Here is a 57,671-nt window from a genome sequence, read left to right on the forward strand (position 1 = left end):
GCTATTAAGATACTTGGATAAGAAATAGGCAGGAAGAGTCACGACGCTTTGGTGAGCGCGTGGGAAAGCAATTCGACGAGAGACAACGTTGACGTTGGTTGACATTCTCTGGAACCAGCCGATACTCAGCCTACTACTACACCCCTACACCCGAAAGCAATAATAACAGCCGCGCCTAGGATAGGCTAAAACGAACGTCTCTTCTAGCGTCGCAGTTCTTTGCTATGCCATATCACTAGTACCTTGATGCACCCTTGTAGGCCTTAAATTTCCTTTTACGCCCCATCTTGTGCCGCCACGAAGGATGTAGCTGTGTCAATAGCGGATTGGTCTTCATGTCTGTTTGGACATAGCTAATCTCGGCCAAGCTCAATCCCAGTGCGGACCCAACGATGACGTCAAGATCATCAATTGTAACCTCCAAATCGACCCTTGCTTGCGATGTTTCAATTCAATCGAGTAGCGAAGTGGGCTCATCGCTATCGTTGGGAATCGGCGCATTTGCCAACCACTGTGCATTAGGCAGTTTCCCCGAACCGAGCAAGCTGTTTGCGTGCCATAATAGCCAGCGTCGAAGTTGTGGCTGCCTGACATAAAATTCGCAACCTACTCCTGCCAGGGTGGGCGCGGGAGCCAGTGGAAACAAGGGAGATGGAAGGGAGAATAGAATCTTTTCATTGAATTCCAGCGCCTCTACCCCCGTCCAGTCAGTATCCTTTGCAGGCCATGGTACGTCAGTTTGGGCGTGAAATTACGTTAGACTCGAGCATCCACTTCCCATCCCCATCGGCAATTGACAGTACTGGAGGACTTGAACTTTAGTGCCCTGTCAACAACGAAGGTGGCGCATCGAAGATGCCAGCTCTCTCTGCCTCAAACGTTCATAGATTAGATCTCGCGGTCGGAGGTCTGTTTCGCTAAAAAGCGGTTAGTGAACTTTAGAAGTTTATGATTTATGAAAAGCTAGGCCTCTTTATGCATTTCTTGTGCTTTTCCAAGAAATCCAATCCACCCCTTTTCTTTTCTTGCTTTGATAGTGTCATAAATTTCCTTCAATAAGCCCCCCGCCCCAATAATGTTGCCGACATATGGGACGAGCCCCACCAGAAACATCGCTGTACTCTTGTAAAGGCCTGTGGTTTCGAAATGCTGTTGGACGACTTGACAAGTTATCTTCTCAAATTCTTTCGACAATTCCGCGACTCGACGATCCACATCACGTATATCATCAATGGATACAGTCTGAATCTTCTTCCGATATTCTTTGAGCAATCGATCACTGCGAATGGACTTCCCCCGGTCTAGTGGGCAAACCGGGGCTATGATTGGACTTCCCCCGGTCTAGTGGGCAAACCGGGGCTATGATTTGAGCTTAGGAGGAAGTCCATGAGTACACCGCGTTTTACCCCGGAATTTAAGGAAGAAGCAGTTCGGCAGGTTATTGAACGGGGATATCCTGTCAGCGAAGTTGCCGGCCGTGTTGGTGTGTCGGCTCACAGCCTGTACAAATGGGTTAAAGCGGTCGCGCCCGACAAGACGGAACAGAGAGCCGGTGAACTACTGGAGGCCAACAGCGAGATTCTAAGGTTGCGAGCACAACTGCGCCGTACCGAAGAGGAACGCGATATCCTAAAAAAAGCCGCGCGGTACTTTGCCAGGGAATCCGAGTAAGGTACCGCTTTATTAACGAGCATTGGCATGAATACCGGGTGACCACGCTGTGCCGGGTGCTGCAAGTAGCGCGCTCGGGGTTTATCAGTGGGTGCAAAAGCCCATGTCGGATCGTGCCGTCGAGGACGAACGCCTGCTGGCCTTGATTCGCGACTCCTATACGGCCAGCGGCAAGGTCTACGGCTCTCCGCGTGTGTTGGAGACCTGCGCGAGGCGGGAGAACAATGTGGCAAACATCGGGTGGCTCGGCTGATGCGAGCCCATCAGATCAAGGCTGTTCGCGGCTACAAGGCGCCCCGGCGCATTGCAGGCAGACCATCCATCGTCTCACCCAATCGCTTGAAGCGGGAGTTCACCGTTCAGGCGCCCGATCAAGCATGGGTAACGGATATCACCTACATCCGCACCTGGCAGGGTTGGCTGTACCTGGCGGTAATCATGGATCTGTACGCCCGCAAGGTGGTCGGATGCTCCATGAAGCCGACGCTGGCTCGAGAGCTGGTCCTTGATGCCCTGTTGATGGCCGTGTGGCGACGTAAACCTACGCAACCGGTGGTCGTGCATTCGGATCAAGGCAGTCAATATGGCAGTGACGACTGGATTCGCTTTTGCCGTTCCCACCGCTTACTGCCCAGCATGAGCCGGCGCGGAAATTGCTGGGATAACGCGGTGGCCGAGTCCTTCTTCAGCAGTCTGAAAAAAGAACGTATCCGTAAGCGCATCTACAAAACACGAGATCTCGCTCGCGCCGATATTTTCGATTACCTCGAGGTCTTCTACAATAGGAGCCGCCGACACAGTCATCTGGGCGGCATGAGTCCCGAAGCGTTTGAACGCGCTTCGTTATGAGGCCAGGGAATGTCTACCGTTCCGGGGGAAGTCCAGTATCGAAAGCGATACAGGTCCGCCGGCACAACGCGCTGTATGGGTGTACGGATTCCAAACAAATCCACCTATCAGCTGAAGCAAGAGTCATAATGGCGTTGTACAAGTCGCAGCAATTATCTAAACAAGATAAGGTGCTTAATCCAGGCTTTAGCAATCCTCGCACTAAGCGGCGTCTTCATGCTTAACGCCCGAATACCCACACTGATTCTCGGGTGTACCTCGCTACAGTGGTAAATACTGCTGAGTTCGATAAAATCGAGTGATCAGCGTCGTTGAACGATAGCGATTGGAACCCGCGCTTGCATACTGTACCATCCGAAATACCACTGCCAAAAAATGAAGGAGACTTTGAACGAATGTGCGTTCAAGTCTACGGTGTTGTTTTCGAGGATCCAAAACCTAAAATTAATGGCCGACGAGGGCAAGCTCAAGGGGGCGTTGATGTCTTCGTCAATGCTAAAAGTATTGGCCGCATCGGGGTTCAATGTAAGAAGTACTTCAAGATTGAGCTTGAATTCAAGCATGTCGACGACGAGGTTAAGAAGGCAGATAAATACAAGACTCCTATTAAGATTCTGATTATCGCTACAACGTCACCAAGCAGTGCACCCCTTCTTCACCAGGTCCAGGTGATGTCAGACGCAAGAGAGGCTCAAGGGTTATTTACCGTTGAGGTCGAGTTCTGGGAAGACATCGAGAACCGTATCAACAGCTTCAACGCACTCCTGGATAGTTATGCACCTCATTCAGCCGGTGCGGCGTACCACCGTCTTGAGCAAAAGTTGGACAGTGTGCTACCAAGGCCAGATAGCATTCCACTTCCCGCTATCCAATACATGCCACGACCAAAAGCTTTGAGATCCTATCAACCGGGCGAACTGACTCAGCTAATAAATTTATTTCGGCACAACTCGACCGCACGAATGACCTGTTGAAAGCATGTCGCTATAGAGACGGCCTCTCACACGTTACTGCAATTGGCAAAGATCTTGAGGCTTTCGATGCACATCAGAAGGCCCGTTGGCATTTACAGCGGGGCCTCTGCTTGTGGTTAAGCCGTGACGATGTCAAGGAAGCGGCCAGTCTTTTCCAAAAGGCGGCCGATCTCTATCCGGATGACGAGCGAATAGCTGCCGCCCGTATCCAAGGCTTTATACTCGATGAGGATATCGATGCCGCCCTCGAAGCTGGCCGGCTAGCCGTAAACCGGTTCCCTGTCTCACAACAAATATGGCTTACATACATTAATGCGAGGATGACAAACGGTCAGGTAGTAAGCCTGGTGGACGTCCCCTCTCATATGCGGGAGGAGCCCGATGTCTTACACATGTTCGCTGTTGCAGCTCGAAGACAGGGCGACTTTGCCGAGGCGCTGCATCTGTCCGAGAAGGCGGCAGCTTACCCCGAAGCGGGCTTCTTCATCCGGATGACGACGCTGCAGTTTATAATTGAGGACATTGCAAGGAACCCTGTAGCCGCAATGTACGGACTGGTGCCAAAAAATCGACTTGAAGCTTTAGATCGGGTGACCACACTGTTTGAACCACGTCATGAGCGGCTCTGGTCGGTGCAATCCTCAGCTATGGAAGAAGCTGCAGCATGTATAGGTTTCGCATTTCTCTTAAGAAAGGACCCCAAAAGTGCCCTAAAGCTTACTCAAGAAGCCGCAACACGCGAGATTAACTCCAAAGAGCTGCTCCGCATCAGCATACAAGCGCTTTCCGAACTCGAGCGTGGTGAAGAAGCACTGGAACTTGGGCAAGCACGTTTGGCAGATCTGACCTGTGAGTCAATTGTAGTGGTCGCCGAACTGGCTGCGAAACGTGGAGATATCAAATTCCTAGGAGAGGCTGTTGCTCGGGCAAAGGGTTGGTCATCTGAATGTCCGGCGACGTTAGACATTCTTTCTGTGTTTCGATGGACCGCTCTCGCTCGTGGTGGAGAGAAAGACTGTGTCATTAAGGAAATTGCTGACGCAAAGATTGCGGCAAATGAGAACCTAATTCTGATCTGTGGTGCTGCGCGTGTGTTGTCCACCGTCGACCGTCCGCTAGAGGCTGCCGAATTGATTGACAAGGCTAAGTTACTTGTTAATGCAGACAGCTCTGAATCAGATCGGTTTATGCTCGCCGAGTTACTCTTCAAAGCCGAACGGTGGATGGAGGCTGCTGTACTTTATGAGCCGTTGACAACGGCGGGGCAAATATCCGATCTCCACATTAGGCTGCTCACCTGCTACGTTAAAGCCGGCAGCAGGAAAAAGGCAAAGGAGTTTTTGAATCAGTTACCTCATGATTGGGTGGAGAATGACGAGATACGTGCCTTGGCAATGAACCTCGGACAAAACGTTAGGGACTGGGCATTTTTACTTCCATTAGCCAATACACAGATCTGTAAGGCGCCGGCTGAAGCTATCAGTTGGTTGTTTAAAATTCATATTGTCCGTCATGTCGAAACACCGGCAGCCTTTCAAGACGTGGTTCGTCAGATACCGGAAGGACTCAGCGGCTCTATCCGAAACTTAGCGCAGCTTGCCGGCCTTGAACTCCGATACGATGAGGTATCGAGGGGGCTTAGACGGCTGTACCATATAGTTCGGAGCAATTTCGATGAGCCAGAGGCACTTTCGGCATACTTTATTAGTGTCATGGCAGCTCCCAGTAATCTTCCACTCATGGACGACAACCTATCCACTGTGATTGCAGGAAGCTCCGTTATACTCATGGATAATGTTGGTCATGAACTGCATGTGGTGATTGATCCTTCAGACATTGGTCCACTTCCGAAAAGGACGGGCTTTTTCGAGCCAGACTCTCCCGAAGCCGTATTGCTCATAGGAGCCGCGATCGGCGAGACAGTGGATGTGCCAGAAAAAGCCTTCGGTGGTACACAAAAATACACCGTGAAGTCGGTACAGTCGGCATATAGGTGGTTGCTCCAAGTCGTAACAGAACGTGCTAAGAGTTTTGGTGGCCTCCCAAGCCTGAAAGCTGTCCCGGTAGGAACATCCGGTGACGTCGTCAAGGACCTCGCTCATATGCACGAGGAGGTCAAACGCAGCACGGAAATTATCCGACAGATTATCGAAGCCTATGGTGCTGGACATTTCACCCTTTCCGGCCTTGCTGTAATGCTGGGAAGGTCTCCTGTCGATGTTGTTTCCGGCTGGCCTTCAAATGCACCACCTATTTTCGTAGGTATGGGGCTCGCTCAGGAAAGGGATGACGCCTTAGCCGCCTTAGCTCGTACTAACGCATCTTATGTGACTGATTCGCTGACTTTGACAGAACTGGTGAATTTAGGGGCTCCAGAAGCGCTTGCCGCGCTGCCGAAGATCTACATCTCGCCCGTCACAATGGCAACTCTAGAAGAAAATCTCTGCAACGCGGAAGAGGATAAGTCAGCTGGCACAGCCATAGACATCGACGGCCAACTCTGCTTCATCAAGTTCGATGAGAAAGTTAGAGAAGGACGAATTGCATTCGCCACAGAACTGGTGAATGCTGCCAAGAAGTATTGTACCGTTCAACCGGCATATGGAGAGTTGACAGCGCCGGCAGAGGTACCTCACTTCGTGGATAAATTGCAGGACGAGGAACGCGAGTTACTCTTGCTGGCACAGGACTGCAACGCAACTCTTCTAACACTTGATGGCCGTCTACGCCTGATCGCTAAGGTCGGTGCTGAATTGAATGGAGTGTGGCCCCAGGCGCTGCTCATGCATTGTTTACGCACTGGCCAAATTTCGTCCTCCAAAGTCTCTGAATTTAACGTCAAACAATTTCTGACAAACCGCAGGTTTGTTTCGATCGGTCCACGCGATTTGATTTGGATGGTTATGCAAGGCAGCTACATTCAACAAGGGATACAAGCCGTCAAGCGGCATCTGGAGAACCCTGAGACCGAGGTCGAGTCCGCGATCACCGTCGCGCTGAAGTTCTTGAAGGCGCTTTCGCAAGTGAATTTACAATTGGGCGCGTTTGGCGAGCTGTTAGGACATATTGTCGAGCCGATTCTCAGACGGAAAGATTGCCCCCCCGGTTTTTATTCGACAATAGATGAATTTGTGTATAACTTGCCAAGGGAGGAGGCTCGCATAGCCCATTTATATCCCCCAGTAAATTGGATGCAAGAACGTAGAGTAAGTTTGCATCGAAATTATCTCGCTGAAAGGCTTGCTGAGGTCAGCGAACGTGCGAATAGCCCTATCAAGACACGTCCGATTGCAGTACGTATCCTCTACTGCACCAAGGTACCCTATCTGATTCTGGATAAGAGCATTTCAAAAGTTGCATCCAACGAGACTGTACAGGTAGGAAGTAATCAAACGCCGTCGGAAAACCTCGAGTCGTTATCACAGACCTCCGCAGTTAACTCTTTTGGTCTGTGTACTAAATAGCAGGGCACGACCCAGCAGCGCCTATCTATGGGGGTAATTTTTGAGGTAGCTCGTGTTTTTCAAACTGTCGAGACTTCCATATGACTGACTGTTTCTCTAACGAGATTTGTACGAGTCGCAGCAACTTTTTAAATGGGTAAAAATACGGGTAAAAATTTATGCGAAAATGTCTGTGTAATTCCTGTGTAATTGAGCAGCGAAAATTACACAATTCACGAGAATCAAGAGAACTAATGCAGATATGTCTGGCAGTAAAATAGTCAAAAAATTAAACTGTTGGGAATAATATAGAAGCCATCAGATAATCTGAATGCTGTTAATCCGCAGGTCTCAAGTTCGGAAGCCTTCTCGTTCGCTAGCTCAATAAAGTTGATGAGGGCGAGTATGTAGGCCGCAAGCGTGGTAACAAACGTGGTAACTATGCGATGTCTTCCGTTGAAAATAGCGTAAATACAACGGATTGCATGTTAAATGTGGAGGACACCCTCTCACGCAGGGGACTTTTATAGTTTGCAATGTAACCGCTCATCGGCGGGCTCGACAGACTCGAACGCTGCCTATGAAGTAAGATACCAGCTATTTGCGCATACCTGAGTGTCAGCCAACGTAAATTAAATACCGGTATAAAGCATGCGGTAATTGCAAGGAATGGGGGGCTTAATGGTGGGTAATAAAAGCAATAGCCTTGAAACCGCGTGCTTCCGAGGTCTCTGGCGGAGGCGGTGAGATTCGAACTCACGGTAGAGTTGCCCCTACGGCAGTTTTCAAGACTGCTGCCTTAAACCGCTCGGCCACGCCTCCCAGTTGCTGGCACGAATAATACCTTTTTAGGGCTTCTTTTGCCAGCCATGCCAGAAGTAGGGATATTAAGATTGCAACTTTTCTCAAACATGCGTAGTCTTATGCGTGTATAAGTTTCGTCAACCAAGGAGACGTCATGCAACCTGAACTACGATATTCTGGCACGACCGCGCAAACAGGTCTTGCTGTTGCGCGCAACAAGGTCCTGCGCAATACCTACTGGATGCTGGCCTTGACCATGATCCCGACAATGATCGGTGCGATGATCGGGATGAGCACCAATTTCGCGTTCCTCGCGCAAGCGCCAATCATGGGTCCGCTGGTGATGTTGGCCGTGATGATGGGCTTGCTGTTTGGGGTGAGCGCTACCCGCAATAGCGTAATAGGCATCGGATTATTGTTTTTATTTACTTTCGTTGCCGGCTGGTGGCTAGGCCCCATGCTGCAATATGCGCTTCATTTCAAGAACGGCGCACAACTGGTAGGGACGGCTGCCGCGGGTACAGGACTGATTTTCTTTACCCTGGCAGGGATAGCGACAGTAACGAAAAAGGATTTCGGCTTCATGCAGAATTTCCTGTTCGTGGGACTGGTGCTGCTTATCATCGCGTCCATCGCCAACCTGTTCTTCGCCGTGCCGGCAGCCTCACTCGCCATATCGGCTGTTGCGGTGCTGCTGTTTTCCGGCTTCATCCTGTTTGATGTGAGCCGTATCGTTAACGGTGGAGAAACCAACTACGTCATGGCAACGATGGGTATTTACCTTAGCCTTTATAACCTGTTCACCAGCCTGCTGCACCTGTTGTTGGCGTTCTCGGGTGAGAGAGACTAACTGACGGTCTCCAGGTAATTTCCGATGAAAAGGGCGGCTGGCAACAGCCGCCCTTTTGCATTTCTCCTTATTTTTTCTCAATTCCAGCTTGCTCAAACAGCGCAATAGATTCGATATGCGCGGTGTGCGGAAACATGTTGACTACGCCCGCTGCCTTTAACGCATAACCTCTGCCGTGGGCCAGCACGGCTGCATCACGGGCAAGCGTAGCCGGATTGCAGGATACATAAACGATGCGCGAGGGCATGGCTTTCCCCTCTCCCAAGGAATTAACCACGGCGATCGCGCCCTCCCGAGGCGGGTCGAGCATCATCTTGTCGAAATGCCCCTGCTCTTGCATCCACGCTCCGTTTACTTCAAACAGGTTGGCTTCGACGAATCTGGTATGACGCGAAAGCCCGTTTCGTTTCGAGTTCTCTCCCGCCCGCCTCACCATCGCCGCGCTGCCTTCGTAACCCACGGCATGCGCACCACACCGCGCCATCGGCAAGGTGAAATTCCCCAATCCGCAGAATAAATCCGCGATGCGCTCCCCCGGCTTCGGGTCGAGGAGACTTAGTGCGCGCCTTACCAGTATCCGGTTCATGGCCGGGTTAACCTGGGTAAATTCGGTCGGATGAAAGGGCATGACAATATCGAATTCCGGCAGAGTGTAATTCAATTCCGGCGCGTTCTCCGGGTAGAACAAATAAGCGGTCTCCGGGCGGGTGCCGGACTGCAGGAAGAATTGAACATGATGTTGGTCGGCGAAAGCCTTGAGTAATGTTTCATCTTGCGGGTTAAGTGGCGCCAGGATGCGCAATACCAGGCTATCCACGTCGTCGCCCAGCGATACCTCGATCTGCGGGACTCGGTCACGAATGGATAGACCACCGACCAGTTCCCGTAATGGCATGATAAGTGCGGAAATACGAGGGGGCATGACCTCGCAAGCTTGCATATCGGCGACAAAGCTGCGGCGCTTTTCGTGAAAACCCACCAGAACACCGCTTTTCTTGGCCACATAACGCACTGATAACCGCGCGCGGTAGCGGTAACCCCAGGCTGCTCCGTGCACAGCGGGCAGGATAAGTTCGGGCTCGACCTTGCCGATATGCTTGAGGTTGTCTTCCAGAATGCGCTGTTTCGCCGCGACCTGGGCGCGAGCGTCCATGTGTTGCAGGCTGCATCCGCCACATATCCCGAAATGCCCGCATCGCGAGGCGACGCGCATAAACGCTGGCTTGAGAATCTGCCCCACCTGCGCGAGTTCGAAATTTGATTTCTTGCGATAGGCGTTATAGGTAACCACTTCGCCCGGCAGCGCACCTTCAATGAAAATGACTTTACCTTCCGCGTGCGCAACGCCACGGCCTTCCTGGTCAAGGGATTCGATGGTGACGGGAGCGGGCATAGCTTTAGCTTTATGAACTCCGAAATTACGAAAGGATGAGAGCGCAGATTGCTACGCTACGGCCATTGACCGAGAAATTCCTGCCAGTGAGGTTCGGAAGACCTGCTCAATGTAGAACGCACCAGTTCGCATTCGCGTTGATACTGATCGCCGTCAAAAATACCGCGCATGAGCTGAAAGCGCAAAAACACTAGATAGGTATTTACCACATCGGTTTCACAGTAATTACGGATTGCAGCAATCTCGCCGTTCTGAAATGCGCCCCAGATCTGGGAACCATTCATGCCGGACTTTCCGGGAAAGCCCATCAGCTTCGCCAAATCGTCCAGCGGCGCATTGGCCCGCGGTTGGTACAGCGCCAGCACATCCATTAAATCGAGATGGCGGCTATGGTAGCGGCTGACGTAATTATTCCACTTGAATTCCCGGTCATCATCGCCCATGTCCCAATAGCGGCGGGCCGACAGGCCGTGAATCAGGCTGCGATAATGGAGCACCGGCAGGTCGAAGCCGCCGCCGTTCCAGGAAACCAATTGCGGGCTATATTTGTCGATGCCCTCGAAGAATCGGCGGATGAGTTCCTCTTCAGAATCCGCCGCGTTGCCTAACGACCAGACGCAAAAATCGTTCTTGTCGCGCAGTGCGCACGAAATTGCCACGACCTTCTGCACATGCAACTGCAGGAAATCGTTGCCGACAGCCTGGCGGCGTAATTGAAACGCCATGTCGGCGATATCAACCGCCGCAAGCTCCGGACCGAGGTCGTGAAGCTTGCGCAATCCCTCTGTATCGGGAACGGTCTCGATATCGAAAACCAGTACTGGTGTCACGCGAATGGGAGCTCTCTGTTTGCTTTCTACTCAGGCGGGGAAAACCCCTGTGGAAAGGTAACGGTCGCCGCGGTCGCAAACGATCGAAACGATCACCGCGTTGTGCACTTCGGCCGAAATTTTGAGTGTCGCCGCCAAGGCGCCTCCTGACGAAATTCCGGCAAAAATCCCTTCCTCTTGCGCCAGGCGCCGGGTCATTTCCTCAGCTTCTGCCTGAGAAACGAGCATAATGCAATCTACCCGGCTGGCATCGTAGATTTTTGGCAGGTAGGCTTCCGGCCATTTGCGGATGCCCGGAATCTGGGCACCCTCTTCCGGCTGCACGCCGATGATCTGAATTTCCGGATTTTTTTCTTTGAAATATCTGGAGCACCCCATAATCGTGCCGGTGGTGCCCATGCTACTCACCAGATGGGTAACTTCCCCTCCGGTATCACGCCAGATCTCGGGAGCGGTACCTTCGTAATGCGCTCGCGGATTATCAGGGCTGGCAAACTGATCAAGGATGACCCCCCGCCCCTCGTCACGCATCTTCTCGGCCACATCCCTTGCCTCTTCCATGCTGCCATCTTTTGAAGTCAGCACGATTTCCGCCCCAAATGCCTTCATGGATTGCCGCCGCTCCACGCTCAGGTGCTCCGGCATCACCAGTATCAGGGGATAACCCATGATCGCCGCCGCCATCGCCAGGGCGATGCCTGTATTGCCGCTGGTAGCTTCTATCAGGGTGTCCCCTGGTTTTATATCGCCGCGCTCTTGTGCGTGCGTGATCATCGATAACGCCGGACGGTCTTTTACCGAGCCTGCGGGATTGTTGCCCTCCAGCTTGACGAGGATGACATTGCTGGTGTTTCCCGGCAGGCGTTTGAGTCTTACCAGTGGCGTGTTGCCGACAAAGTCTTCAATAGTTTTGAACATGGGCGGTTAATTCGTAAGAAATTCGTGAAAGATCATCCGGATTATCGCATACAGCCCGGGTAGGAGGGACGGACCGACTCGCCCCATCGGAAGAATTGACATGATGGATTGAGCTTGCAGACTCCACCATCCTGCCAAAGATGGAGTTTTCTTACTTACCAGTGGACTGGTTTTTCTTTCCTGGCAGCGGGTCCATTTCCTTCTTGGCTGCAGTGGCGCCGCCAACGGTAATATCCTTGCGGACTCGTTTCATGATACCCGGGCCTATGCCATTGACCTTTTCCAGATCATTCGTTGATTTGAACAGGCCGTTTTTCTTGCGATAATCGATGATAGCCTTGGCTTTCGCCGGGCCAATTCCCTGGAGGGTCTGAAGCTCGGCTTGAGTCGCCGTATTAATATTGAGAGCCGCGTAGACCGGGGCGGTAAATGCAAGCAGCGTAACAATAATCAGAAACAGTTTTTTCATATCTCCCCAGGGTATGAGTAAGCCTTGGATATAAGGGTAGCTTCCGCGATCTTGAAAGAGGTGCACAGCACTTTAAAGCCCCTATGTCTATGTCATTTACGTCAGAGATTCCCAGAGACGAGGTCAGAACGAGCATATGCTGACAGACTGTAGCTGATCGATTACGAATAGCGCGTATCGCCAAGCCAGCACCGATTATTGCACCACGCTAAAAGGGAATATCGTCATCCATGTCGTCAAAGCCGCTGCTGCTTCTGGGGGAAGTTTTACTGCCAGGTGTGCTCGGCGCGGAGCCCCCCTCTTCCCTCTCTCCTGCGTCATAGCTGCCGCTGCCGGGTTTGCTGCCCAGCATTTTCATGTCGCTGGCAATGATCTCGGTGGTGTAGCGCTCGGCGCCCGACTTATCGGTCCATTTTCGGGTTTCCAGCCGTCCCTCGACGTACACTGGTCGGCCCTTCTTCAGATATTCACCGGCGATTTCGGCGAGCTTGCGATAAAACGTGACGCGATGCCATTCGGTTTTTTCCTGCTTTTCACCGTTTTTGTCTTTCCAGGTTTCCGTGGTTGCCAAAGTAATATTCGTCACCGCGTCGCCGTTCGGCATATAACGGGTCTCCGGATCCTTGCCGAGATTCCCGATGAGTATAACCTTGTTGACTGATGCCATTACGCCTCCCCCCCCAGTAATTGAACAACCCCTTTCTCGTCAAAACCCCTCATATCCACTTTGAGGTACGCCACGCCTTCGCTCGCCAGCACCAGCGCCTCATGCACACCGGGCAATAATGCCAATTGACGCGACAATCCGCTGGCCCTGCCTGTATCCATTTCTTCAACGTGATACATCCTGGTCCGCACTGCGGCGGGCGCTTTCATGGTGGCGGCAAACATCAGCCATAATGTCAGCAGTACCCCGCAAAATGCAAACAGCGCGGAACCGCCATGATGTTCGTACAGATAGCCACCGGCGGTTGCGCCGGTGAATGCGCCAAGAAATTGAACGCTGCTATAGACGCCGATGGCAGTGCCCTTCGCGCCGACCGGCGCAATCTTGGAAATGAGCGAAGGCAGCGTCGCTTCCAGCAGATTGAATGCGGCAAAGAATACCAGCAGCGCCGCTGCCGTTCCCCATAAAGAATCGGACGTGTATGCCAGCAATACCTGGCTTGCCAGCAACACGGCCACTGCACTGATAAAAACCGGTTTGAGTTTTGCTTTCTTTTCGGCGTAGATAATCGCCGGGACAATCAACACCAGGGAGAGAAGCAGCACCGGAAAATATATTTGCCAGTGAGAGTCCGCCGCCAGTCCCGCCTTGCGCAATGACAATGGCACGACCAGCCACAGGGCCATCAAGACGGCATGCAATGCAAATACACCGAAGTCCAGGCGCAGCAATTCGGGATTATGCAATACGTTGCCGAAGCGGCCGGTGGACGCTTCGGTGTCGGAATGGAAGCGGCTGATTAGCGGATCGGGAATGATCTTATAAACTACCGCAATCGCCAGCAGCGCCAGTACTCCGGTCATAGCGAAAATTCCGGGCACGCCAATCAAACGATTGAGTGCCGGTGCGACAATCAATGAGAGCGCGAAGGTGACGCCTATGGTCATGCCAATTGCAGCCATCGCTTTAGTGCGATGTTCTTCGCGGGTTAGGTCGGCGGCAAGCGCCATCACGGCGGCGGAAATTGCCCCGGCGCCTTGAATAATGCGGCCAAAAATTACCCAGTAGATGTCAGTGGCGGATGCCGCTATAAAACTCCCTGCGGCGAACAGGACCAAGCCGATATAAATAACCGGCTTGCGCCCAATACGATCGGACAGCCAGCCGAAAGGAATTTGCAGTATTGCCTGGGTAAGCCCATAGGCGCCGAGGGCGATACCGATTAATGTGTAATTGTCGCCCCCCGGTAAGTGCTCGGCGTAAAATGCGAATACCGGCAGAATAATGAACATTCCGAACATGCGCAATCCATAGATACCAGCCAAACCGGCGGTAGCGCGCATCTCTATCGGCGACATTTTTTCGGGGGGTAATGATACGGACATGAATCAGATTGGGAAAACGCGGGAAACTTGAGTATATTAACAGGTTTGACCGCTCTCAGCAGCCCCATGGAACTCATAAAGATTCGCGGCGCACGCACGCACAACCTCAAAAACATCAGTCTTGATTTGCCGCGAAACAAGCTGATAGTCGTCACCGGTTTATCCGGATCCGGAAAGTCTTCGCTCGCGTTCGACACGCTCTATGCGGAAGGTCAGCGGCGCTATGTGGAATCGCTCTCGGCATATGCGCGGCAATTCCTGCAATTGATGGAAAAACCCGATGTCGATCTGATCGAAGGCTTATCCCCCGCCATCGCCATCGAGCAAAAAGCAACCTCGCATAACCCGCGCTCCACTGTCGGGACCGTCACCGAAATCCATGACTACATGCGCCTGCTATTCGCGCGCGTGGGCGATCCGCAATGCCCCGAACACGGCATCACGTTGGTCGCACAAAGTGTTTCGCAAATGGTCGATCATGTACTGAAATTGCCGCCGGATACCAAGTTGATGATTCTCGCGCCGCTGGTGGTGGGACGCAAAGGCGAGCAGATGGACTTAATCGATGAGCTTCGTGCACAGGGTTTCGTACGGCTGCGGGTAGACGGCAAAGTGCACGAAATTGACGCACTGCCAAAGTTGCAAAAAACAAAAAAACATACGGTGGAAGTGGTAATAGACAGGCTAAAAGTCTCACCTGATGCCAAGCAGCGATTGGCGGAGTCGTTTGAAACCGCACTGCGCCATGCCGACGGTCGCGCTTTGGCAGTGGAAATGGATTCCGGCCACGAGCATCTTTTTTCGGCAAAGTTCAGTTGCCCGGTATGCAGCTATTCCCTGCCGGAACTCGAACCCCGGTTATTTTCCTTCAATAACCCAATGGGCGCCTGCCCCAAGTGCGATGGCCTGGGAAAAATCACGTTCTTCGATCCCAGGCGTATTGTCGCCTTCCCGCATTTATCGCTGGCTTCCGGCACGATCAAGGGGTGGGACCGGCGTAACCAATTCTATTATCAGTTGCTTGCAAGCCTTGCCGGGCACTATGATTTTGATCTGGAAATCCCTTTTGAACAACTGCCTGCAACAATTCAAGATATTGTCCTGTATGGATCGGGCAAGGAAAAAATCCTGTTTTCGTATCTGAACGAAAGCGGCAGCCGGAACCACCGGAAGCATGCCTTTGAAGGCATTATCCCGAACCTGGAGCGCCGTTATAAAGAAACCGATTCATTAACTGTACGCGAGGAATTGGCAAAATACCTTAATTCGCAGACCTGTCCTGAATGCGCGGGCACTCGCCTTCGCCGCGAAGCGCGCCATGTCCGGGTAGGAGGGCAGGCTATTTATGAAATCAACGCCCTGCCTCTGAAACAGGCAAAGGCTTTTTTCGATCAGGTAAATCTCGCGGGACAAAAGCACGCTGTTGCTGAAAGAATCGTCAAGGAAATTTCCAGCCGCATTCTATTCCTCAATAATGTTGGCCTGGATTACCTGTCGCTGGACCGCTCCGCCGATACCCTGTCTGGCGGAGAATCCCAGCGTATCCGCCTCGCCAGCCAGATCGGCTCGGGGCTGACGGGCGTAATGTATGTGCTGGACGAGCCTTCCATCGGCCTGCACCAGCGGGACAACGGCCGCCTGCTGGAGACGCTCAAGAACCTGCGCGATCTTGGCAATAGCGTCATCGTGGTGGAGCACGATCAGGACGCCATACTGACTGCCGATTACGTGGTGGACATGGGTCCCGGCGCCGGCGAGCATGGTGGATCGATCATCGCGCAAGGCACACCAGCAGCGATTCAGGAAAATCCGGAGTCGCTCACCGGGAAGTACCTTTCCGGCAAATTGATCATCGCGCTACAAAAGAAGCGTACCGAACCGAAGAGGGATCGCTGGCTCAGAATCGAAGGCGCATCCGGCAATAACCTGAAAAACGTCAATCTCAACCTGCCGGTGGGATTGTTTGTCTGTATCACCGGGGTATCCGGCTCGGGCAAGTCAACCCTCATCAACGAAACGCTCTACCTTGCAACGGCAAGGCATCTCTACGGCAGCAGTGCGGAACCCGCACCGTATCAAAATCTGGAGGGGTTGGCCTTCTTTGACAAAGTCATCAATATGGACCAAAGCCCCATCGGACGCACGCCACGCTCCAATCCGGCTACCTATACCGGGCTATTCACTCCTATCCGCGAATTATTTGCGGGTGTGCCCCAGGCGCGCGAACGTGGCTACGGACCAGGACGGTTTTCCTTCAATGTCAAGGGAGGGCGCTGCGAAGCCTGCCAAGGCGACGGCATGATCAAGGTTGAAATGCATTTTCTTCCAGATATCTATGTGTCATGCGATGTCTGTCACGGCAAGCGCTATAACCGGGAGACCCTGGAGATTCAGTACAAAGGAAGAAACATCAACGAAATTCTGCAAATGACGGTGGAACATGCCCACGAATTTTTTAGCCCCGTGCCGGTTGTGGCCCGAAAGCTGAAAACACTGCTGGATGTGGGACTGGGCTACATCACCCTCGGCCAGTCCGCGACTACGCTTTCCGGCGGAGAGGCTCAACGGGTCAAGCTCTCGCTGGAGCTTTCCAAGCGTGATACCGGCCGCACGCTCTACATCCTTGACGAGCCAACCACCGGCCTTCATTTTCAAGACATCGATTTGCTGCTGAAGGTGCTGCATCGGCTACGCGACCACGGCAACACCGTGGTAGTCATCGAGCATAATCTGGACGTGATCAAAACTGCCGACTGGATTATCGATCTCGGTCCCGAGGGTGGCGAAGGCGGCGGACGCATCATCGCTGAAGGTACGCCGGAAGAAATAATAGCGAATAAAAGAAGCTTTACCGGGCATTACCTGAAGAACGCGCTCACATCGTTGCCGGGTATGTAAACGGCAAAAAGCGGCGGCAACATGAATCCCCGTAAGCTCCTGCTCGATAGCTTCAATGCCGCAATCAACGCCGCCGATCCGCTGCGTATCGTCCCCCAGCACTTGCCGCCTGATTTACCTGGAGGCCGAACCCTGGTGGTCGGCGCTGGCAAAGCGGCTGCGGCAATGGCCTTGGCGGTGGAAAACCATTGGCAAAGGAACGCGAGACTGGATGGAATTGTTCTCACTCGCTACGGCCACGGCTTGCCACTTGAACGAATCACGGTAGTCGAAGCCGGGCATCCAGTGCCTGACGAACAGGGTGAACGGGCGGCAAGGAAAATTCTGGCGGAAGTGGAAAAACTCGGCGTCGGGGATTTATTGCTGTGCCTGGTGAGCGGCGGCGGTTCAAGCCTGTTGTCGTTGCCGGTGACAGGCGTATCGATAGATGATCTTCAAAACGTCACCAGGGAACTGCTTCGCTGCGGAGCGGCAATTCAGGAGATTAACACGGTCCGCAAACATCTTTCCGCCATTCAGGGTGGAAGGCTTGCAGCGTCATGTCATGCGAAGATACTGGCATTGATTATTTCCGACGTGACAGGAGATGATCCGACGAATATCGCATCCGGCCCCTGCGCACCCGATCCGACGACCTACTCGGACGCGCTGGGAATACTCGAATACTATCGAATCAATGCGCCTGCCGCCGTGATGGAAACACTGCTGGCAGGGGCACGGGGTAAGCGCAACGAGACACCCAAGCCCGGCGATCCGATATTTGAAAACGTGGAAAACCGGGTGATCGCTACCGCGCATGGTTCGCTGGTGGCGGCAGCGGAATACTTTCGTCATCAAGGAATTCCCGCTGCAATACTGGGTGATTCCATCACCGGCGAGGCACGCGACGTTGCCAAGGTTTTCGCTGCGCTGGTGAAGGAGATCCGTCAATATGGCCAACCCTTGAAGCCGCCGGTAGCGCTGATTTCCGGAGGCGAGACCACAGTTGCGCTATGCGCGGAAGGGCGCGGTGGACGCAACACTGAATTCCTGCTGTCGCTTGCAATAGAACTTAACGGTTTACCTGGAGTCCATGCTCTCGCATGCGATACCGACGGCATAGACGGCTCGGAAAACAACGCCGGCGCAATCGCCACGTCGGATTCATTACGCCGCGCCACGCAAATGGGCATCAATGCCGCAGCCTTGCTCGCCGGCAATAACGCTTATACTTTCTTTGAACAACTCGGCGGGTTGGTCATCACCGGCCCAACCCGCACGAATGTCAACGATTTCCGGGTAATTCTCGTTTTTTAGGACTAATATTACGACATGGTTGGAGCCTTCCTGCGGAAACAGCTTGAGGTGTCACGAAACCGCAATATTGCTTACATACTATTGCAATATCGAAGGAATATTTCACCGATAAAAGGAAAAAGCTATGGCAGCGACAATACTGGTGGTGGAAGATGAGCCTGCAATTCAGGAATTGATCTCGTATAGCCTGCGGCAGGCGAGGCATGTCGTTTTTGGCGCAAGAAATGCGGAACAGGCAATGGAGATAGTGAATAACGCGCTGCCCGACCTCGTGCTGCTTGACTGGATGCTGCCGGGAATGAGCGGTGTTGAATTCGCCCGCATGTTACGGCGCGTAACACGCACCAAAACCATCCCTATTATCATGCTTACGGCGCGCGCGGAAGAGAGCGACAAGGTGGCAGGACTGGAAATCGGCGCAGACGACTATATTACCAAGCCTTTTTCGCCGCGCGAGCTGCTCGCCCGGATTAAAGCGGTGCTCCGGCGGCGCTCGCCGGAAGCGGCGGACGATGTCGTCGAAATCGGTGGATTGCGGCTTGACTCGGCGACGCATCGCGTGACCGCGAATGATAATGAAGTAACGCTTGGACCTACCGAATTCCGCTTGCTGCATTTCCTCATGACTCACGCCGAGCGGGTGCACACACGCTCGCAACTGCTGGACCAGGTATGGGGAGATCACGTGTTTGTCGAGGATCGTACCGTGGATGTGCATATTCGCAGATTGCGTAAAGCGCTGGAGCCCGTTAGCAAGGATGAGCTGGTGCAAACTGTGAGGGGATCCGGCTATCGCTTATCCGCAGCCCAGACAGCGGGCATATGAAATCCTGAATGCGGCGTTGATCCGCTTATCCTTCAGCGCATTACTCACGCTTTATTCAGCCCGGCAGTATGGCCCGTCAAGATTTTTGCTCCATTCTGTCCAACCGCGGCATTCAGGATATGTGGAACTGATGGTCCAACTTCACACTTCGAAATAACTACGTGTCCGGTTTCTGGGAGCGCTTCATCGCCTTCATTCTGATTGCCGTTGTTACCGGTATACTCTTGGCGACGCTGGGCGCCGTCGCGACCCTGGCATGTTATGGCGTTGTACTGCTGCTGCTGGTCATTCATCATTGGCGTCACCTGACGATACTGGACAGGTGGCTCCAAGCCGAAGAATCTACGTCCGTTGCATTGCCCGATAGCTCCGGAAAATGGGGAGACGTCTTTGCACGCTTGACACGCCTTATGCGCGACCAGCGCAAGAGCCACCGCCAAATCAGTTCCGCCCTGGAGCGCCTGCAGCGCGCCACCTCGGCCATGCCGGAAGGCGTGATAATTATGGACGAGATAGATCGTATCGAATGGTGCAATCCAGTGGCGGAAAAACATCTTGGCATAGACTCCAATCTCGACGCCGGCCAGCATATCAGCCATCTGGTACGCCAAACTCAGTTCGCTGAATACCTGGCCGCGCACAATTACAGCGAGCCGCTGATAATCAAGCAACCCCTGCAACAGGGGCTAACCCTCTCGCTACAATTCGTACCTTATGGCGATAAGCAGAAGCTGCTCATCAGTCGTGACGTCACCCGTCTTGAAAGAGTGCAAACCATGCGCCGGGATTTTGTTGCCAATGTCTCGCATGAATTGCGCACCCCCTTGACCGTGATCGGTGGATTTCTTGAAACACTGTCGGAAGAGAGTCCCTCGGATCCCGAAACAAGCAAGTGGGTACTGACGCTGATGACGGATCAAACCAGGCGCATGCAGCGGCTGGTAGAAGACTTGTTGACGTTGTCACGGCTGGAAGATACGGAAAACCTGGTACGCGAGGAAAACATCAACGTTCCCGAAATGCTGCGGGAGCTGTATCATGAAGCGCAATCTTTGAGTGGGGGGCATCATCATATCAGCCTCAATCTCGATACCGATGCAAAATTGCTGGGCAGCATGGATGAGTTGCGCAGTGCTTTCAGTAATCTCGTCAGCAATGCGATACGCTATACCGCCGATGGCGGCGAAATCTCCTTGAATTGGGTAATCCGTGACGGACAAGGCGTATTCTCGGTCCAGGACAGCGGCATTGGCATCGAGCGCGAGCACATCCCGCGCCTGACCGAACGCTTCTACCGGGTGGACCGCGGGCGTTCGCGTGAAACCGGCGGTACCGGCTTGGGACTCGCCATCGTCAAGCATGTGCTGAATTGTCATCAGGCAACGCTGGAAATCGACAGCGAATCGGGCAAGGGCAGCTGTTTCAGCGCACGGTTTCCCGCGGCACGGCTGCTAACGGAGGCGAGTAACTGATTGGCACGTCATGTTATGCGGGGTATATAATCTGCGGCTAATGGTGCAACGGCACGTTCCCCTCGCACTCCTGCATAATAGGATCGCTTATCCGATTCATTACCGAAATCCTTTTCCTTCATGTCCAAGCCACCCCTCGATCTCACCGAAACACCGGTCAGCACCTTGAACGTGTTCAATGGCGATCTTCTGCACGTGTATCAGGATCAAGCGCGCCTGCCCGACGGCAAAATAAAGGTACGTGAATACATCACTCATCCCGGTGCGGTCGTTATCATTCCGCTGCTCGACAGTGGTGAACTGGTGCTGGAACGCCAGCATCGCTATCCGCTGCACCGGGATTTTTTCGAGCTGCCTGCCGGAAAAATCGATCCCGGCGAAGAACCGCTGTTATGTGCGCAACGTGAGCTGCTGGAAGAAACAGGCTATACGGCGGAAAATTGGCGGTATCTCGCTACGCTTCACCCCTGTATCGGTTATTCCGATGAAAGGTTAATTTATTATCTTGCCCAAGGACTCAGCTTTCAAGGCGAAAATCTTGATGATGGGGAACATCTGGAGGTATTTAACCTGACGTTGGCCACGGCTTTGGAATGGGTGAAGTCAGGAAAAATCACCGATAATAAAAGCGTTTCCGGGCTATTCTGGGCAGAGAAGGTGTTACGCGGCGAGTGGTAATCAACCGGATACTGAATGTCTCACACTTAATATGAGAATGCCTCCTAATGAAGCCCCCATAGGTGTCTTTGACTCCGGGGTTGGAGGCCTATCCATTCTTCGTAGCATTCGGCGTGAACTTCCGGCAGAGCACTTGTCGTACGTGGCAGATTCTGGCAATGCACCGTACGGCGATCGGCAGGTCGCCTTTATCGAAGACAGAGCTACCATAATTACTGAGTTTCTGCTCGCATTCGGCGTTAAGGCGATCGTTGTCGCCTGCAATACGGTCACCGTCGTAGCCGTTGAAAAGCTTCGAGTATGGTGCCCTGTTCCGATAGTGGCGATGGAGCCAGCCATCCGGCCAGCATCTGGCCGCACAAGGTCTAGGGTTGTCGGCGTGCTTGCCACGAGCCAAACTCTCGCAAGTCCCAACGTGGCGCGCCTCTGCTCACTCTACGGCAATGATGTCCGGATTCTGTTGCAGTCATGCCCCGGCTTGGTGGAACAAGTCGAGCGAACAGATCTCACCAGTGACACCACACGATCGCTTCTTTTACGGTATATCTCACCGCTTCTCGAAGTGGGGGCAGACACGATTGTTCTTGGGTGCACTCACTATCTGTTTCTCAGCCAGCTCATCGGAGAAATTGTCGGCCCGAGTGTCTCAATAGTCGATTCAGCTGATGCAGTGGCGCGTGAACTCGCACGACGGCTCGGTTCCCATCGCATCACCTCGCTACGAAGCCAGAGAGGGTACGAACAATTCTTCTCCAGTGCCCCACAAGAGCAGGCGCGCGCCGCGATATCGGCGCTATGGGGCAGACCAGTGATAGTTCATGCTCTCGTGCCCCCTCACTTGCATCAGACCGCTAACGAGCTCTAATTGCTGTCGAATTCCTTCGCACATTAAAGCCGCTTATGGCTGATCGTTGCCTATACCATGCTCATGATCATCACGGAGTGAGAAATGCCGGGGTCAAATGGGATGCGGGAGCTGGAAGCAGCCATCAGACCAGCAGTCCCGGGCCGTTTCCTTGCAACCGGAACAGGATTTTACTCCGCAAAGAACTCGCGCACCTTATCCATCCAGGATTTGGCGCGGGGACTGTGACGAGAGTGATCTTCCTGGGTGATCGATTCCAACTCCTGCAATAGCTCTCGTTGACGAGTGGTGAGTTTGACAGGCGTTTCAACCACCACATGACACAGCAAGTCACCCTGGGTATTGCCGCGCACACCTTTGATCCCCTTGCCGCGCAGGCGGAAAATTTTTCCGCTCTGGGTTTCCCCCGGCACCCTGATTTTGGCATGGCCGTCGAGTGTGGGAATCTCAATTTCTCCGCCCAGCGCAGCGGTGGTAAAACTTATCGGCATTTCGCAGTGCAAGTCGTTATGATCACGTTGAAAAACGGAATGCGGCGATAGGTGGATAACCACATACAAATCTCCTTGCGGGCCATTGTTGACGCCGGCCTCGCCTTCCCCGGACAAACGGATACGATCGCCTTCATCCACCCCGGCAGGAATTTTTACCGAGAGCGTTTTATGTTGCTTGATCCGTCCCGCACCATTGCATGTGATGCAAGGACTTGAAATAAATTTGCCGCTGCCGTGGCATTTAGGGCACGTCTGCTGGATTGAGAAAAATCCTTGTTGCATTCGTACCTGGCCGTGGCCGTTACAGGTCGGGCAGGTGGTGGGCGAGGTGCCCGGCTTGGCGCCGTTCCCATGGCAGGTACCGCAAACTTCCATGGTGGGGATACGAATTTTCGTTTCAGTTCCACGCGCCGCCTGTTCCAGCGAAATTTCCAGGTTGTAGCGCAAGTCGGCGCCGCGATAGACATTTGCATGTCCTCCGCGCCCGCTAAAGATATCGCCGAATATGTCGCCGAACGCATCAGCAAATCCTTGAGCACTACCCGCTCCTGCTACATTTGGATCCACACCGGCGTGGCCATGCTGGTCGTATGCCATGCGCTTCTTGGGATCGGAAAGTATTTCATAGGCTTCTTTCGCCTCCTTGAAGTGCCCCTCCGATTTCGGATTATCCGGATTACGATCCGGATGATACTTCATCGCCAGCCTGCGGTAGGCTTTCTTGATTTCTTCTTCGCTGGTGTCGCGGTTAACGCCCAGCACTTCATAATAGTCACGTTTGCTCATATCTATTTTCTTGAAAAATGGAAGAGCAGGAGGTTATTTCAATTGTTTGTTACCCTGCTCTCTTCTAACAAAGCAAACGCAGGGCGCGCAGGAGAATTTAAATCCATCTCTCCGCGCCTCTGCGTCTGGATGTTCCAGCAGCCGTAAATCAGTTATTTCTTGTTTTTTACTTCCTCAAACTCAGCATCGACCACCTCCCCCTCTACGGGCTTTTCCCCTCCGTGGGGGGCCGATTCCGCGCCGGGCTCGCCCTGCTGCGCCTGCTGAGTCTGCTCCTGCGAGTACATCTTTTCCGCCAACTTGTGCGAGGCCTCGGCGAGTACTTGCGTTTTTGCCTCAATAGCCTCCTTGTTGCCGGATTTCAGCGCTTCTTCCGCATCCTTCAGAGCCTCTTCTATTTTTGACTTTTCGTCACCGTCCAGTTTATCGCCATGTTCCTTCAATGTCTTTTTCACCGAGTGGATCATTGCGTCGCACTGATTGCGGGCAGTGACGAGCTCCAGCGTCTTGTGATCTTCCTCGGCGTGAGCTTCGGCATCTTTGACCATGCGCTGCACCTCATCATCAGACAGACCGGAGCTTGCCTGGATCTTGATTTTGTTTTCCTTGCCCGTGGCCTTGTCCTTGGCCGAGACGTGGAGTATGCCGTTGGAGTCGATATCAAATGTCACCTCGATTTGCGGCATGCCACGCGGCGCTGGAGGAATCTCGCTCAGATTGAATTGGCCCAGGCTCTTGTTTCCGGACGCAAGCTCACGCTCACCTTGCAGCACGTGGATGGTTACCGCGGTCTGGTTTTCGTCGGCGGTTGAAAACACCTGCTGCGCCTTGGTCGGAATAGTGGTGTTTTTCTGGATCAACTTGGTCATTACGCCGCCGAGCGTTTCAATTCCCAGCGATAATGGGGTAACATCCAGCAGCAGCACGTCCTTCACCTCGCCCTGCAGCACGCCACCCTGGATAGCAGCGCCTACCGCAACCGCTTCATCCGGATTCACATCCTTGCGCGGCTCCTTGCCGAAAATCTCCCTCACCTTGTCCTGCACCTTGGGCATGCGGGTTTGTCCGCCCACCAGGATGATGTCCTCAATATCGGAAATCTTCACCCCGGCATCCTTGATAGCGATGCGGCAAGGTTCTACTGTACGCTCGATTAATTCTTCCACCAGGCTTTCCAGCTTGGACCGGGTAATTCTTACCGCCAGATGCTTGGGACCGGAAGCATCCGCCGTGATGTAAGGCAAATTGACTTCTGTTTGCTGGCTGGACGAGAGCTCGATCTTGGCTTTTTCCGCCGAATCTTTTAAGCGTTGCAGGGCCAGCATATCTTTTTTCAAATCAATGCCGCTTTCCTTCTTGAACTCATCCACAAGGTATTCGATGACGCGTGAATCGAAATCCTCGCCGCCGAGGAAAGTGTCGCCATTGGTTGCCAGCACCTCAAACTGGTGCTCACCCTCCACTTCCGCGATTTCGATAATGGAAATATCGAAAGTGCCTCCACCGAGGTCATATACTGCCACCTTGCGGTCGCCCTCTTTTTTATCCATGCCAAAAGCCAATGCCGCCGCAGTTGGTTCGTTGATAATGCGTTTGACTTCCAGCCCGGCGATGCGTCCGGCATCCTTGGTCGCCTGGCGCTGGGAATCGTTGAAATATGCGGGAACAGTAATCACCGCTTCACTCACTGGCTCGCCCAGATAATCCTCGGCGGTTTTTTTCATTTTTATCAGCACTTGGGCGGAAATTTCGGGCGGCGCGACTTTCTTGCCACGCACCTCTACCCAGGCGTCATTGTTGTCGGCCTTGATGATGTTGTAGGGAACCATTTTAATATCCCTCTGCACCATTTCCTCATTGAACCGGCGTCCGATCAGGCGTTTCACCGCAAACAACGTATTCTTTGGATTGGTAACCGCCTGACGTTTGGCGGAGGCCCCAACCAGGATTTCACCGTCTTCGGTGTAGGCGACGATTGAAGGCGTGGTACGCGCACCTTCCGAATTCTCTATCACCTTGGGTTTGCCATTCTCCATAACGGCCACACATGAGTTGGTGGTACCGAGGTCTATGCCAATAATTTTTGCCATGATTTGATCCTTGTGTTTGTGTAGGAGTTAGTACTGAATATCCGCCAATGCGGGAAATGGGGGCTCCGAGCGGGATTTCAAGTCTCTTTGACTTTCGAGACCGATACCAGTGCCGGCCGAATTACCCTATCGTTCAAAACGTAGCCTTTTTGCATCACCTGCACCACAGTGTTGGGGGCAAGGTCGGAGTCTACCGTGCACATTGCCTGATGCAGATGCGGATCGAATTTCGCGCCGGTCGGGTCAATCAGCTTGATGTTGAACTTATCGAAAACCGTAGTGAGCTGCTTGCGGGTCAACTCCATTCCATTCTTGAAGTTTTCGACTGTTGCATTCTCTACAGCCAGCGCCGCTTCCAGGCTATCCATTACCGCCAGCAGTTCAGTGGAAAAATTTTCGATCGCGTATTTATGCGCGTTAGTCACATCAATCTGCGCACGTTTTCGTATATTCTCCGCATCGGCCTTGGCGCGTAACCAGGCGTCGTGATGTTCCGCGGCATCAAGTTCGGCTTTCTTCAGTAATTGTTCAAGACTCGGCATCGTTTCCTTCACATGTTCGGCTGTCTTATTTTCGTTGACCTCCGATGCGGCCTCGTCCGCGCTTGCTGTCAATTCGGGGTGGTCTGGCTGGGGCTGTTGTTTGTCTGCCATTGGGTCTCTCCTTATTTCTCGTCTAAAACATATCGGGATGATTTTTCCAATTTCAAGATCGGGAAATACCTTGCAGGTTCCGCAACTGTTCCATCAGGAAGGATCAAATCGGAAGAATTGAGCCGAATGCCAATAAACCATGGAAGATCCGATGGCGAAGCCGCTGAACGCATCCTATCAATTTTAATTTCCAATTCTCCGACTCAGCTCAGCGGCTTTGCCGGTGTAAGTTTGCGGCGTCATTTCCCGCAGGCGTTTTTTCTCCGCTCCTGGAACAGCAAGATCATCAATGAATTTATGCAATATATCCTTCGTAATGCCGCCTTTGCCGCGAGTCAGCTCTTTCAGCTGCTCGTAGGAATTCTGTATGCCGTGGCGGCGCATGACTGTCTGGATCGGCTCTGCCAGGACCTCCCATGCACCCTCCAGGTCTTCCATTAAACGTTCGGGGCTGACTTCCAGCTTGCTCATTCCTTTGCCGCAAGAATCGTATGCCAGCAACGTGTGTCCCAACGCTACGCCCATGTTGCGAAGCACGGTGGAGTCCGTCAGATCACGTTGCCAGCGCGATATGGGCAACTTCTCGCTCAAATGCCGTAACAGCGCGTTAGCAATCCCCAGGTTGCCTTCCGAGTTTTCAAAATCGATCGGGTTGACTTTATGGGGCATTGTGGATGAACCGACTTCTTCTCCCCTGGTTTTTTGCTTGAAGTAACCGAGTGAGATATATCCCCATACGTCGCGGTTAAGGTCCAGCAATATGGCATTGATACGCGCATAAGCGTCGAACAGTTCTGCCATGGCGTCATGCGGTTCAATCTGCGTGGTGTAGGGATTGAATTCCAGACCAAGTTTCTCTACGAAATCCTGCGCGAATTTTTCCCAGCCGAAATTCGGGTAAGCGGCTAAATGAGCGTTGTAGTTACCCACTGCTCCATTGATTTTTCCAAGAATGGTTATTGTGGCAAGACGTTCCCGCGCACGTTGGAGTCGATAGGCGACATTGGCGAATTCCTTGCCTGCTGTAGTGGGTGTAGCGGGCTGGCCGTGCGTACGGGCAAGCATGGGTATATCAGACAGTTCATGTGCCATCTGGATAAGCTTGGCGATGATTTTATCCAAAGCCGGCAGCATTACCCGATCGCGGCTGTGCATCAGCATCAGTCCGTGAGAGAGGTTGTTGATGTCCTCCGAAGTGCAGGCAAAATGGATAAATTGCGTAACCCCCGCGACTTCAACGTTCTCCGCCAAACGTTCCCGCAGCCAGTATTCGATGGCTTTGACGTCGTGATTGGTACGCGCTTCGATAAGCTTGACCGCTTCACCGTCGGCTTCGGAAAAATTCACCGCGAGATTGTCAAGTTGCTCGATAGTACTGCTGGAAAACGGCGGCGCCTCAGCGATAGCCGCGATACGCCCTAATGCTTTGAGCCATTCGATTTCCAGCTGGACGCGGTAACGAATTAGAGCAAGTTCACTGAAATAGGGCCGCAGGTTTGCGACTTTGCCGTGATAGCGTCCATCAAGGGGGGAAAGGGCAGTGAGGGAAGACGAGTTCATATTGTTGATTCTTCATTAATGATTCCAGTGGCCGGATCATTTTGACGATCATTTTAACATAGGTAGACAAATGCCTGGACTATGCCACGCAGGAGCGAAACCGGTATAATCGCGCCTGGATAAATTGCCGCCAAGGATGCCATGAAGCTTATCGGATCACTCACCAGCCCTTACGTGCGCAAGACGCGCATTGTCCTGGCAGAAAAGCGAATTGGTTATGATTTTGAGGTAGACGTCCCTTGGGATGCGGATAGTCATGTGGCGAATCACAATCCCCTGGGCAAGATACCGGTGCTGATCATGGACGATGGCACGACTTTATTTGATTCACGCGTGATCGTTGAATATCTCGACAGTGTCAATCCCGTGTCCCGCCTGATTCCCGAGCCTAACCGCCGCCGCATCATGGTAAAACGCTGGGAGGCGCTGGCGGATGGTATCTGCGACGCCGCCGCCACGATTTTCCTAGAACGCAAACGCCGTGACGCCGAGCAAAGTCCGGAATGGATCTCACGCCAGCAAAAGAAGGTCGAACGTGGCCTGGAAACGGCCGCACACGAATTGGGCGATAAAAAATGGTGCGACGGCAATGCTTATACGCTGGCTGATATTGCTCTCGGCTGCACCCTGGGCTACCTTGCTTTTCGCTTTCCCGAAATCGATTGGCGCAATACCTCACCCAATCTTGCCGATCTTTCCGACAGGCTGGAAAAACGGACGCCATTTATGGAAACAGTGCCCCAGGGATGAGAAGCGGTTGAGATAACAAGCAGCGGGAATAGTCATCCGGCAATCACTCCTCCTCCAAGGCATACCTTGCTTTCATAAACGACTACTGATTGGCCCGGTGTGACAGCCCACTGGGGCTGCGCGAATTCGATTTTGCACTGGCCATCATCGATAGACGTAATTGCGCAGGGCGCATCCACCTGACGGTAACGGGTCTTGGCGGCGTAAACCCAATTGCAATGTGGCGCACTGCCGCTTATCCATGTCAGATCGACGGCGGTGAGCGCCGGCCGGAATAAATCGGGATGGTCATGGCCTTGTACCACTATCAGGATATTTTGTGCCACATTCTTCGCCGAAACGAACCAGGGTTCGCCGTCGCCGTCTCTCGTTCCGCCGATGCCCAATCCCTGCCGTTGGCCAATCGTGTAGTACATCAGCCCCAGATGCCTGCCCAGGACGGCGCCATCCGGCGTTTGTATTTCCCCCGGCTCATGCGGTAAGTAACGATTGAGAAATTCCCTGAACGGACGTTCGCCGATAAAACAAATTCCGGTACTGTCTTTCTTGGAGAAATTCGGCAATTCATGATCCCTGGCGATTTGACGTACATCGCGTTTATAAAGATGACCAATAGGAAATAGCGTTCTGGATAACTGCTTCTGGTTCAAACGATAAAGAAAATAGCTCTGGTCCTTGGTCCCGTCCTCGCCTTTCAGCAGTTGAAACATGCCATTTATTTCGCGCACCTGGGCATAATGTCCCGTGGCGATATAGTCGGCGCCAAGACCGGTGGCGTGATCAAGAAACGCCTTGAATTTGATCTCGGCATTGCACAATACATCGGGATTCGGTGTTCGCCCGGCTTTATACTCGGCAAGGAACCGGCTAAATACCCGCTCCTTATATTCGGCCGAGAAATTGACTGCCTCCAAAGGGATTTCGATGATATCCGCCACTGATGCGGCATCGATCAAATCCTGGCGGGACGAGCAATAGTCATCGGTATCGTCGTCTTCCCAATTCTTCATGAAGAGACCAATGACTTCGTAGCCCTGTTGCTTTAACAGCAGCGCCGCGACGGATGAATCAACCCCGCCCGACAGCCCGACTACCACACGCCGCTTGCTCATCTTTGATTTTTCAATCGTAATGCGTAAGAATTTCCAACGAATAGCGCTTGCCCGCCAGGTGATCCGCCACACATCTCATCACCAGTGGACTCCGGTGACAATAAGTCGTTTCGTAGATTTCATCCACGCCAAACCATCCAACACGCAATATTCCCGCGTCGAGCGCACGACTGGGGTCATGGTCAACAACTGAACCGGTAAAAGCAAAGCGAAGATAGGTAGTGTTGTCAGCATGGGAATGCCAGTGGTAAATGCCCAGCACCCATTGCGGGACAAACGTATAACCGGTTTCTTCCAGGGTTTCCCGAATCGCGCCCTGAATGATGGATTCATCCGGTTCCAGATGCCCGGCCGGCTGATTGAATAGGATACCGTTACTTGTTTGCTCCTCAACCAGCAGATACTTTCCGCCCTGCTCAACGACAGCCGCAACCGTGACATTTGGCTTCCACATCATGATATCTTAACCCCCTATTTTTTTATAAAAGCTTATGCGAAGGCTCGTCGCCGTCAGCGATGGCAACAACAGCGAAGCGTGGCAAAGCAGACCTGAACCGGAATTGAAACAGGCCCGCATTGTATCGCCTTGACCACCAGAAAGAAATAAAGAGGAAGAGCGGGGAGAGAGCACGGCGAAACTCTGCCTCTTTGTACCGGTAGTGGCTACAAACGTCAGGCAACTCTTGACTATATTCTTCCTTCCGGCGTTTCTTTTCCCTTTCCATATTTTTTATTCACAGACGGTCGTACACCGATTTTAGCGGATGACGGCGCCCCAGAGGTTAAATGCGTTTGCGTCGCTGCATCCGCCGGACGTGACACTAATGATTCCGGCTTTGACGTTCCAATCAAGGATAAAGAACGCATTAGAAGCAAAGCACATTAACGCCACTTTAAAACGAGTAAAATATATTGTTTTTTTGTTTGCGAACCTCCACTCACTCCGACCCGCCAGACTAATCATTGGGAGATACCATGTACCAGCACATCAGGACCCCGTCCGAAGGAAAAAAAATCCGAGTCAATGAAGATTTTTCGTTGAGCGTGCCGGATAACCCTGTTATTCCGTTCATCGAAGGGGACGGAATCGGAGTGGACATTACGCCGGTGATGAAACAAGTCGTGGATGCGGCGGTACGCAGGGCTTATGACGGCGCGCGCAAGATTTCCTGGATGGAAATTTACGCCGGCGAGAAATCCAACCAAGTGTACGGCGAGAACGTCTGGCTCCCCGATGAAACGCTGGAAGCCGCAAGGGAATACGTCGTCTCCATCAAGGGGCCGCTGACAACACCTGTGGGCGGTGGCATTCGTTCCATTAACGTGGCCCTGCGCCAGAAACTTGATCTCTATCTATGCCTGCGTCCTGTGCGCTATTTTCAGGGCGTGCCAAGCCCGCTAAAGAATCCGGAAAAAACAGCCATGGTGATTTTCCGCGAGAATTCGGAAGACATTTACGCCGGCATTGAATGGGAGGCTGAGTCGGAAAATGCAAAAAAAATCATCAACTTTTTAATGACGGAAATGGATGTCACCAAAATTCGTTTTCCGCAGACATCGGGAATCGGCGTTAAGCCGGTATCGCGCGAAGGCACCGAGCGGCTGGTGCATAAGGCTATCCAGTATGCGATAGATAACAAGCGCCGCTCGGTTACCCTGGTGCACAAGGGCAACATAATGAAATTCACCGAGGGAGCGTTCAAAAATTGGGGCTATGCGCTGGCCGCAAGAGAATTTGGAGCCAGTCTGCTTGAGGGCGGGCCATGGATGAAGCTCCCGGCCGACAAGGGTGGGATTATTATCAAAGACGTGATCGCTGATGCTTTTCTGCAACAGATTTTGTTGCGCCCCGAGGAATACGATGTAATTGCAACATTGAATCTGAATGGCGACTATATTTCCGACGCCCTGGCGGCACAAGTGGGGGGTATCGGCATCGCGCCGGGCGCAAACCTCAGTGATTCGGTTGCCATATTCGAGGCAACTCACGGTACCGCCCCAAAATACGCCGGGAAGGATCAGGTTAATCCGGGATCAATCATCCTTTCGGCGGAAATGATGCTGAGGCATATGGGATGGATCGAAGCTGCGGATCTGATAATCCATGCGATGGAGAAAACCATCCAGGACAAAATCGTGACTTATGACTTCGCGCGGCAGATGACCGATGCCCGAAAAGTCTCGTGTTCGGCATTTGGCGAAGCGCTGATTGAGTGCATGACTTGAAACTGGATACAGCGGTCGACTGCTCTCTTTTGTTTAGCCAATGATCCACGAGGGATCGGCCACCTGATCTTTTTGTGGAGCTTCCCTGAAAAAAACCCCTTGCCGCTTTTCAACGCAAGGGGTTTATATAATCCTGTGATAACAGACTGATCACGGCTGACCGCGACAGCGGGAGATCGTTAGGCGGACTGAATATTTGATGCTTGCTTGCCCTTGGGTCCCTGAGTGACTTCGAAGCTCACTTTCTGACCTTCCTTTAGCGTTTTGAACCCGGACATATTGATCGCGGAGAAGTGGGCAAATAAATCTTCGCTGCCGTCATCCGGGGTGATAAAACCAAAACCCTTGGAGTCATTGAACCATTTCACTGTACCTGTTGCCATTTTTGCTTCCTATAAAAAACCGGGCCGGAAACCCGAATACTGTTTGAGTTTCAAGACCGCAAAACGGCTGTAACCGGTACTGCAGAGAACTTGAAGCCAAACGCCAAGAGCCGTTTTACGCAAATCCGATGTTCAAGTCAAGTAGTCATGCACTTATTTTGTAAAATTGCAATAGAATAATTTTCCCAAGGTACTTGAATATTTCGGTGTAATCATCAAATATATCGACAGAAGCTCATTTGGTTATATTTGTGCTCTAGGACAGATGAACAGTGAGATAAAAAATCATGGAAAACGGAGATCATGGAGACGTTGTACTGGAGGCTAAAAAGAGTAAACTCAAGCCGCCGCCAATGTTTAAGGTACTTTTGCTGAATGATGATTTCACACCCATGGATTTCGTAGTGGCCGTGCTGCAAACTTTTTTTTCAATGAATCGCGAACAGGCAACGCAAATCATGCTCAAAGTTCATATAGAAGGAGCGGGCGTATGTGGGGTATATCCCAACGATGTGGCCACCGCCAAGGTTGAGCAGGTGGTTACATTTGCAAGGCAGCATCAACATCCGCTTAGGTGCGTGATGGAGGAGACCTGAAATGATTGCTCAAGAGCTGGAAGTCAGTTTACACATGGCATTTGTCGAATCACGGCAGAAGCGCCACGAATTCATTACGGTGGAACACTTGTTGCTGGCGATGCTCGACAACCCCACCGCCGCCGAGGTACTGCGTGCATGTTCCGTCGATATCGACGACTTGCGCAGGTTGCTGGCGGAACATGTCACCGAGAACACACCAACGGTAGGGGGCAGCGGGGAAGTGGATACGCAGCCTACACTTGGTTTTCAGCGTGTGATACAGCGCGCGATCCTGCATGTGCAGTCTTCTGGAAAAAAAGAAGTCACCGGCGCTAACGTCCTGGTCGCCATATTCGGCGAGAAGGACTCCCATGCGGTGTATTTTCTGCATCAGAAAGGCGTGACCCGGCTCGATGTGGTGAATTACATTTCCCACGGTATCAGCAAGGTACCGCAGGGCAGCAGCGCCAAAACTGAAAGCGAGGGTGATACCGACCAGGACCTGGGCGCAGGCGGCGCACTGGAAAGCTACGCCGTGAATCTGAATACCCAGGCACTCGCGGGCAAGATCGATCCATTGATTGGGCGCGAGAAAGAATTGGAACGCCTGATACAAACATTGTGCCGGCGCCGCAAAAATAATCCATTGCTGGTGGGTGAAGCGGGAGTCGGTAAAACGGCCATCGCCGAAGGATTGGCGCGGCGAATAATCGAAAATGAGGTTCCCGAGGTTCTTTCGCGCCACCAGGTTTACGCCCTGGATATGGGTGCGTTACTTGCCGGTACCAAATACCGCGGCGATTTCGAGCAGCGCCTGAAGGCGGTGCTGAAACAGCTGCTCGACAGTTCTCACGCGATCCTGTTCATTGATGAAATTCACACCTTGATCGGTGCGGGAGCAGCATCCGGCGGTACCCTCGACGCTTCCAATCTTCTTAAACCGATACTCAACACTGGGCAATTGAAATGCATCGGCGCCACGACATACAGCGAATATCGGGGGATTTTTGAAAAGGATCATGCCTTATCCCGCCGCTTTCAGAAAATCGATGTGCTTGAGCCTAGCGTGGAAGAAACCGTTGCCATCCTGCGCGGGCTGAAACCCCGCTATGAAGCGCATCACGGCGTCAAATATACGGCTGTTGCGCTGAGCACCGCCGCGGAATTGTCGGCACGCTTCATCAATGATCGTCATCTTCCCGACAAAGCGATAGACGTGATCGACGAGGCCGGGGCCGCGCAGCGTATCCTGCCCAAGTCGAAACAACGCAAGGTTATCAGTAAACACGAGATTGAGGACATCATCGCCAAAATTGCACGCATTCCGGCGCAAAATGTCTCCAGCGACGACCGCAATACGCTGAAGACGCTTGACCGTGACCTGAAGGCAGTGGTATTCGGGCAGGACAGGGCCATCAATGCGCTGACCGCTGCGATCAAAATGGCAAGAAGCGGCTTGGGCAATCCGCAAAAACCAGTCGGTTCATTCCTTTTTTCCGGCCCGACCGGAGTGGGGAAAACCGAGGTGGCGCGGCAACTTGCTTATGCACTAGGCATTCATTTGCATCGCTTCGATATGTCTGAGTACATGGAGCGGCATGCGGTGTCGCGCTTGATCGGCGCGCCGCCTGGGTATGTTGGCTTTGATCAGGGTGGTTTGCTCACCGAGGCCATCATCAAGCAACCCTATTCGGTACTGCTGTTGGACGAAATTGAAAAGGCCCATCCGGATATTTTTAATATCCTGTTGCAGGTGATGGATCACGGTACTCTGACGGACAATAATGGCCGCAAGGCGGATTTTCGCAACGTCGTGATTGTGATGACCACCAATGCCGGCGCCGAGTCGTTAACCAAAGCTTCCATGGGCTTCACCAAGGCCGCGCAGGCAGGTGATGAAATGGGCGACATCAAACGCATGTTCACACCCGAATTCCGTAACCGGCTGGATGCGATCATCTCCTTTGCCTCTCTGGATAGAGATGTGATCCTGCGCGTTGTGGATAAATTCCTGATGCAGCTTGAAGCACAGTTGCATGAAAAGAAAGTGGAGGCGATATTCACCGATGCACTGAGGGAGTATCTCGCCAAAAACGGCGCCGATCCTCTCATGGGCGCACGCCCGATGGCGCGGCTTATTCAGGACACCATTCGCAGCGCCTTGGCGGATGAGTTGCTGTTCGGACGTCTTGCGAGCGGCGGCAGGGTAACGGTGGATATCGATGCGGATAACAAGGTGACACTTCAGTTTGAGGAAGAAGCAGCCGCAGCCCTGTAAGTCTTCCGTAAGTCGGTAGTAAAAGGAAGGAGACAAAAAGGCGCGCAGTTCGCGCCTTTTTTACTGGTTAAACCTCTGGCTATTTACTTTTGGTTTCGTATTTGAAAGACAGATTGACTCTTGCGCGATATGCGGTCACTTTCCCATTCTCAACAACCATGTCAAGCTTTACTATCTCGGCAACCCGTAAATCTCTGAGAGTTTTTGATGCGGCCTTGACGGCGTTCTTCGCCGCATCCTCCCAGGATACCTTGCTGGTTCCGACGATCTCCGTTATCCGATAAATGCTATCTCCGGCCATGATTCTTCTCCTTTTTTAGTTAGCACACCACATCAAGCAGGATGCTAAGCGAACTCAGCCTTCCAGCTTTCCATCCGGTTCAGTTTATGATTAACCCCGGAAAATTGCAATTAAGGTTACCGTTACAGCCAGGATCGAAACGCGCGATGCATGTATCGAACGCAAAAACTGGCCACTTCCAGCAATCGGAAGCGGAAAAAAATAGCAGCATTTAACCCGCGATGACCCGCTTAGTGATGTAGCCGAGCGCTTCCTCTACTTGATCGACAAGAATAAGGCATAGCTCGCCCGCTTTCAGGCTGGCGAACGCAGCGTCGATGGCCACAAGTTCACCACGGATTTCCTTGACATCGCGGGCGCGCTTTGCATTCTCCAAGCCTTGCCGCAACAAGCCAAGCACTTCCCCGTCAGCACGGCCCCGCTGACCTTGATCCTGATAAAGCACCACCTCATCGAAAGCGTCGCCGAGGATCTCGGTCTGCTGCCTCGGCCCAAACGCGGTCAACCTTTTCGAACCCCGTGCGCAATCTGTCGCGTACCAGGTGGATCAGCCATGCGATGATCGGCAGGGGCAGCAAGTCACCAGAGCCAGCCAGGGATCGATCGAGACCAGGATTACAATTGTCATGCCGATCATCAACACATCGGTAGCGAAGTCGAGCAGATGCAGCGAAATAAAAACATTGATGCGATCGGTTTCAGAGCCGTACGCGCCATAAGGTCGCCGGTGCGTTTGCCGCCAAAATATTCCTGCGAGAGTGTGAGGAGATGTTCGTAGGTGGCGGTACGCAAGTCCGCGCCTATACGTTCCGAGACCAGCGCCAGCATATAGGTGCGTGCCCAACCGAGCACCCAGGCGAGCATCGCGGCACCGAGCAGACCGGTGAGATAAAACGTGACAAGTTCACTATTTATCGGCTTGCCGTTCTGGTGAGGAATCAGAACGTTATCCATCAGCGGCATCGTCAGATAAGGGGGCACCAGCGTTGCCGCGGTGCTACCCAGTGTCAGCAGAAAACCAGCAAGCAGACGCCACTTATAAGGCTTGGCAAAACGCCACAAACGAAACAGTATCCACATCGAGGGGGGCGGCACATGGCTTTCCCGGCTGCACACCGCGCACTCTTCCTGGCCCGGCAACAGCGGTGAATCAAGTACCCTATGGCATTGAGGACACAGGACCTCCGCAGGCGGTGGGGGCGGCACCCCATTGATTTGGTAACTAAGTTGCTGCGTGAAATGCTCGATCAGACGAGCGGCTGTGGTGTCACCGCCAAGCGTGTAGCGCCAGCGGGCAAGCAGCGAATTCGTGTCAAGCAGCTCCAGGCTGCCGATACCGGCCTGATCGTAGCGCACCAGTGCCAGCCCGGGTCGATAAACCCAGTCTAGCCAAAGCGCCTCACTCCGCGTGCTTGCCATCAAGCGTTGATCGGTCACAACTATCAACCCGGGCGTAAAATACAGTTGGGCATCGAGATCGGTTTCCATCCAGGCAAGCACCTTTTCTTTATCGGAAAGCCGGATTCAACTTGTGCAGACCAAACGGAAGGCAGGGGTGGCGATGCAATGCGGGACCAGGCGCTAGGGGAGGAAACCGAGGGAAGCTGGGGGCTTGACATCATCGAACCTGGATCTCGGCTATGCTGCTAAAAAATGACTGAATCGTTTCATCACGCACTGTTCACCAAAAGAATAACGTATATGCGCACCGGATGTTGACGCAGCACGTATCTCTAAAGCAAACGATTCCTGGTTCTTGCAAGGAAATAAGGCCGTGCGACAAAACAGTTAACTTTACAGCTTGGCGGACTTAAAAGAATCGAAGCAAAATGAGATGAAGCAGATATTGGGAATTTTGAAGGCCAATAGGTGTTGCTATTAACCGAAGAAGTAAAATGAACGGCTAGACATTTTTCTGCTGAGCTCCTCTAAGCCGGACAGGCTGGTAGGCAAGCCGAGAGTGGAAACCCTCGATTTAGGTTTTCAGAGAGATCGGGCAGAAGTTGTTCTCTGCCTCGCCCCACGTTCGGCTTTTTTGATACCTTCGAGAGCCGTCTTGATGATATGTCGCGGGGCGCCAATATTCATGCGCATGAAGCCGCTGCCGGCCTCGCCGAACAACGTGCCCGGGCTCATGCCTACGCCGGCCTCATGCACAAAGAAATGCCTGAGTTCCGCATCATTTATTCCCAATTCAGCCTTCAGCGCCCTGCAATCCAGCCACAGCAGATAGGTGCCCTCCGGTTCGATAAGCCGGATTTCAGGAAGGTGGGCGGTCAAATACTCCGCGACATAGTCCCGGCTTTGCCGGAGATAAACCAGTAATGCCTCCAGCCATGCCTCACCTTCCCGGTATGCCGCCTCGAACGCGGCAATACTGAAAGGATTCGCTGCGCTGACGTGCATGGCCTCGAATGCCTGGACAAGTGCTCTGCGACACCCCGGATCAGGCACGACGAGAGTGGAAAGATTCAGACCGGGTATATTGAATGTCTTGCTGGGCGCAACGGCGGTTATGATATGCGGAGCACTTTCTCCCAACGTTCCCGCCAGTGTCGACAGCGTATGATGTTTGTTTCCGGCATAAACCAGATCGGCATGGATTTCATCCGAGAATATGACCAGATCGTGTTTCCTGGCGATTCTCAGAACACATTCCAGCTCCTGCTTGCTCCATACCCTGCCGACGGGGTTATGCGGAGAACATAGCAATAGCAATCGGGCTTCTGCGGCGCATTGTTCCAGGTGATCGAAGTCAATACTATAGCGGTTATTTGCTAGACGCAGCGGGTTATGAGCCAGCTGTCTGCCGGTACTGGTGACAGCCGAAAAAAAGGGAAAATATACCGGCGGCTGCACGATGACAGAGTCCCCCGATTCGGCAAAAGCCATCACAGCGGCATGGAGCGATGGCACCACGCCGGGGCACATTACGATCCATTCACGCTGCACTTCCCAATCATGGCGTCTCCTCAACCAGTCTATCAACGACTCGTACAAGCTGTCCGGGTAGACTGTATAACCATATACGGGGTGGGCGGCACGTTCCGCAAGCGCCCGGGTCACGGCTTGGGGTGCGGCAAAATCCATATCCGCTACCCATAGCGGAATAACCTCCGCTGTACCGAACATGGTTTGCCGCCCGTCATATTTGAGGCTGGCGGTCCCGGCGCGATTAATGTCGCTGTTGAAGTCATGGTTCGAAAGGCATCCACTGTTCAAGCAACTCTCTCCCAGATCGTCACCTCCGAGAGCGTGTGCTGGAATTTCCGCCGCGTTTCGCGGATGACAAAGGGTACCTCCTGCGGGCCGTGAATCAGCTTGAAATGACTACCCAGGACCTCTTTCAAGCCATCCAGGGTACTGAAGCTTTCCCCATCGCGCTTGAATCCGCCAATCCATGCTTCCCGCTTGGTATGTTCCTCCAACCATGTGTAAGGTGAGGCGAGCATCAATAGGCCGCCCGGGTTGAGGCGGGTATGAATGGTTGCCAGGAGCTTCGCTGGATCATAAAGGCGATCGATCAGGTTGGCCGCAAGAATCAGGTCATAGCCGCTGAATAGGGGTTTGAGGTTACAGGCATCACCTTGGTAAAACTTTACCTTGTGCCTGACGGTATCGAGGCCAAGACCGGTCAGCGTACGCTCCTTGTAAAAAACCAGATCTCCCTCGTCCGTCAGCGTATAGCGCAACACTCCCTGCCCCGCAAGCTGGACACCCTGGCCGATGAAGCGGGCGGAGAAATCGACCCCGGTCACGTCGTCGAAATGGCGTGCAAGTTCGAAAGTAGCGCGCCCCGAGGCACAACCAAGGTCAAGCGCCTTATGCGCAGGTTTGTCCCGCATGGCGCTGATAGCCAGTTCAGCGAGCGCCTTCGGAAAATTGGGAATGCCAAAATACTCATCCCCGTAGTGGAACTCGGCATACTCCGAGAGCAGCTTGTCGGTTTCATAATGAGAGTCATGCTGGATGGCGGGCGCGTCGGCAACCACATAACGGAACCCGGCGTGCTGGAAAAAATGACGACGAAAAGCATAACGGGCACTTTTCAGCGACTCGTTGCCACTTGAAATCCAGGATCCGCCCTTCATGATGTTATGCCGGCCATCGAATGTCGGGGTAGTGAAATCGTCGTAATGCGGATGGATATCGAAGCCCTCAAACGGATAGATCGGCGTTTCCGTCCACTGCCAGACGTTGCCGACCACATCATAGAACTCTCCGTGAGAAAATTCATTGACGGGATGACTGGAGGCAGAGTGGTCGAGATGGATATTCGCTGCCGCTGGTTCGGTCTGAGGGACTTCGGACAACCCAGCTACATCGTAGAGGCGATACCACTCATCTTCCGTCGGTAACCGGAAGGGTTGGCCGGTGGCCGCCGCTTTCCAGTTACAGAAGGCTTTGGCTTCATGATAATTCACCTCTACCGGCCAGTCCCAGGGCATGGGGATCTCTTCGGTCATCGAGCGCAGCCGCCACCCGGTCCCATGCCTGCGCCAGAAAGTAGGGTGTTCGGCACGAGTGTGACGTTGCCAGGCACGGCCCTCCTCTTCCCAGCAGCTTTCCGTGCCATAGCCGTTTGCCTGGACGAAGGGGAGAAATTCTTGATTGCTCACCAAGTACTTACCCGCCTGAAAAGCCGGAACATCGGCCACCCGGCGGCCATACTCATTGTCCCAGCCATAGGCAGGATCAATCTTGTTCTTGCCAAGATTCACTATTCCCGCTGGTACGCCGATTAACTGGTTTTGCGGCGCTTTACCCGATTTCCGGCAAGGAGCCCATGCGAGATGCGACCTGATGCGCTCAAGCGCGTGCTGCCGGATTAATACCGAAGAAGTTTCCAGATGAATACGCTCGTGCTCGATACCCATCAGGATGGTCCACCACGGGTTGTCCCAGCCTATCGGCAAGGTCAGCGGGGTCTCATTGATAAGCCGGTCGACGATACTACGTACCGCATTGCGGTAATTACGCACCTCTCCAACAGACGGCCAGTCATAATGCTCGGTATTCAAGTCGTCCCAGCTCATCTCGTCGACCCCGACCGCGAACATGGATTCCAGCCTGGGATTAATTCGTTCCGTGATCAATCCGGCAAGCAACAATTTGTTGATAAAGAAGGTTGACGTATGACCCAGATAGAAGATCAGGGGGTGGCGCAACGGTATCGATTTCTTGAAATAAGCCTCGTCGTCCCGCAACGTCTCGAAAAGCTGCTCATAGCGGTCGAGGGTGGTATGAAAATAAGCGCGTATCTCCTCACGCTTTGCGGCCACGTCATCACCGGATAGGGTGGGGCTTCTTTGGAACAGCAGTTTTGGCATAGAACGCATAGAATTAATTTCCAGATTTTCGGAAGCTGATTGAATCGGCATTATAACTTTTCATGCATGCAAATTCACATTCAATCCCAGATACGACTTATATCGACAAAAAAAACAAACGAGAGTCTGACCGGAGGATATATTGTCTCGAATTGTTGGTGATCAAACCAACGGAGAATTATAGCTACCCCCAACAGTTCACGTGATCCGGTTAGACCAGATCGAGACGGCTGAGCACGCGTTACCTGTCGGGTTCGATTGTGATAAAGGAAGCGAGTTCCTCGATTGTCAATTTCTGCGCTACTTTATCCCGCATGTAACGCCAAACCAACAACCTTCGTTCGTTCTCTCGACCGGGTTGCGTAACCCGTCCACGGCGGTGGAGGGCCACCGCAAGGACATCCTGGATGTTACACTCAACACCTGCCGGGAGCGTCTGGCGGCAGCCGATTTCCTTTACGTCAGACAGGCTGCCTATATGGAGAAGCGCATGCTCAAGGTGCTATGTTGGATTGTGGCCTGCTTGCCGGTTCTGTCATGGGCGGCTGGCGAGCGTATTGACGTCGCACTTTTTTCGCGAGGCGACCTGAGCGGCTGGCAAGCCAAAGCGTTTACCGGCAAAACTCGCTATTCTTTGGAAAACACGGATGGACGGAGCGTCATGCGCGCCGACAGCAGCGGCGCTGCTTCAGGGCTCTATCGCGAGGTAAGTATCGATCTCGGCAGGACGCCTGTCCTTAATTGGACATGGAAAGTCGGCAACGTACTGGCGGGCGCGGACGAACGTACCCGCGCCGGGGATGATTATCCCGCGCGCATCTATGTGGTCTTTTCCGGGGGATTGCTGTTCTGGCGCACGCGCGCCATCAACTACGTGTGGTCGGGCAAACAACCTGCGGGCAGCAGTTGGCCCAATGCCTACACCGGTAACGCGGGCATGATCGCGGTAGAGTCGGGTTCCGGCCGTGTCGGCCAGTGGGTCAGTGAGCAACGCGACGTGCGCGCCGATTATCAGCGTCTGTTCGGCGAAGAACCGGGCCGCGTAGATGCCGTGGCGATCATGACCGACAGTGACAACACAGGCGCTACCGCAACGGCATGGTATGGTGATATCTGGTTTACCGCGAAATGATAGCCACAATGTCGCGGACGAGACCGGGGGGCCAGCCATCAGGCTGAAACTCGTCCTGATTATTTATTGGATACCGGAATCATCATCTGCTATAAATGTCTTATAAGTAGTGCTTCCGTTAGCGTTTTCTTTCTAGGTCGTGCTCGTCAAGCTTACAAATACACTCGAAGATCCATGTGTAAAACCCGCATTACATTTTCATAATTGAGGGGAAAAGCATGAGACCGTATTTATTGTCAATCTGTTTACTATTGAGCGCTTGCTCTGGACTGCCCGAAAGAGTCAGAGAAGTGCCCGTGACTGATGTTACCTATAGCCAGGCAAGCCGTAACCTGAGCACTTACAAGGAAACATCTGTGCGATGGGGCGGGGTCATCGTCGACGTGGAAAATGAAGAGAACCACACTCTGCTGCAGGTATTGTCTTACCCTCTCAATTCTTACGGGCGTCCGCAGCTGAATAAACAAACCGACGGGCGCTTTGTCATTAAAAGTTCCGAGTTTCTTGATCCGGCTGTCTATGCAAAGGACAGGGAAGTGACGGTTGCGGGAACAATTAAAGGCGATATCGAACGTACAATAGGGAAGAAAACGGTCCGGTTGCCGCTGGTATCTTCCGCAGCCATTCATTTATGGCCAGTCTACTATCGGAATGATCCCTACTTCGGCTATGGATATAGAGGGTTTGGTGGCTATGGTTATGGCTATCCCTATTTCGGATACGGCGGATATGGCAGTCCGTTTTGGGGAGGATATGGGCCATGGGGTTATGGACCATACTGGTAGGACAGGGTGGCGTGCGCCGCCGATTGAACCTGCATATGGGTTCGCAAGAGCGGGTTCAGGCTAAAGAACCAAGGCAAAAAATGACTGGGCGAAGAAGATTTTGAGGGTTTGAGGGTTCCAGGCTAAAGGTCGGTAGCTGTTCTATCGGCCAAGAAGCTGTCGTCCAGCCACGTTTGCCACCTTCCCTTATTCCAGCAGGCCACCAGAAGCGCGCGGTTCTTGTATGCCTGGCGCTATCGCTATTATTTTCAAAAATTAAAGTCGCACCGGTAACAGCAGTGGCGCTTGGCCCGCCGGATGCTGGTTTATCGCTCATCTGTTCCATTCATGATCCGAGAGATACCGTTCCGGAGAGCCATGCGTAAACTCCCACTTTTCATTATTGCCTTGCTGTCCGCCATTCCTCTGACGCTGGCGGCGGCGCTGTTTCTGGCTATTGAAGACCGTCCCCGTGTCGATCGTCAGGTGATCCTGACTCCGGAACATATAGGGCGTGCGAAGCAGATCGTCGATGAGCATCGTTTTTGGGTTCACCCGGGGATGCTTGCCGCTTTCCGCGTGACCCCCGCGGACGCTGATCTCGCCGCAAATTATCTGGCACACCGTTTTGCGAAAGGCAGCGCCCAGGTAGCGTTTGCCGATCAGAACGCAGTCGTCCGACTGAGCCTTCCCGTATTCGGCACTTCGCCCAGCAGCTATTTGAATCTCGAAGCAACTCTCGTCGAGACAACCGGGCTCCCACAACTTCAATCGGTGCATATCGGAAAACTCGCCCTCCCTGATGCCCTAACGGACATGCTTGTGCCTCAGCTTGTGCGGTGGCTACGGTCCAGTCCAGAATATCGAACCGGGTTCGATGCGCTCCGGCTGGTTAAAATGTCACCAGACGAATTGAGCATCTACTACCGTTGGGAGGGAGGTCTCACTGAAGTACGGGCCGCAGTCATCGACGAGGAGGAACGGAAGCGATTACTTCGCTATCAATCCCTCCTGGCCACGAATAGCAGACAATACGGCGCGTCAGTACGGCTTGCGGAAGTTCTACCGCCATTGGTGAGTTTCGCAATCGGAAACCCGGAAAACGCGAATGCCCGGGCAGAAAACCGCGCCGCAATCTTAGTCACGACGTTTTACGTTCTCGGTATTTCTTTGGAACAGATCCTTCCAGAGGCAGCTGGCTGGCCTCGTCCGGTACACCGGACAGTTACGGTCGACGGACGCGATGACTTTGCGAAACACTTTATGGTATCGGCCGCTATCGCTGCCTACGCTGATACGGCATTGTCCGATGTCATCGGACTGTACAAGGAGATCGAGGACTCCCGCTCCGGAAGTGGTTTTTCGTTCAATGACATCGCCGCCGATCGCGCGGGTACAAGATTGGGTGAAAAGGCCGTGGCAAGCGAAGCCTCAGCGCAACAACTTCAATATAGGATTGCATCAGGGCTGCAGGACTCCGATTTGATGCCGCCCTGGTCTGACTTGCCCGAGTTCATGTCCGAGGCCGAGTTCAAGCGACGTTTTGGCGGAATTGGTACGCCAGCTTACCGAAAAATGATGCAGACGATTGAGCAACGTGTCGCGGCTTTGCGAGTGTTAAACTGAAAATTCCCGTAAATAGGTCACGACGCAAAGTCTCTCGCGAGCTCTCGATCAATAAGGCAGGCGGCGAAGCTAGCAGCCCGGCGATTTGAAGAATTGGAGCAAAAATGTGATGGCGTGGCAGATCGGAGAACTGCTTTTCAGCCAATCGTGGCTTCCAATTGGCCTCAAACAGCGAAATATGGACCGTGCGTGCCCAATCCCTTTAAATCCGGCCGTAACCGTCAGCCATAGCGCAGCCTGAGGGACAGTGGGGTATGGACCGCAGCTAACGCTATGCGGGGCCCACTCTAGAGTCTATTGAGGAAGGTGGAAATGGTGGGCCAGGTCCATGCATCGATCTCGCGTTCACCTACTGGGTCGGGCAGTTTGGAAGGTAGTTTCTCTGTATCTCCATGAAGTAGCAGCACAGGCATCCTGCCCTCATAAGCACAGCGTATTTCCCATAACTGGCCGTCAGCCCTGACAACATTCTTCGTAATAAGGGCGATGACGCCGTCGCAACCCGTAACTTTCTCCCGGCACTCTTCCTTCCAGGCGGGCTCCCACGACTGCTTGACAGGCATATCCACAAACGAGAAAGCGGTTTGCTCCTTATTCAACTGCTCGAGTAGTTGATCGCGCAGTTTGATATCCCGGAGTGCAAAACTGATAAAGACCTTGTTCGTTGAAGCCAATTTTAATTACCTCCCTTTGAGTGGATTATTGTTAGCAGCGCCCCAATGCAATACAAAATCGCATCACCAATTAATCGCAAATCATGCCTCAGGCCCCTGGGCCGCGACGGGCAGTTACCTGAATCTCAATCCGCATACGGGGATCCGACAGACCGGCCGAGATCATCATGGCCGCAGGTCTAACCTCGCCCAGATATTTACGAAGCGTCGGCCAGCATTTGGGAAAATCGGTGGCGTCCGGCAGCACATAGGTTACCCGGACAATATCTCGCATACTGGCTCCCGCCTTGTTCAAGGCTGCCTGAATATTCTTGAAACATTGTTCGGCTTGCTCCACCACATCATCAGAGATAGTCATTTTGCTATAGTCGAAGCCGGTCGTACCCGAGACGAAAATCCAATCGCCGTCTACGACGGCTCTTGAATAGCCAATCTCCTGCTCGAATGTGGAACCTGAGCTTATTAACTGTCGCGGCATAAATTCCTTTTGATCAGAATGCTCCAGATGCTTGATTATTACGCTAGTGTAGTGAGTCAGAGATATCGGTACAAAACCGGTTCAAATGAATAAACCGTGAAGGAATGTTAAAAATGCCTGGATTGAAGGCGCATAGTTACTCATATGCAACGACGAGCAACGCAGCATAACGGCAATCCAGTCATTTTTAAGTAACGATATCTCGACTCACTACGCTAGCAACACTAAACGGAAAAGATCCATAAGAAAGCAATTAGCAGATTAATTTTGTATTCATCAATGTGAAAAACATTGATTCTTGTCTGATACAACTGTACAGGCATATCGCATTTCCTGGACAGATCCCGCACGGTTAAACACGTATTCGGCCCTCAGCCCCTTAAACTGGGCTTCAGTGAAAGAAATCGAATCGGATACAAGGCGCTCCTCGTTCCAGAATCTGACCCTGCAGAAGTCAGGCTCGGATCTGCATATCTTGCTAAGCGCAGCACCATAAACAGCCGTGTCCATATCCCGTTTACTATCGATCAGGACCATATGGATATAGTTTCCCGAATTTCCGAGTTCAATTGACCGGACAAGACGCCAGCCGTCGCCCTGAACCAACGGTTGCGGCGATACCTGTGCAGCCGAGACTGACCACGACAGGACAAATACGATTAATGCCCCGATAACTTTCTTGCTCACGAATGCTCCTTGACTGAATTCTTCTCCGGCTCCCTAACGACAGCAACTAATACGCCAGCCGCCAATAAGAAATCCTTATCGATATCTAGTGGAATTTGGAGAAAAGGGTTCCCCCGCAGCAGTCCATAAATGTTAATTTGAGTTCAACGGCAGCATGCCCAAAGGGCACACCCCCCCTGTAAACTTCTGGCAGTTCATCTCCTTGGCGCGTCAAAAGGCCGTCGTACTATCGCAATCGACGCTGTGAGAGTTTCAGAGACAACTGAAATATCAAACGTCGATTCTATCAATAAAGAATGTGCTCAACAAGGAAATCCACTAACGCTACGAGGAGGTGGGGCGCACCCGTTCCGGGCCTTTAGGATGTCGCGTCGTCCGGGATTGCGGATTTATCCAGGATGAAAAAGGGAGCAACCATAACAGGCGGTATTGTTAAAAGCGAGACAGAAAAGCTTTCAATAGGCGCCAGGATAATTCAAGCTGTCTTCCGGGTTGCGCGGGGGCCACTGCTGACAGCTGTTTATCGAACAAGTAAAAAAAGAATGTTCCGCGCATCCGTCCTTTATTGATTGGGTAGCAACGTCTGTGCCATGGGACGAAATTGCAAATGGTAGAACATATTGAGATAACGCGTGGTTTCTTCATGTTCCAGCTTGCTGACAAACTTCCAGAAGCCGTAAATACGCGACAAGGTCATCATTCGTTCAGCGTAAAGGCGCCACGTATAGCGGGACTCGACGCGTTTCAGCGCCATTTCGGAAATGTTATTCCAAAAAAGCGGATCAGCGTCGCAGCGCGCAAAAAAATCCGCCATGGCAGCCGCTGCCGCAGCCCCATCGTTGGGATCGAAGTGATAGCCCGAAACGCCGTGCTGAATGATCTCGAGCGGGCCGCCATAACAAGTGGCAAATACTGGAAGACCGGAAGCCATGGCTTCGATTATGGTCAACCCGAATGCCTCAAATCGAGCTGGCTGTACAAAAATACCGCGCTTGTCGGCCACGTGGCGATACAACTCCCCAGCCAGGTTCTTTTCCAGGCGAATACCGAGCCAGCGCATCCGTCCTTCCAGTTTATATTCGTTCATGATGGCATGCATATGCTCGATTTCCATACGCTCCTCACCGTCAGAGGAAGCAGCCGGATCGATATGCCCACCTATTACCAATAGATTAGCGGCGTCCGACAGGCGCGGACACTGGGCAAACCATGCAGCCAGCGAAGTCAGATTCTTGACCAGGTCAAGGCGCGCCATCGTAAAAATAAGAGGCTTGGCGGTATCATTGAAGTGCCCGCGCCACGGTACGCCGGGATCAAAGTTGTACAACAGGCGCTCAATGTCAGGCAGCAGGGATTGCAGCCGGCGCTCACGGTCAAGATACGAGAAATATACATCGGCATCGGCGCCCGGCGAGACAATGTTGAACTTCGGATCGAAGAGATCGATGCCATTCACTACACGATACAAACCAGGCATGGTGTAGTTCTGGTAGGTTTCATATTGACCAACCGTATGAGAGGTACCGGCAATTTCCTGATAGGTACTGGTAATAATGAAATCGGCGCTATTCATTGCAATGAGATCAGCTGTGTACTGACAATTAAAATGGTACTGAGCTTCATTCTCCCGCCAGTGCAAGGCCGAGTGAAGATATTTACTCTGCTCCAACGCATGTGCGATATTGCATTGCGTCACCCCCATCCGTTTGGAAATCAGCGAGGCGACCAGGTTTCCATCAGAGTAGTTCCCGATCACCAGATCGGGGCGCGCACTCAACTGTGCAAGCGCTTCACGCTCAACGTCGTGGGCGAAATTCTCCAGATATGGCCAGAGCTCAAAACGCGATATCCAGTGCCGGATAATCTCGCCATTCGTTTTTCGAAATGGTACGCGCACGATCCACGAATTCTGGGTACCATGGACTTTTTCCAGTGGGTGATTGCACAATGTTTCTCCTGCATCAGGAATCAGGCGTGTGCATATCAGAATTTTTGGTTGCGCTTCTATCCCTTGCAAAAGGAGCCGCTCACTCATTTCCCGCTCCAGTGCGCGTACCTGATCGAGGATATACACCACTTGGCCGCCCGTATCGGGCAATCCCAGTACGTTGTCCTGCCCGAAATAGCCATGCGGCGACAGAATCAACAACTTTGACATCATTGGAATGCGCGCCAGAAAGTTCTCGAGTATTTGCGGCGAGGCCGCTTCAAGAATGTCCACCAGCAGGCTCATGGTGTCGCTCACCCGCATGACATTATTGCCCCAGCCGGGTGCGAAGCCCAATCCGCTTAGCGGCTCCGCAATCGCCTGCCACGGAACATCCTCGGAATAGGTATCGAGCAAATCAAGCCCGCGCCTTAAACCAGTGCGTAGTGCCGCCACATCGGCAAAGTTGCCATGGAGCATCAACTGCTGGCCATCCATGGAGTGCACTGTCAGAAAATGCAGCAATTTGGCTGTTCCTATGCCGGATTGCGTAAACAGGGTGCCCGCCAATTGCCTGTTAAGAAACATTACGCCCTGGCCGATGGACCGGATTTCCTTGAGCCTCGGAAAATCGCGGTTAAAAGGGGTAAAGTCTAGTTCCAATGCCGGTTCATTTGCATTATCCGGACGCACCAGCAACTCCTTGAAAGCGAGGTAATCGGAAACGCTGATCGTTTCGGGGACAAGTTGTTGCTGATGAATGCGCAGGAAGGACCAGCGTCCCGCACCTTCGCGCAGGGCCAGATACGTCAATGGAGGGCGGCAAACTGCTTCTTGCAGCCACTTGACCATTTCGTGCAAGGGCGTATTGACAAGAGGCTGGGGATGCGTATCGCGCACCAGGTCAAAAGCCTCGAGCAAATCCGAACGCAGAAGAAGCGGGCGCTCCAGTTCGAACCACTTACGCAAAAGCGCGTGCAACTCGTCACGATGGTCTACAGCCCAGGCATCAAGTTTTTGGATCATTCGCGGCCTCCAGAGTGGGAATACCAAAAGCATAATGCGCCATACCCTCTGAAATACCGTCAGCATATCGGGAATTAGCGAAATAAATTTGTTCGTTTCCCCTGAGACTGGCCAGTTCGGGGCTGTGATTGGCAACTACGACGCCGAGCGTATCTCCGATCAGCATTTCATGATCGTTCCCGGAATCACCTGCCACCAGGAAAGCGCGTAATGGCAACCCCCACTTGTAAGCGAGATAGCGTATTGCTCGTCCCTTGGAGGCGCGCAGAGGCAAAATGTCGAGATAAGCCTGCCGGGAGTAGATCAACTGCGCCGATAGATTCTGCTCGCGCAACAATGCGCGGATTTTGGGAATAGAAGGCAGCGCTTCGGGATCCACATTGTAACTGAGCTTGAATTCGCGCTGATTTTCCGGGGATTGCAGGATGAGACCGGGTACCTCGCGAAGCGCCTCTTCCACCGCATCGCGGCGCCACAAGTATTTGATGAGATTTTGCCACCCGACATCAGGGCGCAGGCCGGGGCCATAATTTATCTCGCTGCCGACCGCCGTTATCAGTACGTCGGGTAGTGGCACGCCCCATTCCTTTAATATTTTTAATGCGCTTTCCAAGGTACGACCGGTTGCGATGCCAAAACCCAGATTTGACGGAGTAGCGCGCAACGTGGCGAGAAAACGGCGCAAGGCGGCACGATCGCCAAGCAGCGTATTATCCAGGTCGCTGATCAGCATCTGCGAAACCAATGGCAGCGGATTTCGTTGCGGTCTTCGGTATATCACCATGTCTCGCCGAATCTGCTTGCGCTCGTGGTGCAGCAAACGGAACAGGACATGCAGGTACTTCTTGACATGCGCATCCCAGGTATAGTGATTTTTTACTCCTGTAATCCCATTGCGCGCCCAACGCTGCCAACGGCGCGGGTCGGCAAGCGCGTATTCCATGGCGTCGGCTATAGCTTGTACATCCAGCGGATTAACCAGTACGCCATTTTTACAGTGCGCGACGATATCGCGCGGACCACCATCTTCGGTAGCCACGATCGGAAGGCCGCTGGCGGCTGCTTCGATCAAGGTAAGACCGAACGGCTCGGTGAGCGCCGGGTTGACAAATATTCCCCGCCGCTGCGCGGCCAGCCGGTAGAATCCGGGAATATCGGCGGAGTTATGCTGCTTGGGCAGGGCCACTTTACCCCAGAGGTCGTAATGATCAATATCAAGCAATAGATTGGTCATCACCTCTGTCTGCGCGTCCTCAAGCTTGCGGATATCCTCACGGTTGCCAGCCACAATGGCAAGATTAGCCTGCTCATTCAACTTGGCTGACCCGCCAAATGCGGCAACCAAAGCGCTGAGATTTTTTCGCATTTCCGGGCGGCAAATTGTCAGTATCAGTGGCTTGCGCGGCTGCTGCAGGAAGCGGTCGACGAGTCTTCCGACGGCCGGTTCCAGCGGTGTCTGGCGCCCCGGCGGAGCAAAACGGGACACATCCGTTCCGGGCGGAATAACGACCGCGCGCTCCGCCTGATAATTCGTGTAACAGCCATACTGCTCGACACTTTCCTGAGGCGTGCTGGTTATGATGAGGCTGGCATGCTGCAATATGGCTTCCTCGGCAGCGATGCGTCGCTGGAAATTAAACTGACGTTCCAGTGCCTGAGGTTTACGACCCTGAGCCAGGAGGCGCTGCTGCTTGCTGCGTCCAAGCGAGTGACCAGTGTGAACCTGCGGGATCCCCAGCAGCTGAGAGAGCTGCATTCCAACATATCCGCCGTCAGCATAATGACTGTGAATGACGTCAGGCAGGCGCTTCTGCTCGCGCAGAAAAAGCAATACACGATCCACGAGCTGGTCGAGATAAGGCCAGAGGCTTTCCTTGCGCACGTAGCGGCGGGGACCGCAGCGAAGGCGAATAATGCGTGCTTGATTGCCAAGTGTTTCTTCGGGGCGCGCATAATCCGCGGATACGGTGGGGTCTTCTATCCGTCGGGTCAATAAATCCACCTTGCCGACGTGACGCTGGCGCGCCAGAGACCGCGCCAATTCCACCACATACAAGATTTGCCCGCCGGTATCGGCGTCGCGCCCCAGCTCCAGACCGGCCGCGCGGGTCAGCCCATGGAGGCTTAGCATCAACACATATAACTTATTCATTTGCTCCAAACCATTCTTCAAGGAATGGTTGATAAAAATCGTTGTGCTCCGGAATAGCGCCACGTATCTGGCAAATTGCGCCGGCAAAACGATGCGCCCGTGGCAAGGCGGCAGCGATTTCCCAGCCATGCAACAGGCCAAGCATGAAGACGGCCGAGAACGCATCGCCCGCGCCTACAGTGTCACGAACATTCTTTAATGGATCGGCGGCTATCGCAACCCGTTGCCCTGAAGCGTCCAGCCACCATGCACCCGCCGCGCCGCAGGTGATAAGCAGTCCTCGTAGCTGATATCGCTGTATTAATACCTCTGCCTGGACCTCGGCGGTCGTCGCTTCCCCAAGGTCAAGTAAATGGGTTAAACGCTCAAGCTCGGCATCATTGGCTTTAACGATATCGGCGTGCTGCAATGACCAGTGCAACCGCTCGGCGGATACCCAGGGATTACGCAAATTGACATCGAAAAAACGCCTACCGCCGGCTGCGCGCAGCGTATGACGCAAGGCGCGATGTGAATTGGCCCGCTGAGCCAGTGTACCGAAATAAACCAGCTCGGGGTTTGCCGCCAGAGCGGTCATGCGGGATAAGCGGGGATGAATATGATCATAGGCTTGATCGGGAAGAATATCGAAGCGGTGCCCTTCGGGAGTGAAATTCACCTCTACCACACCCGTGGGACGGGTGGAATCGAGCTGCACACCATGCATGGGCAGTCCGGAATTTTCCAGGGCTTGCAATATACGCGACCCTGCGTCGTCCCGTCCCACTCTGGTAATTAGAACCGGCTCACAGCCAAAAGCGCGCAGGTGCCGCGCAACATTGAATGGTGCGCCCCCTAAAACCTCCCGGTCGGGAAACCGGTCTATCAAGATTTCGCCAAATAACAGCACGATGTGGCGAGTCGCAATCATCCTGGAGGCCCTTCGAAAGGACCTGATCTCGTTAAAGACAAGGGACCAAGCCAGCGAATGAATGTCTCATAGTAGGGTATCCTGAGCTGATTCTTATGTGCGATAACACACATAACGCTGTACGAGAAAGGGATAACAAGGCACCCGATACGAACTCTTCCTTTAAATCCGGAAACGCCCGTGCCGGCTTTTACCGAATATTTCTGAATGGGACATCATGGAACCGACTTCAGAACTTGTAGCCGCGGTGCAATGCAACCACACTGGCGGTTAAATTGAAATATTCTACGCGCTCGAATCCGGCTTGCTCCATTAACTGCTTCAGTTCCTCCTGAGAGGGATGCAAACGGATGGATTCGGCAAGATAGCGATAGCTATCCTGATCCTTCGCGATGAGCTTGCCCATAACCGGCAGTAATTTGAACGAGTAGGTATCGTAGAGATGCCGCAGCGGTTTCCATACTTTGGAGAATTCAAGTACGATAACACATCCGCCGGGGCGGAGCACACGCAGCATTTCTTTCAACGCTACGTCTTTGTGGGTCATGTTTCTGAGACCGAAAGCAACGCTCACGCAATCGAAATAATCGTTTGGAAACGGCAGTCTTTCCGCATCGCATTGCGCTACCGAGACAGCTGCACCTTGATCAAGCAGCCGATCGCGGCCGATCGTAAGCATGGAGCTGTTGATATCGGTGAGCCAGACCTCGCCGTCTTCGCCCACGTGCTCCACGAACAATGCACTCAGGTCAGCGGTGCCTCCAGCAATATCGAGCACTCTGCCACCCCTCTTGACGCTGCTCGTTTCTACCGCAAAACGCTTCCATAATCGGTGCAACCCCCCTGACATGAGATCATTCATCAGGTTGTAGCGTTCCGCTACCGAATCGAACACGCCGGCCACTTTGTGAGCTTTCTCTGTTTCGGGAACGACGTTAAAGCCGAAATGGGTGGTTTTCGTCATAAGGTTCAGTTTCTTTATAAGGATGGGTAACGCTTTGTACCATGACCATGCGAAGATTAAGATTACTTCGCTGCCGTTAGGGGTTTAATACTTGCGAACTCCGACCGGTTCGCGGCTGGCGCCCGCCTCTTTCATCCGGTCTAGATACCGTTGCCACATTTCATCTTGATGGAGGCCATAATCGTAGAGCAAGTCCCAGGAATAGAGCCCGGTATTATGGCCATCGGAAAAATTCAGTTGGATCGCGTAATTCCCTACCGGCTCGATATGGGTGATATTCACGTTTTTCTTGCCCACCTGCAACACTTCCTGCCCTGGACTATGGCCCCGTACTTCCGCAGAAGGCGAGTAGACCCGGAGAAATTCGCACGGAATCGTGAATGTTTTACCGTCTTCAAAAGAAATTTCCAGTAATCTGGACTGTCGATGCAGTTTTATTTCAGTGGGATTAAGGGTATCTTTGCTTAGCCCTGCCATCGCTGCTATTCCTCATTACCATTTCTTATGGCGGAATCGCACATGATAAACCAGCAGAGGCAAAACTAAAACCTTGCGCTCGAATCATATTTTCGCCAATACACCGCATGCTTCCGGTCCTCGCGAACTCGTACTTATCGGCGGCGGCCACACACATGCCCTGTTACTGCGAAAACTCGGCAAAAAACCGCTAGCTGATGTCCGTTTGACCGTAATAAGCGATGTCGAACATGCTGCCTATTCCGGAATGCTGCCGGGTCACATCAGCGGCTTTTACCGGCAAACGGAAATACAAATCGACCTACGGCGGCTGTGCCATTTCGCCGGTGCCGGGTTCATCCATGCAAAAGTGTCCGGACTGGATTTAAAACGGAAACAGGTTCTGCTTGCCGATGATTCTGCCCCCGTGTCCGTCGATCTAGTTTCCATAAATATAGGCGGAACGCCGCACATGAATGACGTTGCGGGAGCGGAACAATGGGCGATCCCCGCCAAACCTGTGCAGCACCTGCTGTCAGGGTGGGAGCGCGCCAAGGCTGCCACCCAGAATAGTGCGAATCCGCTGCAAATCATTCTGGTAGGAGGTGGGGCGGGCGGGGTAGAGCTAGCGCTAGCCATGCATTCGCAACTTCGGAGCAACGCCAAAATCGTTATCGTTCACGGTGAAAAGCATCTGTTGCCGGGGCACAATATTTGCGTCCAGCATATTTTTAGCAAACTGCTGCAGGAGCGAAAACTGACCGTGATTCCCGATGCCACAGTGGTGGAGGTGATGCCGACGAGCGTGCGCCTCAAGGATGGCCGATCCTTGGCTGCCGACTTCGTCTTCTGGGTCACGCAAGTTGCACCACCGCGGTGGCTAACCGAGTGTGGTCTGGACACCACGCCTGAAGGCTTCATTCGAGTGAAACCCACCTTGCAGACAATCAATTACCCCTGGATTTTCGCGGCCGGAGATGTGGCAGCCATCGAATGCCAGAAATTGCCCAAGTCCGGGGTCTACGCCGTACGGATGGCGAATCCGCTGGGGGACAACCTGCGCGCGCACCTATCGGGCCGCTTGCTGGGGGATTACAAGCCACAACGCCATACGCTCAGCCTCATTGGCACCGCGGATAGACGCGCCGTCGCTTCCTATTGCTATCTAGCCGGACATTCCCGTCTTTTCTGGTGGTGGAAAGACTGGATCGACCGTCGCTTTATGCGGCAGTTCCGGCAATTACCAGCGTAGCTGCGCGATACTGCTGCGATATGGCTGCCCTGATATCCCAACTAAGGAAATGCCGGTATTTTCGGTTCTGTTCCTTCAATTTCCACCGTGGGCAAATGCGCCTTTATGCGGGCCTCGATCTCATCAACCCGATTTTTCGGCACATCGGCCAGAACCAGAAATTGACCCGCCTCAATCGCCTCCTCAAACTGCTTTATCCTGGAGCTACCAGTGCTCACGCCTATCAGGCTGCCAGCCCATGCGCCCACTCCCGCCCCGACAAGCGCGCTCGCCAGCAGGACGCCGCCTGCAATGACTGTCGAGGCAGGGGGAAGCGCGACCGCAACCAACCCGGCAAGGGCTCCCGCTGATCCGCCAAGCGCCAGCCCGCGTTCCACCGCGGGAATAAAATCGCTTTTCTGAAGGAGATTTGCTTCAGGCAGATCCTCAAGCTCTGTCCCACGCTTTGCGATCACATGAATATGTCGCTCCTCGATTCGTGACAGAAGCAACTCGTCGATAATACGCTTGGTGATGGCGATATCGGGAACAAGAAAGTAAATTCGTCGCATCATGATCTCCTAAGGATTTGTAAGATAATCATTCAGGGCGGAGATTCAAACCGGCCTCAATTTAATAATAGGACGGCTTATCTGAAAAAGCAATGTTCGCTCGAACGCGGATTAATCAAGCATTTCGTTCGATTGCCGTTTCGTGCAAGATGCCGCGATGACCCGGCGGGAGTGCCTGCTGTAATCACTACCGGATTGTCAGAGCGGAAAGCTCCAGCGTAAAAATGAGGGTGTAACGGAGGACTTCAAGTATTTCGAAAGCCATGTTCTTCCCTGCAGAAAAAGCACCGCAATACATATGGGGGAGACCCTTTGCAACCCGTTTCCTTTACCCCGGAGGGGCTGCTAGAATCGGCTGCACGGTATATTTCTCGTTGCGCGGACCAGAAATGTTCAGCTTGACTATCAACATAATTTGAAGTTATTCGGAATGAGCTTGCATATCAACTAAAGAGATACGGGGAAAACGCATGGAATTGATCAAAACACGCGCGGCGGTCGCCTGGGGTCCAGGGCAACCTCTGCGTATCGAAGAAATTGACCTGATGCCGCCACAAAAAGGCGAAGTGCTGGTGCGTATCGTAGCGACAGGCGTGTGTCATACCGACGCATTCACCCTGTCGGGAAACGATCCCGAGGGCAAGTTTCCCAGTATTTTGGGTCACGAGGGTGGGGGCATTGTTGAGGCGTTAGGCGAGGGGGTAAACAGCGTTTCCGTGGGCGACCATGTCATTCCGCTCTACACTCCTGAGTGCGGCGAGTGCAAGTTCTGCAGATCCGGGAAAACCAACCTGTGCCAGGCAATCCGGATGACTCAGGGACAGGGACTGATGCCCGACGGCACCACGCGTTTTTCTAAAAACGGAAAACCTATTTATCATTACATGGGCACCTCCACCTTCTCGGAATACACAGTGATACCTGAAATTTCGCTGGCAAAAATCAGCAAGGCGGCTCCGCTGGAAAAGGTCTGCCTGCTCGGCTGTGGAGTAACGACAGGTTTGGGGGCCGTCGCCAACACCGCGAAAGTAAAGGCCGGCGATACCGTGGCGGTCTTTGGCCTGGGTGGCATCGGACTGGCCGTGATAGTAGGCGCCACGATGGCTAATGCCGGCCGCATTATCGCGATCGACATCAATCCGGAAAAGTTTGAGATAGCGCGTCAATTGGGTGCCACCGATGTAGTCAACCCCAAGGATTATTCGAGGCCGATTCAGGAGGTTGTTATTGAAATGACCGGCGGAGGCGTAGATTTTTCGTTCGAATGCATCGGTAACGTCAAGGTGATGCGTTCGGCGCTTGAATGCTGTCACAAAGGCTGGGGCGAATCGGTGATCATCGGTGTCGCCGGCGCCGGCGAGGAAATCTGTACGCGCCCGTTTCAGCTTGTAACAGGGCGCGTGTGGCGCGGTTCGGCATTTGGCGGGGTAAAGGGCCGCACTGAACTCCCTGGCTATGTGCAACGCTACCTTGACGGAGAATTCGAACTCGACACTTTTATCACCCACACCATGCCCCTGGACGATATCAATACAGCATTTGACCTGATGCACGAGGGCAAATCCATCCGCACTGTCATTCATTTCTAAGTGGGTGCCAGCGTGCATTTTTTCAGGGACAGGACATGCCGGAATTGAAGCTTCTCTCATCCTATCGTTCGTTCGATGGATCGCAAAAACGCTACAGGCATCGTTCACAGTCGCTGCATTGCGAAATGAATTTTTCCATCTATCTTCCACCCAAAACAGGCGATAACGAAAAAGCACCGGTCATCTACTGGTTATCAGGATTAACTTGTACCGATGAGAATTTCACCATCAAAGCCGGCGCGCAGCGCGTGGCGGCGGAACTGGGCATTGCCGTGGTCGTGCCCGATACCAGTCCGCGGGGAGAGGGCGTTGCGATAGCGCCGAATGCCTCATACGACCTGGGGTTGGGCGCCGGTTTTTATGTGAACGCCACGCAACCGCCCTGGAGTCACCACTACCGGATGTACGATTATGTGGTCGATGAACTGCCTGCCCTGATCGAACAATATTTTCCCGTAAGCGATCGGCGATCAATTTGCGGACATTCCATGGGCGGTCACGGTGCGCTTGTCATTGCCTTGCGCAACCCGCAGCGTTACCGATCGGTATCTGCCTTTTCCCCGATAGCCAACCCGACTACCAGCCCATGGGGCAAAAAAGCGTTCAGTCATTACCTGGGCGATGATGTCAAGAACTGGTGGGGTTTTGATGCAA

General features: G+C 53.1%; 47 protein-coding genes, 1 tRNA gene and 2 pseudogenes (1 of these 50 only partly in view). 20 read left to right on the plus strand and 30 right to left on the minus strand.

The features are described 5' to 3' along the window. Nucleotides 1–963: 963 nt before the first annotated feature. Nucleotides 964–1,272 carry a hypothetical protein gene (locus BLP45_RS07640; RefSeq protein ID WP_090371401.1) on the minus strand — a complete coding sequence of 103 codons (309 nt, stop codon included), beginning with the start codon at nucleotides 1,270–1,272 and terminating at the stop codon, nucleotides 964–966. Nucleotides 1,273–1,386: 114 nt separating this feature from the next. Between BLP45_RS07640 and BLP45_RS07650 the strand changes: the two are divergent. The 3 genes and pseudogenes from BLP45_RS07650 to BLP45_RS07660 all read left to right on the plus strand — a co-directional run bounded on the left by BLP45_RS07650 (nucleotide 1,387) and on the right by BLP45_RS07660 (nucleotide 6,958). After that, nucleotides 1,387–2,520 (plus strand): annotated as a pseudogene (locus BLP45_RS07650) (IS3 family transposase). A 311-nt stretch (nucleotides 2,521–2,831) separates the two neighbouring features. Then, nucleotides 2,832–3,494 (plus strand): hypothetical protein, encoded by a 663-nt coding sequence (locus BLP45_RS07655; RefSeq protein ID WP_143002421.1) that lies wholly within the window; start codon nucleotides 2,832–2,834, stop codon nucleotides 3,492–3,494. Continuing rightward, nucleotides 3,491–6,958 (plus strand): tetratricopeptide repeat protein, encoded by a 3,468-nt coding sequence (locus tag BLP45_RS07660; RefSeq protein WP_090371407.1) that lies wholly within the window; start codon nucleotides 3,491–3,493, stop codon nucleotides 6,956–6,958. The genes BLP45_RS07655 and BLP45_RS07660 overlap by 4 nt, the downstream gene beginning before the upstream one ends. 711 nt (nucleotides 6,959–7,669) lie before the next feature. On the opposite strand, the gene BLP45_RS07665 is transcribed toward BLP45_RS07660, so the two are convergent. Next, nucleotides 7,670–7,759 (minus strand) — tRNA-Ser (locus BLP45_RS07665). A gap of 136 nt (nucleotides 7,760–7,895) precedes the next feature. On the opposite strand from BLP45_RS07665, the gene BLP45_RS07670 reads away from it, so the two are divergent. Further along, on the plus strand, nucleotides 7,896–8,591 hold the full coding sequence (locus BLP45_RS07670) for a Bax inhibitor-1/YccA family protein (RefSeq protein WP_090371409.1): 696 nt from the start codon (nucleotides 7,896–7,898) through the stop codon (nucleotides 8,589–8,591). A 67-nt stretch (nucleotides 8,592–8,658) separates the two neighbouring features. On the opposite strand, the gene rlmD is transcribed toward BLP45_RS07670, so the two are convergent. From rlmD to BLP45_RS07700, 6 genes are all read right to left on the minus strand, one after another. Further along, a complete protein-coding gene (rlmD, locus tag BLP45_RS07675; protein ID WP_090371411.1) occupies nucleotides 8,659–9,984 on the minus strand; it encodes a 23S rRNA (uracil(1939)-C(5))-methyltransferase RlmD in 1,326 nt (441 codons plus the stop codon). A 56-nt stretch (nucleotides 9,985–10,040) separates the two neighbouring features. Then, a complete protein-coding gene (locus BLP45_RS07680; RefSeq protein ID WP_090371413.1) occupies nucleotides 10,041–10,814 on the minus strand; it encodes a 3'-5' exonuclease in 774 nt (257 codons plus the stop codon). Between the two features lie 30 nt (nucleotides 10,815–10,844). Beyond that, the gene (cysM, locus tag BLP45_RS07685; RefSeq protein WP_090371415.1) at nucleotides 10,845–11,732 is read right to left on the minus strand and encodes a cysteine synthase CysM; all 888 of its coding nucleotides are present in this window, start codon (nucleotides 11,730–11,732) and stop codon (nucleotides 10,845–10,847) included. Between the two features lie 151 nt (nucleotides 11,733–11,883). Further along, nucleotides 11,884–12,201 carry a ComEA family DNA-binding protein gene (locus BLP45_RS07690; RefSeq protein WP_090371417.1) on the minus strand — a complete coding sequence of 106 codons (318 nt, stop codon included), beginning with the start codon at nucleotides 12,199–12,201 and terminating at the stop codon, nucleotides 11,884–11,886. A gap of 208 nt (nucleotides 12,202–12,409) precedes the next feature. Next, nucleotides 12,410–12,868: a single-stranded DNA-binding protein gene (gene ssb / locus BLP45_RS07695; RefSeq protein ID WP_090371419.1), complete on the minus strand. Its 459-nt coding sequence runs from the start codon at nucleotides 12,866–12,868 to the stop codon at nucleotides 12,410–12,412. Continuing rightward, the gene (locus tag BLP45_RS07700) at nucleotides 12,868–14,226 is read right to left on the minus strand and encodes an MFS transporter (RefSeq protein WP_090371567.1); all 1,359 of its coding nucleotides are present in this window, start codon (nucleotides 14,224–14,226) and stop codon (nucleotides 12,868–12,870) included. The genes ssb and BLP45_RS07700 overlap by 1 nt, the downstream gene beginning before the upstream one ends. 93 nt (nucleotides 14,227–14,319) lie before the next feature. On the opposite strand from BLP45_RS07700, the gene uvrA reads away from it, so the two are divergent. The 6 genes from uvrA (at nucleotide 14,320) to murI (ending at nucleotide 22,288) form a co-directional block, all read left to right on the plus strand. After that, a complete protein-coding gene (gene uvrA / locus BLP45_RS07705) occupies nucleotides 14,320–17,151 on the plus strand; it encodes an excinuclease ABC subunit UvrA (protein ID WP_090371421.1) in 2,832 nt (943 codons plus the stop codon). Nucleotides 17,152–17,172: 21 nt separating this feature from the next. Beyond that, nucleotides 17,173–18,447, plus strand: coding sequence for a glycerate kinase type-2 family protein (locus BLP45_RS07710; RefSeq protein ID WP_090371423.1), 1,275 nt, complete (start codon nucleotides 17,173–17,175; stop codon nucleotides 18,445–18,447). Nucleotides 18,448–18,571: 124 nt separating this feature from the next. Then, nucleotides 18,572–19,273, plus strand: coding sequence for a phosphate regulon transcriptional regulator PhoB (gene phoB, locus BLP45_RS07715; protein ID WP_090371425.1), 702 nt, complete (start codon nucleotides 18,572–18,574; stop codon nucleotides 19,271–19,273). A 161-nt stretch (nucleotides 19,274–19,434) separates the two neighbouring features. After that, a complete protein-coding gene (gene phoR / locus BLP45_RS07720) occupies nucleotides 19,435–20,745 on the plus strand; it encodes a phosphate regulon sensor histidine kinase PhoR (RefSeq protein WP_090371427.1) in 1,311 nt (436 codons plus the stop codon). Nucleotides 20,746–20,865: 120 nt separating this feature from the next. Next, on the plus strand, nucleotides 20,866–21,423 hold the full coding sequence (locus tag BLP45_RS07725) for an NUDIX domain-containing protein (protein ID WP_090371429.1): 558 nt from the start codon (nucleotides 20,866–20,868) through the stop codon (nucleotides 21,421–21,423). A 37-nt stretch (nucleotides 21,424–21,460) separates the two neighbouring features. Then, nucleotides 21,461–22,288, plus strand: a complete 828-nt coding sequence (gene murI / locus BLP45_RS07730) for a glutamate racemase (protein ID WP_090371431.1) — start codon at nucleotides 21,461–21,463, stop codon at nucleotides 22,286–22,288. 170 nt (nucleotides 22,289–22,458) lie between these two features. On the opposite strand, the gene dnaJ is transcribed toward murI, so the two are convergent. From dnaJ to purB, 4 genes are all read right to left on the minus strand, one after another. Beyond that, nucleotides 22,459–23,568, minus strand: a complete 1,110-nt coding sequence (dnaJ, locus tag BLP45_RS07735) for a molecular chaperone DnaJ (protein ID WP_090371433.1) — start codon at nucleotides 23,566–23,568, stop codon at nucleotides 22,459–22,461. A gap of 152 nt (nucleotides 23,569–23,720) precedes the next feature. After that, the gene (gene dnaK / locus BLP45_RS07740) at nucleotides 23,721–25,658 is read right to left on the minus strand and encodes a molecular chaperone DnaK (RefSeq protein ID WP_090371435.1); all 1,938 of its coding nucleotides are present in this window, start codon (nucleotides 25,656–25,658) and stop codon (nucleotides 23,721–23,723) included. A gap of 77 nt (nucleotides 25,659–25,735) precedes the next feature. Then, nucleotides 25,736–26,311 (minus strand): nucleotide exchange factor GrpE, encoded by a 576-nt coding sequence (gene grpE / locus BLP45_RS07745; protein ID WP_090371437.1) that lies wholly within the window; start codon nucleotides 26,309–26,311, stop codon nucleotides 25,736–25,738. Nucleotides 26,312–26,494: 183 nt separating this feature from the next. Further along, on the minus strand, nucleotides 26,495–27,871 hold the full coding sequence (gene purB / locus BLP45_RS07750; protein ID WP_090371439.1) for an adenylosuccinate lyase: 1,377 nt from the start codon (nucleotides 27,869–27,871) through the stop codon (nucleotides 26,495–26,497). 141 nt (nucleotides 27,872–28,012) lie between these two features. Between purB and BLP45_RS07755 the strand changes: the two genes are divergently transcribed. After that, complete coding sequence (locus BLP45_RS07755) at nucleotides 28,013–28,621, plus strand: glutathione S-transferase (RefSeq protein WP_090371441.1); 609 nt, start codon at nucleotides 28,013–28,015, stop codon at nucleotides 28,619–28,621. A 32-nt stretch (nucleotides 28,622–28,653) separates the two neighbouring features. Here BLP45_RS07755 and mnmA read toward each other — a convergent pair whose 3' ends face one another. Together mnmA and BLP45_RS07765 are read right to left on the minus strand one after the other, a co-directional pair. Then, on the minus strand, nucleotides 28,654–29,733 hold the full coding sequence (gene mnmA / locus BLP45_RS07760) for a tRNA 2-thiouridine(34) synthase MnmA (RefSeq protein WP_090371443.1): 1,080 nt from the start codon (nucleotides 29,731–29,733) through the stop codon (nucleotides 28,654–28,656). A gap of 10 nt (nucleotides 29,734–29,743) precedes the next feature. Then, complete coding sequence (locus tag BLP45_RS07765) at nucleotides 29,744–30,190, minus strand: NUDIX hydrolase (protein WP_090371445.1); 447 nt, start codon at nucleotides 30,188–30,190, stop codon at nucleotides 29,744–29,746. A 518-nt stretch (nucleotides 30,191–30,708) separates the two neighbouring features. On the opposite strand from BLP45_RS07765, the gene icd reads away from it, so the two are divergent. After that, a complete protein-coding gene (gene icd, locus BLP45_RS07780) occupies nucleotides 30,709–31,959 on the plus strand; it encodes an NADP-dependent isocitrate dehydrogenase (RefSeq protein ID WP_090371451.1) in 1,251 nt (416 codons plus the stop codon). A gap of 179 nt (nucleotides 31,960–32,138) precedes the next feature. On the opposite strand, the gene BLP45_RS07785 is transcribed toward icd, so the two are convergent. Further along, the gene (locus BLP45_RS07785) at nucleotides 32,139–32,342 is read right to left on the minus strand and encodes a cold-shock protein (protein WP_004174375.1); all 204 of its coding nucleotides are present in this window, start codon (nucleotides 32,340–32,342) and stop codon (nucleotides 32,139–32,141) included. Between the two features lie 287 nt (nucleotides 32,343–32,629). On the opposite strand from BLP45_RS07785, the gene clpS reads away from it, so the two are divergent. Together clpS and clpA are read left to right on the plus strand one after the other, a co-directional pair. Beyond that, nucleotides 32,630–32,938 (plus strand): ATP-dependent Clp protease adapter ClpS, encoded by a 309-nt coding sequence (gene clpS / locus BLP45_RS07790; RefSeq protein ID WP_090371453.1) that lies wholly within the window; start codon nucleotides 32,630–32,632, stop codon nucleotides 32,936–32,938. Between the two features lies 1 nt (nucleotide 32,939). After that, the gene (clpA, locus tag BLP45_RS07795; RefSeq protein ID WP_090371454.1) at nucleotides 32,940–35,198 is read left to right on the plus strand and encodes an ATP-dependent Clp protease ATP-binding subunit ClpA; all 2,259 of its coding nucleotides are present in this window, start codon (nucleotides 32,940–32,942) and stop codon (nucleotides 35,196–35,198) included. A gap of 79 nt (nucleotides 35,199–35,277) precedes the next feature. Here the strand turns inward: clpA and BLP45_RS07800 are convergent, their stop codons facing one another. The 5 genes and pseudogenes from BLP45_RS07800 to ovoA all read right to left on the minus strand — a co-directional run bounded on the left by BLP45_RS07800 (nucleotide 35,278) and on the right by ovoA (nucleotide 40,838). Further along, the gene (locus tag BLP45_RS07800) at nucleotides 35,278–35,499 is read right to left on the minus strand and encodes a dodecin family protein (protein ID WP_090371456.1); all 222 of its coding nucleotides are present in this window, start codon (nucleotides 35,497–35,499) and stop codon (nucleotides 35,278–35,280) included. A gap of 211 nt (nucleotides 35,500–35,710) precedes the next feature. After that, a pseudogene (locus BLP45_RS07805) lies at nucleotides 35,711–35,986 on the minus strand (cyanophycin synthetase); the annotation flags it as partial. 149 nt (nucleotides 35,987–36,135) lie between these two features. Beyond that, a complete protein-coding gene (locus tag BLP45_RS07810) occupies nucleotides 36,136–36,987 on the minus strand; it encodes an ABC transporter transmembrane domain-containing protein (RefSeq protein WP_371128741.1) in 852 nt (283 codons plus the stop codon). Between the two features lie 495 nt (nucleotides 36,988–37,482). Continuing rightward, nucleotides 37,483–38,721 (minus strand): MalY/PatB family protein, encoded by a 1,239-nt coding sequence (locus BLP45_RS07815; RefSeq protein ID WP_256327742.1) that lies wholly within the window; start codon nucleotides 38,719–38,721, stop codon nucleotides 37,483–37,485. Then, on the minus strand, nucleotides 38,718–40,838 hold the full coding sequence (gene ovoA / locus BLP45_RS07820) for a 5-histidylcysteine sulfoxide synthase (RefSeq protein WP_090371570.1): 2,121 nt from the start codon (nucleotides 40,836–40,838) through the stop codon (nucleotides 38,718–38,720). The genes BLP45_RS07815 and ovoA overlap by 4 nt, the downstream gene beginning before the upstream one ends. Nucleotides 40,839–41,031: 193 nt before the next feature. Here ovoA and BLP45_RS07825 point away from each other — a divergent pair, with 193 nt between their 5' ends. Together BLP45_RS07825 and BLP45_RS07830 are read left to right on the plus strand one after the other, a co-directional pair. Then, on the plus strand, nucleotides 41,032–41,961 hold the full coding sequence (locus tag BLP45_RS07825; protein WP_256327743.1) for a DUF3047 domain-containing protein: 930 nt from the start codon (nucleotides 41,032–41,034) through the stop codon (nucleotides 41,959–41,961). Between the two features lie 218 nt (nucleotides 41,962–42,179). Beyond that, nucleotides 42,180–42,746, plus strand: coding sequence for a Slp family lipoprotein (locus tag BLP45_RS07830; protein ID WP_090371460.1), 567 nt, complete (start codon nucleotides 42,180–42,182; stop codon nucleotides 42,744–42,746). A gap of 55 nt (nucleotides 42,747–42,801) precedes the next feature. Here BLP45_RS07830 and BLP45_RS14380 read toward each other — a convergent pair whose 3' ends face one another. Continuing rightward, a complete protein-coding gene (locus tag BLP45_RS14380) occupies nucleotides 42,802–43,071 on the minus strand; it encodes a hypothetical protein (protein ID WP_143002422.1) in 270 nt (89 codons plus the stop codon). Nucleotides 43,072–43,103: 32 nt separating this feature from the next. On the opposite strand from BLP45_RS14380, the gene BLP45_RS07835 reads away from it, so the two are divergent. Next, nucleotides 43,104–44,351 carry a hypothetical protein gene (locus tag BLP45_RS07835; RefSeq protein ID WP_090371462.1) on the plus strand — a complete coding sequence of 416 codons (1,248 nt, stop codon included), beginning with the start codon at nucleotides 43,104–43,106 and terminating at the stop codon, nucleotides 44,349–44,351. 287 nt (nucleotides 44,352–44,638) lie between these two features. Here BLP45_RS07835 and BLP45_RS07840 read toward each other — a convergent pair whose 3' ends face one another. The 8 genes from BLP45_RS07840 to BLP45_RS07875 form a co-directional block, all read right to left on the minus strand. Beyond that, complete coding sequence (locus tag BLP45_RS07840) at nucleotides 44,639–45,025, minus strand: TIR domain-containing protein (protein ID WP_090371464.1); 387 nt, start codon at nucleotides 45,023–45,025, stop codon at nucleotides 44,639–44,641. Between the two features lie 88 nt (nucleotides 45,026–45,113). Next, nucleotides 45,114–45,503 carry a RidA family protein gene (locus tag BLP45_RS07845; RefSeq protein ID WP_090371466.1) on the minus strand — a complete coding sequence of 130 codons (390 nt, stop codon included), beginning with the start codon at nucleotides 45,501–45,503 and terminating at the stop codon, nucleotides 45,114–45,116. A 276-nt stretch (nucleotides 45,504–45,779) separates the two neighbouring features. Continuing rightward, the gene (locus BLP45_RS07850; protein ID WP_090371468.1) at nucleotides 45,780–46,190 is read right to left on the minus strand and encodes a hypothetical protein; all 411 of its coding nucleotides are present in this window, start codon (nucleotides 46,188–46,190) and stop codon (nucleotides 45,780–45,782) included. Nucleotides 46,191–46,752: 562 nt separating this feature from the next. Beyond that, a complete protein-coding gene (locus tag BLP45_RS07855) occupies nucleotides 46,753–49,143 on the minus strand; it encodes a sucrose synthase (RefSeq protein ID WP_090371470.1) in 2,391 nt (796 codons plus the stop codon). Further along, on the minus strand, nucleotides 49,127–51,295 hold the full coding sequence (locus BLP45_RS07860; RefSeq protein ID WP_090371472.1) for an HAD-IIB family hydrolase: 2,169 nt from the start codon (nucleotides 51,293–51,295) through the stop codon (nucleotides 49,127–49,129). Before BLP45_RS07860 ends, BLP45_RS07855 begins: the two co-directional genes overlap by 17 nt. Next, on the minus strand, nucleotides 51,288–52,205 hold the full coding sequence (locus BLP45_RS07865; protein WP_090371473.1) for a carbohydrate kinase family protein: 918 nt from the start codon (nucleotides 52,203–52,205) through the stop codon (nucleotides 51,288–51,290). Before BLP45_RS07865 ends, BLP45_RS07860 begins: the two co-directional genes overlap by 8 nt. 229 nt (nucleotides 52,206–52,434) lie before the next feature. Continuing rightward, the gene (ubiE, locus tag BLP45_RS07870) at nucleotides 52,435–53,169 is read right to left on the minus strand and encodes a bifunctional demethylmenaquinone methyltransferase/2-methoxy-6-polyprenyl-1,4-benzoquinol methylase UbiE (protein WP_090371474.1); all 735 of its coding nucleotides are present in this window, start codon (nucleotides 53,167–53,169) and stop codon (nucleotides 52,435–52,437) included. Nucleotides 53,170–53,253: 84 nt separating this feature from the next. Next, nucleotides 53,254–53,646: a gamma-butyrobetaine hydroxylase family protein gene (locus tag BLP45_RS07875; protein WP_090371476.1), complete on the minus strand. Its 393-nt coding sequence runs from the start codon at nucleotides 53,644–53,646 to the stop codon at nucleotides 53,254–53,256. A 73-nt stretch (nucleotides 53,647–53,719) separates the two neighbouring features. Here BLP45_RS07875 and BLP45_RS07880 point away from each other — a divergent pair, with 73 nt between their 5' ends. Next, nucleotides 53,720–54,877: an FAD-dependent oxidoreductase gene (locus BLP45_RS07880; protein ID WP_090371478.1), complete on the plus strand. Its 1,158-nt coding sequence runs from the start codon at nucleotides 53,720–53,722 to the stop codon at nucleotides 54,875–54,877. Between the two features lie 41 nt (nucleotides 54,878–54,918). Here BLP45_RS07880 and BLP45_RS07885 read toward each other — a convergent pair whose 3' ends face one another. Further along, the gene (locus BLP45_RS07885; RefSeq protein WP_090371480.1) at nucleotides 54,919–55,428 is read right to left on the minus strand and encodes a DUF1269 domain-containing protein; all 510 of its coding nucleotides are present in this window, start codon (nucleotides 55,426–55,428) and stop codon (nucleotides 54,919–54,921) included. A 476-nt stretch (nucleotides 55,429–55,904) separates the two neighbouring features. Between BLP45_RS07885 and BLP45_RS07890 the strand changes: the two genes are divergently transcribed. Beyond that, complete coding sequence (locus BLP45_RS07890; protein WP_371128743.1) at nucleotides 55,905–57,017, plus strand: S-(hydroxymethyl)glutathione dehydrogenase/class III alcohol dehydrogenase; 1,113 nt, start codon at nucleotides 55,905–55,907, stop codon at nucleotides 57,015–57,017. Between the two features lie 44 nt (nucleotides 57,018–57,061). After that, nucleotides 57,062–57,671 carry the 5' portion of an S-formylglutathione hydrolase gene (gene fghA, locus BLP45_RS07895; protein ID WP_176754701.1) on the plus strand. The gene runs 239 nt beyond the window's last position, so 610 of the gene's 849 nt are visible here — the first part of the coding sequence; it begins with the start codon at nucleotides 57,062–57,064; its stop codon lies off the right edge, out of view.

This window comes from Nitrosospira sp. Nl5, from assembly GCF_900102495.1.
In the GTDB taxonomy this organism is placed as follows: domain Bacteria; phylum Pseudomonadota; class Gammaproteobacteria; order Burkholderiales; family Nitrosomonadaceae; genus Nitrosospira.

What these genes read in the sequence shown, in the direction of transcription:
- uvrA (WP_090371421.1), top strand. Translation starts at nt 14,320, where the DNA reads ATGGAACTCATAAAGATTCGCGGCGCACGCACGCACAACCTCAAAAAC.
- clpA (WP_090371454.1), top strand. Translation starts at nt 32,940, where the DNA reads ATGATTGCTCAAGAGCTGGAAGTCAGTTTACACATGGCATTTGTCGAA.
- ovoA (WP_090371570.1), bottom strand. Translation starts at nt 40,838, where the DNA reads ATGCGTTCTATGCCAAAACTGCTGTTCCAAAGAAGCCCCACCCTATCC.
- BLP45_RS07765 (WP_090371445.1), bottom strand. Translation starts at nt 30,190, where the DNA reads ATGATGTGGAAGCCAAATGTCACGGTTGCGGCTGTCGTTGAGCAGGGC.
- BLP45_RS07875 (WP_090371476.1), bottom strand. Translation starts at nt 53,646, where the DNA reads ATGGCAGGGCTAAGCAAAGATACCCTTAATCCCACTGAAATAAAACTG.
- purB (WP_090371439.1), bottom strand. Translation starts at nt 27,871, where the DNA reads ATGAACTCGTCTTCCCTCACTGCCCTTTCCCCCCTTGATGGACGCTAT.
- clpS (WP_090371453.1), top strand. Translation starts at nt 32,630, where the DNA reads ATGGAAAACGGAGATCATGGAGACGTTGTACTGGAGGCTAAAAAGAGT.
- BLP45_RS07670 (WP_090371409.1), top strand. Translation starts at nt 7,896, where the DNA reads ATGCAACCTGAACTACGATATTCTGGCACGACCGCGCAAACAGGTCTT.
- phoB (WP_090371425.1), top strand. Translation starts at nt 18,572, where the DNA reads ATGGCAGCGACAATACTGGTGGTGGAAGATGAGCCTGCAATTCAGGAA.
- BLP45_RS07885 (WP_090371480.1), bottom strand. Translation starts at nt 55,428, where the DNA reads ATGCGACGAATTTACTTTCTTGTTCCCGATATCGCCATCACCAAGCGT.
- cysM (WP_090371415.1), bottom strand. Translation starts at nt 11,732, where the DNA reads ATGTTCAAAACTATTGAAGACTTTGTCGGCAACACGCCACTGGTAAGA.
- BLP45_RS07725 (WP_090371429.1), top strand. Translation starts at nt 20,866, where the DNA reads ATGTCCAAGCCACCCCTCGATCTCACCGAAACACCGGTCAGCACCTTG.
- BLP45_RS07755 (WP_090371441.1), top strand. Translation starts at nt 28,013, where the DNA reads ATGAAGCTTATCGGATCACTCACCAGCCCTTACGTGCGCAAGACGCGC.
- mnmA (WP_090371443.1), bottom strand. Translation starts at nt 29,733, where the DNA reads ATGAGCAAGCGGCGTGTGGTAGTCGGGCTGTCGGGCGGGGTTGATTCA.
- BLP45_RS07785 (WP_004174375.1), bottom strand. Translation starts at nt 32,342, where the DNA reads ATGGCAACAGGTACAGTGAAATGGTTCAATGACTCCAAGGGTTTTGGT.
- dnaK (WP_090371435.1), bottom strand. Translation starts at nt 25,658, where the DNA reads ATGGCAAAAATTATTGGCATAGACCTCGGTACCACCAACTCATGTGTG.
- BLP45_RS07855 (WP_090371470.1), bottom strand. Translation starts at nt 49,143, where the DNA reads ATGATCCAAAAACTTGATGCCTGGGCTGTAGACCATCGTGACGAGTTG.
- rlmD (WP_090371411.1), bottom strand. Translation starts at nt 9,984, where the DNA reads ATGCCCGCTCCCGTCACCATCGAATCCCTTGACCAGGAAGGCCGTGGC.
- ssb (WP_090371419.1), bottom strand. Translation starts at nt 12,868, where the DNA reads ATGGCATCAGTCAACAAGGTTATACTCATCGGGAATCTCGGCAAGGAT.
- icd (WP_090371451.1), top strand. Translation starts at nt 30,709, where the DNA reads ATGTACCAGCACATCAGGACCCCGTCCGAAGGAAAAAAAATCCGAGTC.
- BLP45_RS07860 (WP_090371472.1), bottom strand. Translation starts at nt 51,295, where the DNA reads ATGAATAAGTTATATGTGTTGATGCTAAGCCTCCATGGGCTGACCCGC.
- grpE (WP_090371437.1), bottom strand. Translation starts at nt 26,311, where the DNA reads ATGGCAGACAAACAACAGCCCCAGCCAGACCACCCCGAATTGACAGCA.
- BLP45_RS07700 (WP_090371567.1), bottom strand. Translation starts at nt 14,226, where the DNA reads ATGTCGCCGATAGAGATGCGCGCTACCGCCGGTTTGGCTGGTATCTAT.
- BLP45_RS07690 (WP_090371417.1), bottom strand. Translation starts at nt 12,201, where the DNA reads ATGAAAAAACTGTTTCTGATTATTGTTACGCTGCTTGCATTTACCGCC.
- BLP45_RS14380 (WP_143002422.1), bottom strand. Translation starts at nt 43,071, where the DNA reads ATGGAACAGATGAGCGATAAACCAGCATCCGGCGGGCCAAGCGCCACT.
- BLP45_RS07845 (WP_090371466.1), bottom strand. Translation starts at nt 45,503, where the DNA reads ATGCCGCGACAGTTAATAAGCTCAGGTTCCACATTCGAGCAGGAGATT.
- BLP45_RS07810 (WP_371128741.1), bottom strand. Translation starts at nt 36,987, where the DNA reads ATGGAAACCGATCTCGATGCCCAACTGTATTTTACGCCCGGGTTGATA.
- dnaJ (WP_090371433.1), bottom strand. Translation starts at nt 23,568, where the DNA reads ATGAGCAAACGTGACTATTATGAAGTGCTGGGCGTTAACCGCGACACC.
- murI (WP_090371431.1), top strand. Translation starts at nt 21,461, where the DNA reads ATGCCTCCTAATGAAGCCCCCATAGGTGTCTTTGACTCCGGGGTTGGA.
- BLP45_RS07710 (WP_090371423.1), top strand. Translation starts at nt 17,173, where the DNA reads ATGAATCCCCGTAAGCTCCTGCTCGATAGCTTCAATGCCGCAATCAAC.
- BLP45_RS07800 (WP_090371456.1), bottom strand. Translation starts at nt 35,499, where the DNA reads ATGGCCGGAGATAGCATTTATCGGATAACGGAGATCGTCGGAACCAGC.
- BLP45_RS07830 (WP_090371460.1), top strand. Translation starts at nt 42,180, where the DNA reads ATGAGACCGTATTTATTGTCAATCTGTTTACTATTGAGCGCTTGCTCT.
- ubiE (WP_090371474.1), bottom strand. Translation starts at nt 53,169, where the DNA reads ATGACGAAAACCACCCATTTCGGCTTTAACGTCGTTCCCGAAACAGAG.
- BLP45_RS07865 (WP_090371473.1), bottom strand. Translation starts at nt 52,205, where the DNA reads ATGATTGCGACTCGCCACATCGTGCTGTTATTTGGCGAAATCTTGATA.
- BLP45_RS07835 (WP_090371462.1), top strand. Translation starts at nt 43,104, where the DNA reads ATGCGTAAACTCCCACTTTTCATTATTGCCTTGCTGTCCGCCATTCCT.